We start from the raw sequence: 46,575 nt of genomic DNA on the forward strand, positions 1-46,575 counted from the left end.
CCACAACCACTCACTCATCCGCTAAGCAGCATCCACGAACGTCGAAGGCTGCACCGTGACGGCGCTGCGGAAGTTGCCCTCCACCTCGGCCTTCTCCTTGGCGTTCGGGTTGGGGTTCTTGCACCCCGTGCCGGCACTGGCGCCGGACATCAGGTCGGTGCACAGGCCGGTCCTGCGGTCAGGCAGGCCCAGCAGGTGCCCGAACTCGTGCGACGAGATGCGCACGGTGTCGTGCCCCTCGTTCACGGCCTGGGTGCCCATGACCCAGCGGCCACGGCCGAGGCTGGACACGTAGGCGCGGGGCCAGCCCGTGTCCCACGTGACGGTGATGTTGGCGCGACCGGTGACCTTCTTCAGCTTCACGTTCGTCACGCTGGCGTTCCACACCTGCGCGCCCTTGTCGACGGCGGCCTGGAACTGGCCGGCGCCGCTCGAGTTGTAGGTGAGTTCGGTAGCTGCTTGTGCGGTACCGACGAGGGCTGTTGTCAGGGCAGCCGTCGTCGCCAGCACAGCAATTGTTTTGCGCAGGAACACAGGAATCTCCTCGCAATGCAGGGTAATTGCTCCCCGACTGTATCGCTGCAGCGTTGGCGCACAAGAAGAGTCAAGTGTCAATCAGCGCCGGAACGGTCCAGAGACTTCGTAGGTGATGCCTCCGCTGGTGCTTCCGGACGTACCGCGCTGCGACGAGAAATACAACCTACTACCGTCGGGCGAGAACGCGGGACCCGTGATCTCACTGCTGCTTTGGTTGGGAATCCTCAGGAACGGCGCGACGACCCCGTCCCGCGTGATGATGCAGATCTCCATGTTGCCACCGTCCTCCGCCACGAACAGGTCGCCACCAGACGAGCGAGTTACGTTGTCCACGCCCGTGAGCGGCGGCGTGCCGGTGACTTCCGAGTCGTCGTAAGTGAGGCTGATCGTGCTGTTGGTGGCGTTGTACGCCCACACCCGGCCGTCGCCCTTGGTGGTGAACCAGCACGTGCCGTCCGCGTAGTAACAACCTTCGCCACCGTTGAACCGCTTGGCGTTCGACACCTGGTTGCGCGTCGCCGTCGGGCTGCCGTCGGGATCGGGAACCCTCGCCCAGCCAACGGATCCGCTCGTCCCGGTGCCGCCGGTCATGACCTCCAGGGTGCCCGCGCTGAGGTCGCCCCACGTCGTCGGCTTGAAGCGGTAGAGGCAACCGTCGGGTACGTCCTCGGTCAGGTAAACGACCTTCCTGACCGGGTCCGCCGCGCAGGCTTCGTGCTTGAACCTGCCCATGGCCGGCCTCCGGATGGCCGCTTTGACACCCCACGGGTCGGTCTCGTAGACGTAGCCGCGGTCGACCTCCTCGCAGCTGAGCCACGTCTGCCACGGCGTCGCCCCGCCGGCGCAGTTCACGTTGGTGTTGCTCAAGGTCCGGTACGCGCCGGTGATGGTGCCCTGCGCGTTGAACTTGACCGCGCCGACGCCACCCGTCGACGACACCTCGCTGTTGGAGACGTAGATCCAGCCGGTGCCATCGGCGAAACAAGCGCCGCCGTCCGGTGCGGGGTGCCAGGTGTAGCCGGTGCCGGCCACCTTCTGGCCGGTGCGGGCGATCACGCGGCTGGTGAAGTTCGCGGGCAGCATGAGCCCGCTGGAGTTCACCGGCTGCAGGGGGCCGTACGGGCTCGGGCCGGGCTGGGCACCGGCGGCGAAGGCCACCTGCCAGTTGGCGCCACCGAAGGCCGCGGCGGCCGTTCCGACTACTGCGACACGAAGAAAGTTCCGACGCTCCATGCTTCGGAGGGTCCCGCAGATGCGTGGTGATCGGGGCGGATGACCGTTGACGGAAGGCGTTTTCCGCCTGGTTCGGTGAACGGCTTTGCCCGTGTGGTCAGGCCGAGGACTTGGCGAAGTACGCGGTGACGACCCGGATCTTCTCCGGCGGCGGGAACACGGTGGTGGGGTCGTCGCCCAACGGACCGACCTTCACGGTCCACGCCGGTTTGCTCTGGTCGAGCAACGGATCGTCGCCGTCCAGCACGATGCCGCTCGCGCCCTCGCACGAGTACGCCCCGATGAGCCCGTCCGCACGCCCACCCCACGAGCCACCGGTACGCCGGACGCACTTGGCGCCGTTCGCGAGTTCCAGACCCCACGGCGGCGGCTCGTACCCGCTCGCGTCGATCTCCTTGATCGGGCCGTCCGCCACCCTGCGCGCGAGCTTCTTCTCCCACGCCTTCAACCCGCAGAGCAGAGTCGTCGGTTCGGGGCCGGCCCAGCAGACGTCGACACCGGCCGAACAGCTCGCCAGGCCGTCCTCTTGCCCATCTTTCCTGCGATAGCACGAGGAAGCCTGCCCTGCCTCCTCGACGGTGTAGCCCGCCGCCGGTCGGCCGCCTTCGACTGCCACCACGATTTCCGACTTCGTCGGCTGGTCCGGGTTCGGGTCGACGAAGGCGGTGGGCGACGCCGCGGTCGAGGGAGCGGCGGTGCTCGATGCATCCGTCGTATCGGCCGTGTCCGTCGCGCGGAAGGCGAAGATCACGCCCGCCGCGACGAACACGAGCACCACGCCGATCCAACCCCACCTGATGGCTGCGTTCACGACCGGCCGATCTCAGCGACGAGCGACCGGATCTTCTCCGGCGTGCACTCGAAGAGTTCGTAGTTGCTGCTGCCAAGACTCTCCACAGTCGGGTACAGCCGACACAGGAAGAGGTTCTTCGCGGTGCCCTGCACCACGGCCAGCCGCCCGTACTTCCCGAACGTCCGGTACTCGAAACGGTCGCTGTTCTCGCCGTTGACCGGGAGCGAGACCGTCTCCTTGGTCTTCCCGGTGGTCACGTCCGCGACGAGCCGGCCGGTGTAGACCTTGTCGTCGCTGGCCTTCGGAAACACCATGAGGTTGCCGATCTCGCCGGGTTCGAGGTTGAACGCGAAGGGGCGGTTACCGCTCTCGGTCTTCTCGTACGCCTTGCGATCCCGGTCGAGACCGAGTTCGAGCGGAACCAGTTCCGAGTTGCCCTGGTCCTGGCACTCGAACCTGATCGCCGGCGCTGGGTCGGAAATCTCGACGTCGAGCGCGCGCAGGTTGTCGACGGCGAGCATCGCGCCGTCCTCCGCCGCGTTGCGGATCGAGATCCCGTGGCTCTCCGGAATCATCGTGCCGAACCGGCGCAGCCACTCGGCCAGGTCCCCGTCGCACGGCCCAGGTCCGGGGTAGGGCATCTGCTCCAGCGGCGCGTCGAGAGGCAGGGCATAACTGGCGATGTGCGGCTTGTTGTTGGACTCCGCCACGAGGCTGGTGGCCTTCGTGCGCTGCTTGAACAGCTCCGGCACCGGCCCCGTCAGCGCGGCGATGAGGCTGAGCACCGCCGCGATACCGCCCACCAGCAGGAACCACGGACTTTTGACGACCTTGCCCAGCACCCTGACTCGCTCCCCTCCGAGGTCCGGATGATCTCAGAGGGTAGCGGCCAAGTGGACTAGGCGAACGACGGCTGGCGCAGCGCGTGCTCCACCAGCGCGATCAGGATCTGCTTGGTCGACTGACGGTTCCGTGCGTCGCAAGGAATTATCGGCACCGAGGACGGGATCGTCAGCGCGTCCCGCACCTCCTCGGCCCGGTGGTGCATCAGGCCGTCGAAGCAGTTCACCGCGATCACGTACGGCAGTTCGCGGTCCTCGAAGAAGTCGATGGGCGCGAAGGCCTCGTCGATGCGGCGGGTGTCGACCATGACCACCGCGCCGATCGCGCCGCGCACCAGGTCGTCCCACATGAACCAGAACCGGTGCTGGCCGGGCGTGCCGAACAGGTACAGGATCAGGTCCTTGTCCAGCGACACGCGGCCGAAGTCCATGGCCACCGTGGTGGTGACCTTGTCCGGGACGGCGGACAGGTCGTCGACGCCGACCGAGGCCTGCGTCATGACGGCCTCGGTGGTCAGCGGGGTGATCTCGGAAACCGAGCCGACGAACGTCGTTTTACCGACGCCGAACCCGCCCGCGACGACGATCTTCGCCGACATCGCGGTCAGGTCGACCCCAGGTGACCCCGGACGACCCGGAGCACCGTTGCTCATGGGGAACTTCTCTCTACTCAAAACACTCAGGCTCGCATGGAAACGTGCAGCTGGGCGCGGATCTCCGGCGTCAACTGGAGACCGACCCGCTCCACCAGCCGGGTCATCGCGTAGCCGATGAGCCCGATGTCGCAGTTGGGTGCGGCGAGCACGGCGAGGCAGGACCCGTCGCTGATGGACATCAGGAAAAGATAGCCCCGCTCCATCTCGACGACAGTCTGCTTCACCTCACCCGCCTCGAAGCAACGCGCCGCGCCGAGGTTCAGCGAAACGAGGCCGGAGGAGACCGCGGCCAGCTGTTCGGCTCGGTCGTGCGGCAGGCGGTCCGACGAAGCGAGCAGCAGACCGTCCGCCGAGACGACGATCGCGTGCGCCACACCGGCGACCCTGCTGACGAAGTCCTCGACCAGCCAGCTGAAGTTGTCCAGTTCCTCAGTCGCGGTGGTCACTGGTGTTCCCTTTCTGCGATCACGGGGATGCCGCCGACGGCCGAGTCGAAGAGCGACTCACGGCCCATCTGGACACCCTTCTGGTACGTGGCGAACCGCTGGCGAAGCCGTTCCGCGGAACGGCCTCCCGCCCCTGCGGTCGCCAGCTGGGGAACGGGTGACGACGGTTTGGGAGAGGAGCCCGGGACCAGGCGCGCCTTCGGGACGCGTTTGGGCAGGCCGTTCTCCGTCGTCTGCGCGGGCACGCCGGTCTCCAGCGCCCCCGCGGCACGCCAGCCCTCGTCGGCCGATCCCCAGTCGGACTCGGCGAAGTCGGCGACCGCGCGCGGCACCGCCGTTGGTGCCTCGGTCTTCGCAGGCTCCGCCGAACGCTGCCGCTTGGGCAGTCCGTTCACCGTCGCCGGTTCGTCGTCGGACTCGTCGTGTTCCGGCTCCGCTGCCGGAACGTCCTTTGCAGACTGTGCAGACTGCGCTGCGGGCCGCGGAGCCGCGGCCGGGGTCTGGAACCACCGCGACAGACTGTCGGCGGAGATGTCCACGTCGTCGTTGATCGCCGGGAAGATCTCGGTCGCCGGGTCCGCGGTCTCGGCGAACTCCGCAGGCCGCTCGATCGGCGGCTCGTAGGAGTAACCGTCCTCAGAGGACTCCTCGGTCGCCTCGATCCGAGCGGTGAACAGGCCGTCCGCGGACGTCTGCTCGATGCGGTGCCGGCCGGAAGGCTCGTCGGCCGGGGTCTCCCGCAGCGTCACCGGGTACTCCGGCGTCCACTTCGGCACGCCCGCGAGGCCTTCGGCGGTGGACTCGACGGCACCGGCGGCGGGAGCGGTCGGCAGCGGCAGCACGGGCGGCGCGCCCTTGTGCAGCAACGCGACCGGCAGGATCACCTGGGCGGTGACGCCACCCTCGATGTCGTCGTTGTTCGCGAGCGTCACGCGGATCTCGTGCCGCTTCGAGAGCTGGCCGACCACGTACAGGCCCATCTCGCGGGCGACGGAGACGTCGACCTCCGGCGGCTCGGCGAGCTTGGCGTTCGCCTCCGCGATGTCCTCCTCCTGCATGCCGACGCCGCGGTCGTGGATGCGGATCGCGATCTCGCCCCTGCGGGTCTCGATCGTGCGCACCGTGACCTTGGTGGTGGGCTTGGAGAACGCGGTCGCGTTGTCGAGCAGCTCGGCGATGAGGTGCGCGAGGTCGTTGACGACCCGGCCCTGCACCATCATGTCCGGCGTCGGCGCGATCTGGACGCGCGCGTACTTCTCCACCTCGGACACCGCGGCGCCGAGCACCTCGGCGATCGCGACCGGGCGGGTGACGCGGCGGTTGACCGTCGTGCCGGAGAGCACCAGCAGGTTCTCGCTGTTGCGGCGCATCTGCGTGGCGAGGTGGTCGAGCTCGAACAGCGACGCGAGGTGGTCGGGGTCCTGCTCGTCCTGCTCCAGCCGGTCGATCACGCTGATCTGGCGTTCCACCAACGCCTGCGAGCGCCGCGACAGGTTGATGAACATGTCGTTGACGTTCGCGCGCAGGGCGACCTGCTCGACGGCGAGGCGGACTGCTTCGCGCTGCACCAGGTCGAACGCCCGCGCGACCTGGCCGACCTCCTCGGTCGTGTTGATCGGCACCGGGACGATCGCCTCTTCCGCGGCGCGCTCGGGCTCGCGGTGCGAACGAATGCGGCGAATCGCGTCGGGCAGCTGGTTGCGGGCGACGTCGAGTGCGCTGCGGCGCAACGTGCGCAGCGGCCGCAGCATCGACTGCGCGACCATCGCCATGAGACCGAACGCGATCAGCAGCGAGAAGGCGACCAGTGCGGCGTCACGCCATGCGGCCGCGCGGGCCTCGCCGGCCAGCCGGGTCGTCGTCGAGTCGGCCTGACCCTCCATCGCGGTCGCGACCTCGCGGACGAGCGCCGCGGTGCCCTCACCGTCCTTGAGCACCTCGGCGTCGGTGATGGTGACCGGCTTGTTGTCGGCGTCCTGCGCCAGCGCGAGCTTCACCAGCCGGTTTCGGCCGTCGACGGCCGCGCCGGAGATCGTGTCCTGGAACAGCTGCCGGTTCTGCGGCGTCACCACGTCGTTGAACTCGTTGAACGCGGCGTCCAGGCGGGACTGCGCGGCCCGCAGCTCGTCCGCGGCACCGGGCGCGAAACCCTTGCGCAGCGCGGTCGCCGTCAGGATCGCGTTCTGCTGGCCCATCTGCTCCTGGGCCTGGTACAGCGCCTGCGCGGCAGCGACCAGCGGAACGATCTCCGGCTCGCTGAGGCTGGAGATCGCGACGCGGTGCACCTGACCGAGCGCGGCGATGATCTGGTTGTACGCACCGATCACGGCCATGTCGGGGTACTTCGTGCTCACCAGCGTGATGCGCAGGCTGGCGAGGCTGTCGAGCGACTGCAGCGACTTGCCGAACGCCTCCTGCAGCGACGCGCTCAGGCCCGTGGTCCTCGCGCCGGAGTCCTTGTACGCGAGCAGTTCCGCGTCGGTGGCGCCGGTGCGGGCGGAGTGCTCGGGGCACGCGTTCTGCCTGCCCGCGGCCACGCACTGCACGGCCCAGTCGCGCTCGATCTGAAGCGCGTTCTCCACCTTCGCGGCCTGGTGGCTCACGGCGAGCTCGCGCTGGACGATGCCGAACAGCTCCACGTCGTCGAGCTGAGCGTTCAGGCGCAGGCCCGCGAGCGTCGCGGTACTCAGCGCCGGAACGAGCAACACCACCGCGAGCTTGCTCCGCAGGCGCCAGTTGCGTAGACGAAACCGGTCGATGCCTCGCTGGTCCTCACGACCGCGCACCGTCAACACTCCCCGCCCCGTTTAATAGCTGCAAACCTGGTGGATCTTGGTGTAAAACCCACGGTTCTCATACCGCCGTTCGGACGACAAAAACAGCTGGTTCGAGAATCAACAACTTCTGGCCCCGACCGCTAAACGGCCCCTTACCGATAATTCATCCGGAGGAAACGAAGGGCGCGGGTGACCATGATCACGGCACGATCACAGCCACCCGCGCGGTTCGTCAACTGCCGGATGGCTGGAGCAGCATCGGCTTGACGTCCATCGGCTTGTCGAGCAGCCCGTAGCGCTGCATCAGCTCGGTGACGCGCTGAAGGCGCGTGGGGTCGAGCGTGGTCGGGAAAGCGCCGAAGTGGACGAGAGCAGCGGTTTCCTTGTCGACCCCCGCGTACTCGACGAGCAGCGGCTCGACCGTGGGACGGTCAGCGGCGTCGGCCTGGCCCTTGGCGATCGAACGCTGGAAAGCGGCCACCGTCTTGGGGTTCTCCTTGGCGAACAGACCGCTGGTCGCGAAGCCCGCGATCGGGATGTTGTCGGTCGGACCGGCGGCCGCGTCGAGCACCTTGATCTGGCCGGCCGCACGCTGGGCGCGGGTGATGAACGGCTCGACCATGAACGCCGCGTCGACGGTCTTGTTCTGCACCGCCGCCTGCATGTCCGGGAACGGCATCTCCTTGAACGTGACCGACTTCGGGTCGACGTTCGCGGCCTCCAGCGATGCCTTCGCGGTCAGCTCCGCGATGTTCTTGAAGGTGTTGATCGCGATGGTCTTGCCGGCCAGGTCCTGCGGGCTCTTGATGGCGGAGTCACCACCGGCCAAGATCAGGAACATGTCGGGTTTCGCCTGGTAGCCGTCGGCGATGAGCTTGATGCCGTCGACCGCCTTGGCCGCGTCCTTCGACTGGGCGGCGAAGAACGAGACCCAGTTGCCGAACGTCATGTCCAGCTCTTTGTTGATCAGGCCGGGGATCGCCTGAGCACCACCCTGGATCTTCTTGAGCTCGACCTCGAGACCCTCGGCCGCGAAGTAGCCCTTCTTGATCGCCACGTGGACGGACGCCACGTCGAGGATCGGCAGGACCCCCAGGGTGATCTTGGCCTTCTCGACCTTGCCGTTGGCGTCGGCAGCGGGAGCAGGCTCTTCCTTGCCGCCGAGCAGTCCACAGCTCGCCACGGTGGCGAGCAACGTGGCAAGGGCGATGCCACGGACGGCCATACGGCGGACTCTTCGAGTCATCGGGAGCACTCTCCTGTCGGAGCGGTGTCGTCGTTGCGGGGAGATCGCGACGGTCAACCACTCAGAGTAGTGATACTGCTCCAAAAGACCCCAGTTGACCGACACGAGCAGGTTCCAGTCCACTACCTGCGGTGAGCATCTAAGCACAGCAGGTCTAGGGCTAGGAGAACCCAGTTGAAGCGCGCTGTAGCCGTCATCGGCGCCGGGCCGGCCGGTCTGACCTTGGCAAACTTGATCCAGCAGTCAGGAATCGACTGCGTGGTGCTCGAAAGGGGTAGTCGCACCCACGTGGAAACCCGGCCACGGGCGGGAGTCCTCGAACACCGCTCCGTAACCATGCTGGAGTCGCACGGACTTGCCGATCGTTTGCTGATGGAAGCAGACCGTCACGGAACGTGTGAATTCCGCGTGAACGGCCAGGCGTTCCAGGTCGCGTACAGCGATCTGTACGACGACCGCCTGCACTACGTCTACCCGCAGCAAGAAGTGGTCAAGGACCTCATCGCGGCATTCCTGGACGCCGGTGGTGACATCCGGTTCTCGGTCAGCGACGTGGAGTTGCGAGACCTGACGTCTTCGCACCCGACGGTGGACTGGACCAGCGCAGATGGGGTTCGGGAGGCTGTCACCGCCGACTTCGTGGCGGGGTGTGACGGGTTCCACGGCGTGTCACGTCCATCCATTCCCGAAGGAGTGCTGACGGAATTCACTCATCAGCACGGAATTGAGTGGCTCGCCATTCTCGCGGAGGCCCCGCCGTCGACTAAAGCCATCATTTACGCATTGCACGCCGATGGCTTCGCCGGACACATGTTGCGTTCCCCGACGGTGTCCCGCTTCTACCTTCAGGTTCCCGTTGGAACTAAAGCTTCAGATTGGTCCGACGAGCAAGTGTGGGAGGCGTTGCACAAGCGGTTCGCACTGCACGACTCCAACTGGGCGCTGACCGAGGGCAAGATCATCGAGAAGCGCGTGCTGGACATGCGCAGCCACGTCGTGGAGCCCATGTCGTACGGCCGGCTCTACCTGCTGGGTGACGCAGCCCACATCATCACGCCGGTCGGCGCCAAAGGCATGAACCTCGCGATGAACGACGCCGCAACGCTCTCACGTGCGCTGACCGAGTTCTACGCGACCGGTTCGGAGACCGGTCTCAAGACCTACTCCGACGACTGCCTGCGCCGGGTCTGGCGGGCACAGGAGTTCTCGCAGTGGATGGTGAACATGATCCACACCGACGTGAGCTCGCCGTTCTTCGGACGGTTGGCCCAGGCGAGGCTGGAACACCTGGCCGAGTCGCCTGCCTACCGGGCGACGTTCGCCGAGAACTACGTCGGTCCTTGACTCTTCACACATCCCACCCAGTGAGGCGTGGAGCCCAGCCAACGGGTGATGCAAGTACCCCTAACGAGTGAAACCGGAGACTGCTGCTGCAGCATCCAGGGCCCAGCTGACTGTCACGTGCCCCTAACGGGTGACTCGGAGCCCCTAGGGAGTTGAGCGGTCCTCGACTAGGGCTGAGACCCGATGCCAGGGGGATGTTGATCTCAATACGTTCGTGGGCAACATCCCCCGCACAAATCTTTTAGGAGCTTCACTTCCATGATGCAGCAGGACACCGCCCAGGCCACCCCGCAGCAGCCCGCCCCGCAGGCCCCTGAGGCGACCGCCCCGGCCACCCCGGCTGCTGCGCCGCAGGAGGCCCAGCCGGCGACGCTGCACGAGTTCGCGCTCAACCTGCTGAACGACCCGACCGCTCTCTCGTCGTTCCAGCTCGACCCGCAGGGCGTGCTGGACTCCTGCGGCCTCGGCGACCTCACCCCTGGTGACGTCGAGGAGATCCTGCCGCTGGTGCTCGACGCCGCCTCCGTCGCGAACGTGGGCGACCTGGCGAACGTCGGCGACCTCGCGAACGTGGGCGACCTGGCGAACCTCGGGAACGTGACGGGCGTTGCCAACGGCCTGGTCGGCGACTTCTCCGGCCTCGGCGACGTGTCGGGCACCCTCGACGGCGTCACCGGCCTCGTCGGCGGCGTCACCGACCTCGGCAACGTCACCGGCCTCGTCGGCGGTGTCACGGACCTGGGCAACGTCACGGACGTCGCGGACCTCGGCGGCGTCACGGGCCTCGCCGGCGGCGTGACCGACCTGGGCAACGTCACCGACGTCGCGAACCTCGGCAACGTGGCCGACCTCGGCAACGTGACCGGCCTCGTGGGCGGTGTCACCGACCTCGGCAACGTCACCGACGTCGCTGACCTGGGCAACGTCACCGGCATCGTCGGCAACGTCACCGACCTGGGCAACGTCACCGACCTCGGCAACGCCACCGACCTCGTCGGTGACGTGACCGGCCTGGGCCACGGCGTGGTCCCGAACGTCGCGCCGGTCGGCGACGTCGCCGGCGTCGTGAGCAACGTCGTCGACGGCCCCGTCGGCAACACCGTGGACAACGTGCTCGGCAGCACCGGCGACCTCGGCCTGCTCGACAACGGCCTCGTCGACCTCGACCTGGGCCTCTGAGTCACACAGCTCTGCCTTCCAGAACTGCCCCGGACCATGCGTCCGGGGCAGTTTTTTGTGCACAACAACCACCCTGTGGGGTGACTCCCCGGGCTCCCCTAAGGAGTGAGGCCACCCCCTAGTGATCTCGTTTCGTCACGATCTGGGGCCAACACCCGATGCCGGGGACTGCCGTTCCTCCATACGGTTCATCACGTCATCCCCCGATTCAGCTACAGGAGCTTGAGTCCCATGCAGCAGACCGAGACCACCACGGTGCAGACCGGCCCGACCACGGTGCGGGCCGGCGACACCACCGTGCAGACGGGTGCCACCGAGGTGCAGACCGAGCAGACCACCCTGCACGACTTCACCCTCGGCCTGCTCACGGACATGGACGCCCGCGAGGCGTTCCAGCAGGACCCGCTGGGCTGCCTGGAGGCCGCGGGTCTGGGTGACCTCACCCCCGGCGACGTGCAGGACATCCTGCCGCTGGTGCTCGACGCCGCGTCCGTCGTGAACGTCGTGAACGTCGAGGACGTCCTCGCCGCCGACCTGCCGGCCGTCGACCAGCTGAAGCTGATCGCGGGCAACGTCGAGGGTGTGACGGGCGTGGCCGACATCGCCGCTCCCTCCACGATCACGGCGCTGGTCACGGACTTCGGCAACCTGGGCGACGTGTCGAACACCCTCGACGCCACCGTTCTGAAGGGCACCGACGTCCTCGCGAACGTCTCCGACCTGGCCTACGACAACACGATCGTCACCAAGGTCACCGACGTGGCCGACGTGAAGGACGTGGCCGACGTGCTGGTCAAGGACCTCGACACCGACGTGCTCGTGAAGGACGTCGTCGACGCCGACGTGCTCGTCAAGAACACCGACGTGCTGGTCAAGGACGTCGCGGACGTCAACGACGTCGTCGACGTGACCGACAACGTGGTGCAGGACGTCGCGCAGGTCGGCGACGTCCACAACGACCTCGGCCAGGTCATCGGCGACGTCGAGGTCGCGGGCATCGACGTGCTCGACGGCGGCGTCGGCAACGGCAACGACGTGGACATCCACTTCTGATCCACCTGTCAGTTCACGGGGGAACGGACGGCGGGTGCTCGGCGCTCTGCCCCCGAGCACGGGTGCCCGCCCTCTCCTGCAGCACTACACCCTCCTCTTCGCACGGTTTCCCGTGTGAACGCAGATCAGCCCCGGACCGCGGCGGGTCCGGGGCTGATCTGCGTTCACACGAGCACGGCGCACTGCAGGCGCCCCGGCGCACCAGCGGACAGCCATTGGTCAGCTGGTTGCCCGTTCAAAACACAGCGGCTGATCCGTGTCTGGGGTTCTGTCAGGAAGAGACGGTCTCGCTCAGAGACTCCCGCTCGGCCGCAGCCCACTTCTCCACGTCCAGCGTCGGCTTGCCGACGTTGAGCAGCCGCGCCACCTTCGACCGCAGCGCCACGAACCCCTCATCGGTCCGCGTGGTCACCTGGTCCCGCTCAGCCGGCAACGGCACCTCAAGATCGGCCACCAGTCGCGCAGGAGAGCCCGACAACACAAGGATCCTGTCGCCGAGGTACACCGACTCGTCGATGTCGTGCGTGACAACGAGAACGGTCGTGTCGTGCTCACGACGCACGCGAAGCAACAGGTCCTCCAGCTCGAACCGGGTCTGCGCGTCCACCGAGGCGAACGGCTCGTCCATCAACAACAACGCGGGCCGGTACGCCAGAGCGCGCGCGATCGCCACACGTTGTTGCATGCCACCGGAAAGCTGCCAGGGCCGCTTCCGAGCGGCCCCACCGAGACCGACCCACTCCAGGGCCTCCGCAGCACGGGAACGACGTTCCGCGCGCGGCAGTGAGCGCAGCGGGAACTCCACGTTGCCCTGCACCGAGAGCCACGGGAACAGCGAGCGCGAGTAGTCCTGGAAAACCACGGCGAGGTGCGAACCGTGCAGGGACACGTCCCCGCGCGAGGGCGCGACCAGCCCGGAGATCGTGCGCAGCAACGTCGACTTGCCGCAGCCGGACGGCCCCACCACGCACACCAGCTCACCGGCGCGCACGGTGAACGACAGGCCGCCGATGGCCTCGTGGTCGCCGTAGGTGTGGCCTAGATCGGCCACCTCAAGCATGTTGCTCATCACGACTCCTCGGTTGCCACGCCAAGACCTTGCGTTCCACCGCGAGCAGCGCGGTGTTGAGTCCATAACCGAGCACGCCCAACAGGACGATCCCGGCCCACATGCGCGTGTAGTCGAACTCGCGCTGCGCCTGCATCAGCTGCGAGCCGATGCCGTTGTCCGTGCCCACCAGCTCGGAGATGACCATCAGCACGAGCGACAGGGAGAGCGAGACCCGCAGGCCGGCGAAGATCTTCGGCGAGGCCGCGGGCAGCACGACGCCGAGAACCCATTGCCAGCGCGGGATCTGGAAGACCGCGGAAGTGTCCACTTTGGTCACGTCGACGGAACGGGCACCGTCCACGCTGTTGAGCAGCACCGGCCAGATCACGCCGAAGACGATCGTCGCGAGCTGCATCGACGTGCCCGCCTTGAACAGCAACAGGAACACCGGCACCAGCGCGGGCGGCGGGATCGAACGCAGGAACACGAGCAACGGGCCCGCGTACTCCATCGCCCGGTCCGAGCGGCCCAGCAGCAGGCCCAGGGCCACGCCGACCACCGACGCGATCGCCCAGCCACCGAGCAGGCGGGTCACCGACGGCACCACGTGCTCGGTGAAGTTCGAAGGTTCGAGCACCCACCACTCGTAGGCCGACGTGAGGATCTCCGAGGGCGGCGGGAAGAACGGGTCGTCGGCGAGCCAGCCCAGCAACTGCCAAATGGCGACGAGACCGGCGAACACGGTCCACCGCTGCAGGAACTTGGTCACCAGGCCACCCATCGCCGGCGGACGCGCTCGAGACCGTTGTTGAGCAGGACGCCGATCGCGCCCGCGACCACGGTGCCGACCAGCACCTGGTCCATCCGGCCGGGCCCGCTGCGGGCCTCCATGATGAAGTAGCCGATGCCTATCTGGCTGCCCGCCATGATCTCCACGCTCACCATCACGATCAGCGCGGTCGTCGCCGCGAGCCTGATTCCGGTGAGGACGAACGGCAACGCGCTGGGCAACGCCACCCGGAACAGCACGCCGACCCGCCCGGTGCCGAAAACCCTTGCGGTGTCAACAAGAAGCGGGTCCAGTTCGTCGAGCGCGTAAATGGTGTTGAAGAGGATCGGCCACAGCGCCGCGTACACGGCCAGCGTGATCTTGGTTTCCGGTCCGAACCCGAGCATGACCAGCGCGAGCGGAATCAGTGCCACGGAAGGGATCGGGCGCAGGAACTCGATCACCGCACGGGTCGCGTGCCGTACGGCGGGGATGCTGCCGAGCACGAGTCCACTCGGCACCGCGATGGCCACGGCGATCGCGATGGCGATCAGCAGTGCCAGCACTGTTGCCACGACATGACTGATGAACGTGGGCGAAGCAAGTTGCGTGACGAGCTCACCGGACACGACGGACGGTGGCGGAAGCGCGTCCGCAGGGAGAAGCGGAGAGCGTCCTAAGAGCTCCCACAGCACGAGAAACCCGGCGATGCCGAGGAGTCCCCTTGTGAACGCACGCACTCGGTCACCCTAGAGAGTGGATCTCCCAATCACAATGCGTGCTTGGGCAACTCCAGGTTGTTTCCCACACATCGCCGCGCATCAGCAGACTTCGACGCGCTCCACTTCGCCGAAGCTCTTCACCCATTCGGAGTCGGTGAGGCGAGCGCCGTCTTTTTCACACATCCTCTTGATGAGCCGGCCGGTGTCGAGGTCGTACGGCAGCAGCTCCGGGTCACGGCTGCCGCTGCGCAGCATGAAGTCCTGTTGTTGCTGCCGGTACACCGCGGGCATCGAACGACCGTGCCCGATGACGTACGCGAGCCGGTCGGCCTGCCGGCCGGACGTGTAGAGCCGGTGGACCTCGAAGACGTTGTCGCGAACAACGGCCACCCGGTCGTCGTCGGAGAACGTGATCTTGGCCCGGTCCCGCAGCGCGGTGTCGAGCGTGGCGCGCAGCACCGGCTTGCCGCTCGGCACGCGCTGCCAGATCTCGACGATCGACTCGGGTGAGCGCTCGACGGCGAGCCAGCGGCCGTCCGCGCTGTAGGTGAGGCCGCGGACGTAGTTGTGCTGGGTCAACGCCGGCGCCGTGCTCTCCGCGGTCGCACCGATCGACCAGAACTGGATGGTCGACATGCCGGTCGGCGCGTCCCAGGTCGAGGTCACGAGCTCGCGGCCGTCGTAGCTCAGCGCCGCGGTCTCGGCTTTGGGCACCGGCAACGGCAGCTCGTGCTGCTGACCGGTCGCGTCGAGGTCGAGGAGCACCGTGCGTTCGGACGCGTCCGGCGTCGGGCCTTCCACTCCCCGGCCGATCTTGCCGACGACGCGGGTGCCGTTCGCGCTGAGGTCCAGGGTCCGGAACCGGTCCGGCAGGGGGGCGAGGTAGGTGATGTCCTGGGCGTTGCCGACCGTCCAGAGGTGTTCGCGGCCGGTGGCGTCCTTCGTGACCGCGCGCCGCTCGGCGAGCTTCACGACGGTGTGGCGCGCCTCGAACTTCTTGCCGGGCACCGCGCGGTCCCCGTCGAGGCTCCACATCCGGTCGGTGCCGTCCTCGTCGGTGACGGCGGCCGTCTCGCCGCGCGGGGCCACGACGATGCCGGCGGTCTCCGCGGGCGTGCCGGTGAACCGGATCCCGCGCGTGACCGCGTTGGCCAGCCGCAGCACCTTCTCGGCCTCCGGCGAGGGGTTCACCCGGTAGCCGACCAGCGCGTAGAGGTCCGCGTACGGCATCCGCTGCGCCATCATCGCCTCGGACTCGGCCATCGCCTTGCCGCCGAGCTGCGCGTCGTTCAGCTGGGTGATGGTGCGCTCCTTGGCGAGCGCGTAGACGACGGTGCCGGGGATCAGCGCGAGCAGCACCGCGACCGCCGCGATGAACGCGGTCGAGCGGCGCGCCTCGCGCCTGCTGCTGATGTGGACGAACCGGCGCTCCCCCGCGGTCAGGAAGTCGCCCAGCTCCTTGGCCTTGCGCAGCCGGGCGCCCCGGTAGAGGGCCTGCGGGTCGCGCTCGCTCGCCTCCCACAGCTCGATCGCGGTGACGAGCTGCTGGTGGGTGCGGAGGTTCTCACCTTCCTCGTCGACCCAGCCGGTGAGCACCGGCCAGCGCAGCACCGCGTCGTGGGTGAGCTCGACGCCGTCCTCGGTGAGCGTCACGAGCCTGGCCTTGGCGAGCAGGTCCAACAGCCGCTGCCCGACGTCCGGCCTGCGGCCCTGGCGGTGCAGGACTCCGTTGCGCTGCAGCGAGACCAGTCTCAGGAAGACCTGCCTGACCGTTCTCCGGTCGTCCTCGTCGAGCCCGTCGAAGAACGCGTCGGCGGACTGCGCGGCGAGGTGTTCGAGGCCGCCGGTCTCCTCGTAACCCGGCAGCGACACGGTCATGCCGCGCTTGCGCCGCCACGTCTCCACCAGCGCCAGCTGCACCAGCGGCAACGCGTGCTGGTTCGCCGCGTCCGCGACCAGGCGGGCGACCACGGCCGTCTCGACGGTGGCGCCGATCTTCGCGGCGGGCTCGGTGATCGCGCGGCGCAGCTGGTCCGCGCTCATCGGCTCGACGGTGATCTCGTGGGCGGCCGGGAGCTTCGCGAGGCAGCGCTGCCGGAAGTCCGCGCGGACCGCGACCACCACGTGCGGGCACCGGACGAGCGCCGCGATGAAGTCGTCCGCGTCCAGTGCCCGCTCGAAGTCGTCGACGAGCAGGACGAGATCGGGCCGGTGCTGCCGCAGGCGCAGGCGCAGGTGGTCCGGGTCCTCCCGGAACTCGGCCGCGAGCTGCTCGGGCGTGGTGTTCTCGAAGAGCTCGGCGAGTGCCGCCGCGAGCTCTTCGATCGGGTTCGCCGATGGCGTGATCACCACGGCGTCGCCGAGGGCGGGCTTGAGGCCGGCGTGCAGCAGGGAGGTCCGGCCGGATCCGGAGACGCCGACCACGGTGGTGACCGGGTTGGCCGCGACCGACGCGAGGATCTGGTCCACGAGGAACTCACGGCCGAAGAACCTGCGGGCGTCGAGTTCGGTGAAGGGTGCACTTCCCGGGTACGGTGCGTTAGGGTGCGGTGGCAGCGCGTGTTCGGCAGCGAGCGCACGCCACCGCTTGGTCCACGGCGCGGGATCGCCGTCGCAGGCCCGGACGAAGGCCAGTGTCAGCGCGAGCGAGGGCAGCTTGCGCCCACCGGCCGCGTCGGACAACGCGGTCGGTGAGTAGTTCGCGCGCGCGGCCAGCTCGCGGTAGCTCGGTTTGCCTGCCTGGTCGCGGAGTCTGCGCAGGTCACCGGCGAACTTCAGCAGCGCGGTGTCCTCCGGACCCAGCGGTCGTTCCCCTCTTGGCATGCCGCCTCCCGGGCGGATTGTCCATCAGAGGTTCGCTCTCCGTCTAACGCCCCGCTAACCGGCCACCATCCGGACGACCGCTTGGTGATCGTTCAACCTGACTTTTCAGTCGCGGCACGGCGGGTTGAAGTCCAGGCCGGGGAAGTAGCGGTCCCACTCCTCGCTGGTCATCCGCGGGATGGCCTGCTCGCAGATGCGGACCGCCGGGTCGCGCGGGTCGACGTTCCACAGCCGCACCGCCCGGTCCGCGCCACCCGTGACGACCTCGTCGCCGTTGGGGGTCAGCCCGACCGCGGTGACCGGACCGGCATGACCGCGCAGCAGGGCCTGCTCGACCGGATCGCGTTCGTTGAGCCGCCACACCCGCACGAGGCCGTCGTCCGTGGCCACCGCGAGGCGTTCGGCACTCAACCGGGCCGCGGTCACCTCACCGCCGCCGGACGGGACCTCGGCGCGCAGCCGGGGATCACGCGGGTCGGTGGTGTCCCAGAGGTGCACGGAGGTGGTGCCGGTGGTGAGCAGGAGGTTGTTGCCCGCGAACTGCGCACCGGCGGCGAACTTCCTGGTCAGCGCCAGGGGTTTGACGTTCTGCGGGTCGGTCACGTCGAGCAGGTGCACGGCGCGGCCGGTGGTCACGGCCGCGAGCACCTGGCCGTCCGGGCGGAAGGCCAGACCCGCCAACGGGCCCAGGTCGAGCTGAGTCGACCCGACGAGGCGGGGTTGTTCGCGGCGCAGATCGGTCCAGAAGCTCAACGTGCCGTCGGCATCGGTCGTCACGAGGGTGATGCCCTGCCAGGCGATCGCGGTGGCGCGCACCGGGAGCACGGCCAGCTCACGGGGTCGACCGAGCGAGACGTCGACGACGTGCACCGAGCCGTCGTCACCCGCGGAGGCGATCAGGCCGCCGGTCGCGTCCATCGCCAGTGCCGTGACCGCGCCGGCGTGCCTGGTGGCTTCGAGGGACGTGCGCGGGGCCGCCGGCAGATCGTCCAGGCCGGTGAGCAGGACCTTGCCGTCGCGGTGACCGGTGGCGACCTGCTGCTGGGTCGAGCCGACGACCAGGGCGGTGACCTCGGTGTCGGCCTGGCGCAGCACCTGGGAGGACACCTCTTCCTCACGCAAACCGTTGCGTGCCTGGGGTAACGGCACGAGCTGGTGGGCGGCGAGCGCGATCTGCTGGGCCAGGGAGGGGTTCGTCGAACGCAGTGCCGCCGCCTCGCCCACCGCCTTCAGCACGGCGGCGGCGGTCCGTTGTTCGTCGGCGGTCTGGTTGGCCTGCAAGGCGAAGACGGTCGAGCTGGCGGCGACCACGAGCAGTGCGGCCAGGGCGACCAGCAGTTGCCGTTGCCTTCGGGTGCGCCTCTTCGCGCTCGTCGTCACCTCCTCCTCGGCGGCGAGGCTCGCGGCCAGGAACGCGCGTTCCTTGGCGTTCAAGGACAAGCCGGTGGGAATCTGCTGCAGCCGCCTGCCGCGGAACAGCGCACCCGCGTCGCGGTCGAGGGACTCCCAGGTCTGCGCGGCGTGGGTGAGTTCGCGGTGTGCCTTGATGTTGTCGCGGTTGTGCTCGACCCACTGCTGCAACGTCGGCCAGTTGCGGATCAACGCCTCGTGCGCGAGCTCCACGCCGTCGCGGTCGATCACGACGAGCCGGGCCGCGGCCAGCGCGAACAACACTTCCTCGTCGGCTTCGAGCTCGTCCTTCTGCGCACGGCGTTTGGTGTTCTCGGCCGTGACGAGCCGCAGCAGAATCCGTTTCGCCTGCGCCTGCTGCTTGCGGCTGAAGCCGTCGAACACCTCCTGCGCGGTCCGGGCGACCGCGTGCTCGAGACCGCCGACCTCCTCATATCCGGCCAGCGTCAACGTCATGCCGCGGCGGTGCTGCCAGGTTTCCTTCAGCGCGTGCGACAGCATCGGCAACACTGCGGCCTGCCCCACCGCGTCCGCCATCAGCCGTGCCAGCAACGACGTCTCGACCTTGGCGCCCGCGTGGGCTGCGGGCTCGGTGATGGCGAGGCGCAGCTCGTCCGGAGTCATCGCGCCGACCATGATCTGGCCGCCCTGCAACGCTTCCACGAGCTGCGGGTACTGCGCGCAGTGGCCGTAGTAGTCGGCGCGCACCCCGATGACCACCTTCGAGCAGCATCTGAGCGCCTCGATGAGCCAGTTGCGCAGCTCCTCGCTGCGGCACAACGTGAACAGCTCCTCGAACTGGTCCACGACCACCAGCGTCTTGTGCTTGCGGCGCAGCACCTCGGGATCCTGCAGCTCTTGGGTCAGCTCGACGACGTCTTCGTTCGTGAGCCTGGCGAGCGCGAGCGCGCACTCCTCCACCGGGTTCGCGCCAGGGGTGAACAGCAGGACCGGTTCCTGGGTGCGGGCGACGAGACCGGCCCGCAGCAACGACGACTTGCCCACCCCGGACGGCCCGAAGACGCCGGTGAACCGGTTCTTGGTCGTCAGCAGTTCGGCGGTGAGCTTGTCGCGCCCGAAGAACTTCGGTGCGTCATCAGGCTGGAACATCGCCAGCCCCACGTACGGGCTGTCGTTGGGCGACTCCGGTTGCGCGTCCGCGACCGCGCGCCACCGCCGTTCCCACTCCTCGGGGTCGGCGTCGCAGGCCCTCACGTACGCCTTCGTCACCGCCAGGGACGGCAGCTTCCGCCCACCGGCCGCCTCCGACAGCGCCGCCGCCGAGTAGTGCGCCCGCCGGCTCAGCTCCCGGTAGGTGGGGCTGCCCGCGAGCTCCCGCAGTCGGCGCAGATCCGCCGCGAACCGCAGGAGGTCGCTCCCGCCCTCGTCGAGAGGGCGTTCCCGTCTCGGCATTCCGCCATTGTTCAGAGAACTTTGTTCAGCGGCCAACACATGACCCTGAACAACCCGATCGCCCTAATGTCGAGTAACGGCTAGACCCGGTGCTTTCGCCCCGAACCGGCGCCGGTGAGCCGTGGGTGGCGTGGAGCCTCTCGCCACCCACGGCTGCCATCAGCACACGGGCACGCGCTCCACGTCCGGGAAGTACTTCGCCCACTCCGCGTCGGACAGCGCCGCACCGCCCAGGCAGAGTTCTTTGGCGACCTGCTCTGCGTCCGTGCGCAACGGCCAGACAGCTTCCTCGGTCACCGCGACGAACCCGGACTTCGACGGCCAGTAGTCGAACGCCGTGGTGTTGCGCGGGAAGTTCTCGAACGAGGCGAGCAGCGCCGGCTCGCCCCGCTGCTCCAGATCCCAGATCTGCGCGGCGCGCTCGGTGCCGATCAGCACCCGGCGACTGTCCGGCGCGAACGTGATCGCGAGATCCGCGCGGGGCTGCACGGGGAGCTCCGCCCACAGGGCCGGATTCGCAGGATCGGAGATGTCCCACGCTCGCACGGTTCCCGTTGACTGGTCTGTCAGCAGGACGAACCTGCCGTCCGGGCTGAAGTGGGCGGAGTACGCCATGTCCTGGCTGAAGGTCCTGCCCACGCGGCGAAGCTCACCGCCGTCGAGCCGCCAGAGCTCCACCGATCCCGGGTTCGACCGCGACACCACGAGGGTCTTGCCGTCCGGCGACAGGCCCACTCCCACCACTGGCTCATCACCGGGCACGGCGGTCTCGCGCATCCCACCGGCACCGTCGTACGTCCAGACCACCGGCATCATGCCGGCAGCCGCGGTACGTGAGTGGACGAGTCCGGCGAAGGTGTTGAGTGAGCTGTCCGCGGCGGCGTTGGTCTGGTACGGCAGACCGGCGAGCTTGCGCGGTTTCCCCGGATCGCTGATGTCCAGCAGTTCGATGCCCGTTTCGGTGTAGGCGAGCAGGCGCCGGTCGTCGTCGCTGATGGCGATCGGTGACCCGGCGATGGTCATGTGAGGCGCCGTCTCTTTTGCGCGCAGGTCCCACAGCTTCGTGGTGTACGTCGAAGACGGCCCTACCGCGAAGAACCGGCCGCCGACGGTCTTGTGGAACTGAGTTCCCGCCACCATCGGCTGGAACCGCTCGCGCCGGGCGGCGGCGTCGTTGCCGAGCAGCGCGTCGCGGTTCGCGTCGGTCGGCGCCACCCGGTACGCGGCGAGCGCGAGCCGGATCGCCTCCCCGCTGTCGGTCGGCAGCAGCGCCAGACGGCGTGACTCGCCGGCGGCCACTCCCGCCACCGCGGCGTCGCGCTGCTTCGTCACCTGCTCGGACTGCCTCATCGCGAACACCGCGGTGCCCGCCAGGAGCAGGACCAGCACCGACAGCACGGCCATCACCGCTCGGGCGCGCAAGGCGCGGCGGCGGCCGTCGGCCTGGCTGGCGGTGAGGAAGGCGCGTTCGGGTTCGGTGAGCGAGTCCGGGCTGAGCTCCGCGGCCTGGGCGAGGCGGGCGCCCTTGTAAAGGAGGTCGCGGTCGCCGCCCCAGGTGGCCGCGGCCTCGGTGAGCTGGTGGTGCACGCGCAGCGCCTCGCGGTCCTCCGCGATCCAGTCGCGCAGTCGTGGCCACGAGCGGATCAACGCCTCGTGGGTCAGCTCGGCGTGCTCCTCGGTGAGCGTGACGAGGCGGGCGTTCGCGAGGTGTTCGAGGACCTCGGCGTCCAGGTCGGCGCGGGTGGCGCGGCGTTTGGTGTCCTCCGTGCCCTCGCCCAGCGCGATGAGGCGCAGGAAGATCCTTCGCGCGGTCTGCCGCTGGTCCTCGGTGAGCTGCTCGTACACGGCCTCCGCGGTGCGTGCGACGGCGTGCTCGACGCCGCCCGCCTCCTCATAGCCTGTGAGCGACAGGGTCATGCCGCGGCGGCGGTGCCAGGTCTCGACCAACGCGTGCTGCACGAGCGGCAGCGCGGCTGCCTGGCCTGCCACGTCCGCGACCAGGCGCGTGACCAGGGCGGATTCGACCGTGGCGCCGACGTGCTGGGCGGGTTCGGTGATGGCGCGGCGCAGTTCGTCGGTCGTCATGGGACCGACGAGGAGCTGGGCGCCTTCGAGCGCCTCCACGAGTTCCGGGTGGCGGCCGACGTGGCCGTAGAAGTCCGCGCGGACGCCGATGACCACGCGCGGGGCCTGGGTCAGCGCCTTGATGAACCAGTCGCGCTGCTCCGGGCCGCAGAGGGTGAAGATCTCTTCGAACTGGTCGACCACCAGGACGAGGTCTTGCTGCTTGCACAGCAGGCCGAGTGCTCGCGGGTCGGCGAGTTCGTTGTGGAGCACCGCCGCGGAGTGCCCGGTCAGCTGGGCGAGGCGGACCGCGCACTCGTCGTGCGGGCTCACGCCGGGTGTGAAGATCAGCGCGTTGTTGAGGCGTGGCAGCAGCCCTGCGCGCAGCAGGCTCGACTTGCCGGAGCCGCTCGCGCCGAAGACACCGACGAACCCGCGTTCGGTCTGGAGTTGGACGAGCTTCGCGGTGAGCTTCTCGCGGCCGTGGAACCGGTCGGCGTCTTCCTTCTGGAACGCCTTGAGTCCGACGTACGGGGCATCACCGGTCGGTGCGGGCGGCGCCGCGATGTCGCGCCAGCGCTGTTCCCACTCTTCTGCTTTGCCACCGCACGCCGTGACGTACGCGAGCGTGACCGCGAGAGTCGGCAGTTTCTTGCCACCGGCGGCGTCGGAAAGCGTGACGGCGGAGTAATGCGCTTGTGAAGCGAGCGCCCGGTAGGACGGTTTGCCTGCTTTGTCCCGCAGCGCGCGGAGATCGGCAGCGAACCGGCCGAGTTCGCTGTCTGCGCTGTCCAGCGGGCGTTCGGTGCGTGGCATGTCGATCTCCCCCTGAGACCGGATGTCTACACCGTGTTGTTCAATGCTCACCTTGCGACCCCTTACAACGAATGCGCCATAGCGTTGTCGTCGCAGGTGAGAGGGGTTTTACCCTCCGGCCCGTGCAGGGGCCGGAGGCTTCAGATTCTGATCAGAGACCGACGATTTTGTAAAGGCCGCCGACTTCCTGACGGTTCAGCACCCGCATGGAGCCGGGGCGCTGGTTGCCGAGGGACACGTCACCGATCGCGACGCGGACCAACGACTGGACGGGGTAGCCGACGTGCTCGAGCAGCCGCCGCACGATGTGCTTGCGGCCTTCGTGGAGGATCACCTCGACCAGCGCCTTGCCGGGGACCGCGCTGATGAGCTTGAAGGAGTCGACCTTGATCGGGCCGTCCTCCAGCTCGATGCCGGCCTTGAGCTTCTTGCCGAGGCCCTTCTCGACCGGGCCGGGAACCTCGGCGAGGTAGGTCTTCATGACGTTGTAGCTCGGGTGCATCAGCCGGTGCGCGAGCTCACCGTCGTTCGTGAGCAGCAACAGCCCCTCGGTCTCGGCGTCGAGCCGGCCGACGTGGAAGAGCCGCTCCTTGCGGTTGCGCACCAGGTCGCCGACGCACGGCCGGCCCAGGTCGTCCTCCATGGTGGAGAGCATCCCGAACGGCTTGTTCAGCGCGATCGTGACGACGTCCTCCCGGATCTGCACGCGCACGCCGTCGACGTGCACGACCGCGGTCTCCGGGTCGATCCGGCGGCCCTGCTCGCGCACGACCTGCCCGTCGACCTGGACCCGGCCCTGCTCGATCAGCTCCTCGGAAGCACGGCGCGAGGCGATCCCCGCCTGCGCGAGCACCTTCTGCAGGCGCACGCCCTCGTTCTCAGACATCGTCGATCGCATCCACTTCGGGCAGCAGCGGCGCGATTGGCGGCAGGTCGGCGAGCGACGACAGCCCCAACCGCTCCAGGAACAGTTCGGTCGTGCGGTACAGGATCCCACCCGTGTCGCTGTCGGTGCCCGTCTCCTCGATGAGCCCCCGCGCGACCAGGGTCCGAATCACACCATCCACGTTGACGCCACGAACCGCCGCAATCCGCGCCCGCGTAACAGGCTGCCGGTAGGCGATCACCGCGAGCGTCTCCAGGGCCGCGCGGGTGAGTTTCGCGCGCTGACCGTCGAGCAACAGCTTCTCCACGAACGGGGCGTACCGGTCCCGCGTGTAGAACCGCCAGCCGTCCCCCGCCCTGCGCAGGTCGATGCCGCTGCCGGACTCGGTGTACCGGGTCGACAGTCTACGGAGTGCCTCCTTGATTCTCTTAACCGGCTGCTCAAGGGCACTGCTGAGCTGGTCTTCGGCGATCGGGCTGTCGACGACGAGGAGGACGGACTCGAGGGCCGCGTCGAACTCCTGGTCGTTGGCGAGGTCCGGGAGGCCGCTGTCCTCGATGGCTTCTTCGGGAGCGGCGGCGAGGAGCTGGGCTTCGAGGGTGGCGGCGTCGGCGTCGGACTCGGGGTCGACCGGTTCGGGCTCGGGCTCGTCGTCGACGACGGGCTCGGGTGCGGGTGCGGGTGCGGGTGCGGGTGCGAGTGCGGGTGCGGGCTCTAGTTCGAGCTCGGCGGCACCTTCCAGCTCGGTTTCGGCAACGGGCTTGGCTTCCAGCTCCGGCTCGGCTTCCAACTCGGGCTCGGATGCGCGCTCGGACTCAGGCACCGACTCCGGCTCGGCGTCGTCAGCGGGTACGGGTGCAGCGTCGGGCTCAGGTTCGAGCTCCGCTGCGACCTCGGGCTCGGCTGCCACCTCCGGCTCGGCGGTGTCAGCCGTCTCCACGGGCGCAGCGGCGGTGTCGTTCTCACCGTCCCCGTCGAACGCAGGCCCTGGGTTCCGCACCTCTGCCGCGTCCGGCCCCACCACTGGCTCACTCATCCGCCATAATCCTCGTCCTCGTCGCCGGCGTGCACCTGCGCCTGCGCTTCCTCCAACGTCCCGCCGACCCACGTCACCTGCAGCGGCCCGAGCGGGTCCTCCTGCTCGAAGGCCAGCGACTTCTCCCGGTACAGCTCCAGCAGCGCCAGGAACCGCGCGACGACCTCCATGGTCTCGGTGCAGTCCGCGACGATCTCCGAGAACGACGCCGTCCCGCGTTCGATCAGCAACGCGCGCAGCACGTCGGCCGTCTCGCGGATCGACACCCGGTGCTGGTGGATGTGCGCGGTCGACAAAGTCCGCTTCTGCTTCGGGCGGAAGGCTGCGGCCGCGATCAGAGCGAACTTGTCCGGCGTGACGCCGAGCATCACCTCGGGCAACAGCCCCTCGAAGCGCGGCTCCAGCGACACCGACCGCGGATACCGGCGGAAAGCACCCTGCTCCAGCTCTGCGAACAGAGCCGCCACCTGCTTGTAGGCCCGGTACTGCAGCAACCGGGCGAACAGCAGGTCACGGGCCTCCAGCAGAGCGAGGTCGTCCTCGTCCTCGACATCACCGGAAGGCAGCAGCCGAGCGGCCTTCAGGTCCAGCAAGGTCGCGGCGATCACCAGGAACTCGGTGGTCTCGTCGAGGTCCCACGCCTCCCCCATGCCGCGGATGTGCGCGATGAAGTCGTCGGTGACCGTGTGCAGCGCCACCTCGGTCACGTCGAGCGTGTGCTGGGAGATCAGCTGCAGCAGGAGGTCGAACGGGCCCTCGAAGTTCGTGAGCCTGACCTTGAACTTGCCGTCGTCCGGAGCAACAGGAGCAGAAGCATCTGGAGCAGCGGGAACTTCCTCTGTCACTGCTCGCGCAACCTGCGTACCAGCAACGAGGCGTCACCGTGCGTTTCGAGGTCGTCCAGCACGATCGCGATCGCCTCGCGCACCACTCGCCCGCGGTCGACGCCCAGCGAATGCGACCCGCGCAGCAGGAGCCGCGCCTGCTCCAGCGCCAGCAGCTCCTCGTCGGACACGTACACCGTGATCTTCGTGGTGTGCTTGGTGCGGCCGGAACCACGGCGTTGCTGAGGCGGCTCGACCGAATCCGAGACCGAACCGGAGACCGAATCCGAGACCTCGGACACCGGTGAAGGTGCAGCGGTCAGCCGGAAGAGCTCCGCCGCCCCCGGCAGTGAAGGGCGACGGTTCACCGGGCGATCACCTCGCGAGCCAACGCGCGGTACGCGTTCGCGCCGGAAGAGCGCGGGGCCCACCGCGTGATCGGCTCGCCGGCCACGGTGGTCTCCGGGAAGCGCACCGTGCGGTTGATGACCGAGTCGAACACGATGTCGCCGAACGCCTCCACGACGCGGGCCATGACCTCGCGCGAGTGCAGCGTGCGCGGGTCGTACATCGTGGCGAGGATGCCGGTGATGTTGAGCTTGGGGTTCAACCGTTCCTTGACCTTCTCGATGGTGTCGATGAGCAGCGCCACCCCGCGCAGCGAGAAGAACTCGCACTCCAGCGGGATCAGCACTCCGTCCGCGGCCGCGAGGGCGTTCACCGTGAGCAGGCCGAGCGAGGGCTGGCAGTCGACCAGCACGTAGTCGTAGTGGTCGATGACGGGGCGCAACGTACGGACCAAAGTGTGTTCGCGGCCCACCTCGGACACCAGCTGGATCTCGGCCGCCGAGAGGTCGATGTTGCTCGGCAGCAGGTCCATGTCCTCGACCATGGTCTTGCGGATGACGTCGGGGACGGCGGTGTCGCCCTCCATGATGACGTTGTAGATCGTGGTTTCCAGCTGGTGCGGGTGCACCCCCAACCCGACCGACAGGGCGCCCTGCGGGTCGAAGTCGACGAGCAGCACGCGTCTGCCGTACTCGGCCAGTGCCGCGCCCAGGTTGATGGTCGACGTCGTCTTGCCGACGCCGCCCTTCTGGTTGCACACCGCGAGGATCTTCGCCGGGCCGTGGTGCAGCAGCGCCGGCGGATCCGGGATGTGACGGCGCGGACGGCCGGTCGGACCAATTCCGTCGACCTGCTCGTGAGCGACATCGTCCACCGGCGCGGCGTGCGGAGCCAGGTTCAGATCGGCACGGGGCGCGAAAGCGTGCTCCGGTGTCGACATGGCTGGCGTTCCCTCACTGGTCGTAGTCGTCTCTCGGGGCGCAGCCTAAGCCGCACCCGTGCGAGCGGCAACGCGCCTCGCCGGAGTTTGTCAAGACTTTGTTAGGCAGGAACATCCGCTCGTGTGCGCCGGTCAGCTGCGGAAAGCACCACGTCGAGCAGCCCTGGGAAGAGAAGATCCAGGTCATCGCGGCGCAGTGACACCCAGCGCTGGTTGCCGCGGCAGCGTGTTCGCGTTATGCCCGCTTCGCGCAGCACGCGCAGGTGCTGGGAGAGGGTCGACTTCGCCACGTCAACCTCGAAGGCCCCGCACAGCCGCTCTCCGCTCAACTGGATCTGGCGAACGACCGCGAGCCTTGTCGGGTCGCTCAGCGCGTGCAGCACAGCGGCAAGATCTATGGCCTGTGGGGACGGCTCGTCCAAGTTCGGCACCTGTCCACCGTACCCGTGGAAGCCTCATGTTCCAGTGGCCCGAGGGTGTGCAGTTGCGTAGACCTCCCTCAAAGTCGTAACGGTTACCAGTGTGTACACCTGAGTGGTCGTAACCGACGCGTGCCCGAGAAGTTCTTGCACCACCCGAACGTCCGCACCCCCTTCCAACAGATGGGTGGCGAACGAATGTCGCAACGTGTGCGGCGACACCACGGCCGTGATTCCGGCGTCCTCCGCGGCGGTCTTCAAGACCGTCCACGCACTCTGCCGGGAGAGCCGCCCACCGCGCGCGTTCAAGAACAACGCGGGCGTGCCACGCCCCTTCGCCGCCAACGCGGGCCGAGCACGAACCAGGTACGCGTCCACAGCAGCCAACGCCGGCCGCCCAACCGGAACCAGCCGCTGTTTTCCACCCTTTCCGTCGAGCAACACCGTGCGCTCGGAAGCGTCTATGTCGTCCACGTCGAGCCCGACGACCTCGGAAATCCGGGCTCCTGTCGAGTACAGCAGCTCGAGGAGAGCTTTGTCCCTGAGGTTTCCCACATTTTCGAGCAGGGTCAGCACATCGTTGACGGGTAATGCCTTCGGCAGCCTCTTAGGCGGCGACGGTGGATGCACGGCCCGTGCGGCGTCGTGCGGCACAACGCCTTCACGGTGCGCAAACCGGTGTAGCCCGCGCACGGCGACCAACGTCCGAGCCGCCGACGACGCGGCAAGCCCGCTCTCCCGCAACGCCGCCAGAAAAGCACTCACCTGCGACTCGGTGACCGCGCCCAGATCCGTCACCCCGATGGACTCCAGGTGCTCGGTGTAGCGGCGCAGGTCGCGTGTGTAGGAATCAAGCGTGTTCCGGGCCGTGCCGCGTTCCACGGCGAGGTGGTCGAGATACGTCGCCACCAGATCAGCGATCACGCCAGCCCTTCCAACACGATCTCCCCGTCCCGCGCGTTGACACCCTTGGCCAGCGCCGGATCCTCCGCCACCGCACGTTCAAAACCCTTGTCCGCCAACGCGAGCACGTACGGCAGCGTGACGTTCGTCAGCGCGTACGTCGAGGTGTTCGGCACCGCGCCCGGCATGTTCGCGACGCAGTAGAACACGGAGTCGTGCACGCGGTAGGTAGGCGAGTCGTGCGTCGTCGGCCGCGTGTCCTCGAAACAACCGCCCTGGTCGACCGCGATGTCCACGAGCACGCTGCCCTGACGCATCTGCGCCACCAGGTCGTTGCTGACGAGCTTCGGCGCCTTCGCCCCCGGCACGAGCACCGCGCCGACCACCAGATCCGCCCAGCGGCAGGCCTTCTCGACCTCGTACGCGTTCGACGCGATGGTCTGCAGGTGCCCGCGGTAGGTGAAGTCGATCTGCCGCAACCGGTTGACGTTGTTGTCCAGCACGATCACCTCGGCCTGCATGCCGACGGCCATCGTCGCCGCGTTCATCCCCGCCACACCCGCGCCGATCACCGCGACCTTGCCCGCCGCCACGCCCGGCGCACCACCGAGCAGCACCCCGCGGCCGCCCTGGGCGCGTTCCAGGCAGTGCGCGCCGACCTGGGCCGCCATCCGCCCGGCGATCTCGCTCATCGGCGCCAGCAACGGCAGCGAACCGTCCGGCAGCTGCACCGTCTCGTAAGCGATCGCCGTGATCCCGGAGTCAGCGATCGCGCGAGTGCACGACGGCGACGCCGCCAGATGCAGGTACGTGAACAGCACCTGGTCGCGCCGCATCCGGTGGTACTCGGGCTCGATCGGCTCCTTGACCTTCAGCACCAGGTCCGCCGACGCCCACACCTCGTCCACAGCAGCGATCCGCGCACCCGCGCTGACGTACTCGTGGTCAGGAAAGGACGAGCCTGCTCCGGCGTCGTGCTCGATCACGACGGAGTGCCCGCGGCGGACCAGCTCGACCACGCCGGCGGGCGTGATCGCGACGCGGTACTCGTGGTTCTTGATCTCCTTTGGGACACCGACCAGCATCGTCGCAGCGTATTCCCGATATCGATCTCCTGCATCGGATACCGTGCGCAGTCGTGTCAGAAGCATTCGGGCCCGGGCAACAGCGCATCGGCAACCAGCAGCGCGAAGAGGCGATCACCGCGCTCAACGACCACTTCGCGCTCGCGCGGCTCGACATCGGCGAGTACCAGGAGCGGGTGAACCGCGCGTCCGCCGCGCAGAGCTACGCGGAGCTCGCGGAACTGTTCCGCGACCTGCCGCAGCCGCACCCGCCGTTCCTCGCGCCGCCGTCGGTGCCGTTCGCCGCCGTGCCCCCGCCGCCACCGGGTTTCGCCCCGCAGCCCACGCAGCCCTACTACCCGCCGCCCACCGGCCCGCAACCGCAGTTCGCGGTGCCGCCGCCTCCCGGCATGGGCTACCCGAACCCGGCTGCCCCGTACGGCGTCGACCCGATGACGGGACTGCCGCTGTCGGACAAGTCGAAGATCGCCGCGGGCGTGCTGCAACTGTTCCTGGGCAACCTGGGCATCGGCCGCTTCTACACCGGCCACGTCGGCATCGGCGTCGCGCAGCTGCTGACCTGCGGTGGCTGCGGCATCTGGTCGTTGATCGACGGGATCATCATCCTGGTCAACGGCGGCACGGACGCCCAGGGCCGCAAGCTCAGGGACTGACCTCGGCGGCCGCCTTGATCGAGGCGGCCTCCGTCTCGACATACCGCTCGGTCATCGACTTCGTCATCAGCCAGCCGAGCCCGGCCAGCAGTCCGGACACGGTCAGCGCGAGGGTGAGCCGGCTCCCTTCGGGGTGCGGCTCCACCTCGTGCGTGGCGACGACGGTGACGCCTGACGACTTGGTCTCCCAGGTGTAGGACGACCCCTCGGTCAGCTCGGTGACCGTGTAGACCGCAGGCGACAACTTGGGCTGCTGCAAGCGGGTTCGCGAGCCGACGGCCAGCGGCCCGTCGTCGAGACGCTCCACGGAGTCGACCGTCGGGATCCGCTCGGGCCAGCGTTCGACGTCGACGAGCACCGCCCAGACGCGCTCCGGAGGAGCCGCGATGTCAACGCTGCGCTGCAGACCAGGCATGCGCAGAGGCTAGATGCCGACGAGGTTCCTCGCCACGCCCCACACACCGGCAACCACAAGAACGGCGACACCGACCGACTTCGGCACGGATCGCCGTTCACCGGTCCACTTGTCACGCGTCCACCGCGCGAACAGCCACACGGCCAGCGGCACACCCAACGCGAGCAACACCGCGTTGAAGTGGAACGCGCTGACGACATCACCGTGCAGCAACGCGTGAACCATGCGCGTGGCACCGCAGGCCGGGCAGTTGAGCCCGGTCAGCCAGTTGAACGGGCACTTCGGCAGCAGGTTGCCCGGCTTGTTCGGATCGACGAACAGCAGCAACACCGCGCCGGCGCCACCAACGGCAAGGACGCTGAGCGGCGCGCGCAACCGCGTGAACGCACCACTCAGCGTCTTCATGACCTCAATCTACTTCTTGCGTGCGACGAACCGGGTCGGCTTGTCGCGGAACGGCGCATCGGCAGGACGGGGCTCGACGCGACCGTCCAGCACCTCGCGGGCAGCGAGCAGCCCGGCGACGGAAGACGCGTTCACGATGTCGCCCGCCAGCACCATCCGCACGGCCTCGTCGAGCGGGAAGCGGTGGATCTCCAGATCCGCCTCCTCCTCGCCCTGCACCTCACGGTCCACTTCGGACAGCTCGCGCGCCAGGAACACGCGCACCACCTCGTCGGTGAACCCGGGCGACGCCGCGACGTCGACCAGCACGTCCCACCGAGCAGCGTCGAGACCGACCTCCTCGGCCAGCTCTCGACGCGCACCGACCACCGGCGGCTCACCGTCGTGGTCGAGCAGACCCGCGGGCAGCTCCCACAGGTGCCGCCCCAGCGCGTGCCGGTACTGGTGGATCAACGTCACCTCGCCGGCAGCGTTGACCGCCACGACCGCGACCGCACCGGTGTGCTCGACGATCTCGCGCTTGGCCGTGCCGCCGCCCGGCATCTCCACGTCGTCGACGCGCAACGCAAGGATCTTCCCGACGTGCACATCAGTGCTGGAAACCGTGCGGAAGTCGTGCCTGGAAGTCCCGAAAGGAAATGTCACCGTGACGCCCCCGCGGCTGTCTTCAGCGGCAGCCGGTCGGCGACCCGGTAGTCGATCGCGGCCTTCACGAACGCCGCGAACAGCGGGTGCGGCTTCGTGGGACGCGACTTGAGCTCCGGGTGCGCCTGCGTGGCCGCGTAGAACGGGTGCACGTCCGCCGGCAGCTCGACGAACTCGACCAGGCGCCCGTCCGGCGACACACCGGAGAACACCAGGCCGGCCTCGGTGAGCTTGCCCCGGTAGGCGTTGTTGACCTCGTAGCGGTGACGGTGCCGCTCGGAGACCTCGGTGGCCCCGTACGCGGACGCGACGACCGAACCCGGCGTGAGCTTGGCGATGTACGCGCCGAGCCGCATCGTGCCGCCCATGTCGCGCTGACCGGAGACGACGTCCTCCTGGTCGGCCATCGTGGAGATGACCGGCGAACCGCCCTCTTCGAACTCGCTGGAGTTCGCGTCCTCGATGCCCGCGAGGTTCCGCGCGGCCTCGATGACCATGCACTGCAGGCCGAGGCACAGGCCCAGCGTCGGCACACCGCGCGTGCGGGTGTACTTCAGCGCGCCGATCTTGCCCTCGATGCCGCGCACACCGAACCCACCGGGGATCAGCACGGCGTCCATGCCGGACAACGCACGTGCCGCGCCCTCGGGCGTCTGGCACTCGTCCGACGGCACCCACTTGATCTCGACCTTGGCGTGGTGCGCGAAACCGCCCGCACGCAGCGCCTCGGTGACCGACAGGTAGGCGTCCGGCAGGTCGACGTACTTGCCGACGAGCGCGATCTTCACCGTCTCGGACGGGTTGTGCACGCGCTCCAGCAGGTCGCCCCACACCGTCCAGTCGACGTCGCGGAACGGCAGGCCGAGGCGGCGCACCACGTACGCGTCGAGGCCCTCGGCGTGCAGGACCTTCGGGATGTCGTAGATCGACGGCGCGTCCACGGCCGCGACGACGGCGTCCGTGTCGACGTCGCACATCAGGCCGATCTTGCGCTTCAACGCGTCCGGGATCTCGCGGTCCGCGCGGCACACGATCGCGTCGGGCTGGATACCGATGTTGCGCAGCGCCGCGACGGAGTGCTGGGTCGGCTTGGTCTTGAGCTCGCCGCTCGGCGCCAGGTACGGCACCAGCGAGACGTGCAGGAAGAAGACGTTGTCGCGGCCGACGTCGTGGCGGACCTGGCGGCACGCCTCCAGGAACGGCAGCGACTCGATGTCACCGACCGTGCCGCCGACCTCGGTGATGACCACGTCCGGGGTGACGCCGTCGGCGTCCGGCTCGGCCATCGCGCGGATGCGGCGCTTGATCTCGTCCGTGATGTGGGGAATGACCTGGACCGTGTCACCCAGGTACTCGCCGCGGCGCTCCTTGGCGATCACCTCGGAGTACACCTGGCCGGTGGTGACGTTCGCGTCACCGCTCAGATCCCGCGCGAGGAACCGCTCGTAGTGGCCGATGTCGAGGTCCGTCTCGGCACCGTCGTCGGTCACGAAGACCTCGCCGTGCTGGAACGGGTTCATCGTGCCGGGGTCCACGTTCAGGTACGGGTCGAGCTTCTGCATCGTTACCCGCAGGCCGCGCGAGGTGAGCAACTGGCCGAGGCTGGAGGCGGTGAGCCCCTTGCCCAGGGAAGACGCGACGCCTCCCGTGACGAAGACGTGCTTGGTCGTACGTGCCTGCTGCACCAACGGGGCTCCCGTGAAAATCGTGGGGGTAAATCCCCCTATCCACGGGCCATAACGCTAACACGCCACCGGTCACTCAGCGCACCACGACCCGGCAGATCACATCACCCGATCGGCGCAGCGAGGGGTTTCCCCGAACCTCCCCCGGCACGGGCCGGGATCAGGAATCGTTGTCACGTGACCTTCGACGTGGCAGGTGCAGCCGCGAGAGCCGTGCGCGAACGCTCGGCGGCGTGGCGCTTCATCGAGGGTTTCGCGGCCGCGTGGGCGGAGCCGCTGGAACCGCAGGACGGCTGGAACCGGTCCGACCTCGCCGCCGCCGAGGAGCAGCTGCGCGTCCGGCTGCCCGAGGCGGTGAAGGAGGCGCTGTCGCTGTTCGGCAAGCGGCCCGACCTCACGAGCAACCAGGACCGCCTGCTCACGCCGTCCGAACTGCGGCTGGACGGCGAGACGCTGGTCTTCCGCGACGAGAACCAGTGGGTCGCGGCCTGGGGCGCCGCGCTCGACGGCGACGACCCCGAGGTCCTGATCAAGCTCGACCTCGTGGACAGGACGGAGGAGCGCTGGGACCCGTGGCTGCCGCGGTTCTCGCTGGCGTGCGTGGAGATGGTCCTGTCGGAGGCGCTGTTCCGCGACGGGGCCGAGACAGCCGACAGGGAGATGTCCGAGGCGGACATCTCCCTGCTGGAACAGCACTTCGCCGAGCTGCCGCTGCACAGTCCCGGTACCCGGTGGTTCGTCAGCGACGACGTGGTCGTGCGCGAGGACGACAGCCAGTGGCTCTGGGCCCGCGCCCGCACGTCCGACGCGCTGGAGTCGCTGGTGAAGACACTCCCGGGCGAGTGGACGACCGAGTACTAGCCGGCCGTGCCGGGCGAGGACGCCTCCGCGTTGCCCGCCACGCCGTACCGGCCGGAGCGGCCTTCGAGCTGTTCGCGCAGCGCCATCACGACGACGACCTGACCGGCAGGGGTGTCGGAGTTGTCCACAGTGGACAGGATGGACGTCGCGTTGGTGTCCGCGCGGACCACGCCGATCGCACCGGTGCCGTTCGCCGATCCGTTCGCACCGGCCAGCACGACACCGGCACTCGACCGGTCGAGCTGGGTGGCGAACCGCGCGATGGTCGAGGCCCGGTCGGCGGCCGAGTCACCGATCGCCGCACCGCCGGACAGCACGATCGCGAGCTGCGCGGGCTTCACACCCGAGGTCGCCTTCACGAAGCCAGCGTTGGAGAGCCCGGCGAGCGCCGAGGCCACCTCGTCGGGGGTGGCCTGCGGCTGGTTGTTCGAGGGGTTGAGCAGCAGCAACGCACCGAACAGACCGCCGGCGCGGGTGCCGGGGTCACCCGCCGTCGGCAGCTGCGAACCGGCGGGCTGCAGCCGGGCCACGAGGTCGCGCAGCTGGTCGCCGCGGGACGGGTCGGCGAACGCGTCGGTCAGCTGGATCTCGCCGGTGACGCCGGCGCCCGCGGACTTCAGCAGGCCGGTGAGAGCGTCCCGATCGGACGGACGCGCGTCGGAGGTCGTGACGAGCACGACGGTCCGGTCGGTGAGCCGGTCCTTGACGGCGAGCGGGCCGACGGACGCGGCGAACTTGTCCGCCTCCGACAGCTTGGCGTTCAACGCGTTGCGGTCGTTTTGGAGGTCGTTCACCTGCTGTGCCAACGAGTTCTTCTCGTCGCTCAGCCCGGACAGCAGCCGCCCGCTGATCGCGGTCGACCCCAGCACGACACCGACCGCGAGCGCGAGGAAGACGGCGGTGATCGAAACTATGTGGTAGCGCAGCGTGATCACGAGAACAACCCCTTGAACCAGTTGACGACGGATTGCCAGCCGTCGACCACGATGTCGACGTAGACGTGACCGACACCGGACACCGCCAGTGCCGCCGCCATGGCGACGATCGCGGCGGTCACCAGCAGGACGATCACGCCCAGCGAGACCCGGCTGCGGTGCAAGGTCGCGACGGCCTCCCCGTCGACGAGCTTGCTGCCGAGCTTCAGCCGGGTGAGGAACGTGGAGGGGTTGGAACCGGAGTGCCCGCGGTCGAGGAACTCGCGCAACGTCGCGCGCAGCCCCACCGTGACGACCAGGGACGCCCCATGAGCTTCGGCGAGCAGCAACGCGAGATCCTCCGCGTTGCCCGACGCGGGGAACGTCACCGCGCCGATGCCGAGGTCCTGGATCCGCTGCAGGCCGGGCGCGTGGCCGTCGGTCTGCGCGGGCACGACCACCTCGGAGGCCGCGCGCAGTGACGCGGTGCCGATGCCGTCGGGATCGCCGACGATGATGTCCGGCTTGTACCCGGCGTCGTGCAGCGTGTCCGCGCCGGTGTCGACGCCGATCAGCACCGGCCGGTACTCGCGGATGTACTTGCGGAGCTTGCGCAGCTGCTCGGCGTGCGACGGTCCGCCCGCGACGACGAGCACCTGGCGGTCGCGCATCGGCACGTACACCTCGGGCACTCCGACGCCGTCGAGCACCAGCGCGCGTTCGCGGCGCAGGAACTCGATCGTGTTGGCGGAGAAGGCCTCCAGTTGCGCCGACATGCCGGCCTTCGCCTCGATCATGGCGTCGGCGATGCTCTCGGCGTTCTGCTCGATCCCCTTGGCGAGCTCGCGTTCCCCGGCGTAGACGACACCGTCGTGCAGCCGGAGCTTGGTGCCCTCCTTGATCTCGCGCAGGGCGGTGGCGCCGACGTTGTCGATCAGCGGGATGCCCGCCTCGATCAGCAGTTCCGGGCCGAGGTTGGGAAAGCGGCCGGAAATGGACGGTGAGGCGTTGACGACGCCGACGACCTCGGCGGCGACGAGCGCCTCCGCGGTGCGCCGGTCGAGGTCGACGAGATCGAACACGGCGACATCACCGGGACTGACGCGCCGCACCAGGTCGCTCGCGCGCCGATCAACCCGCGCGACGCCCGTGACACCGGGAAGTTCGTGGTTGGAGCGGCTCAGCAGCCCGGAAAGCTTCATGCGTCCGATAGTGACTCACGGTGCGCACGCGACAGGTGAGGCACGCCGGGCGATTCTCGCTGGTCAGTCGTCGGGGTGAACTACTACGGCCCCAAACGCGAGGACGGTTGCGGCTATCAGGACCCAGATCCCGTTGCCGAACCCGGCTTCCAGCGCCGGGTCGATCGCGATGTTGCCGGCCTTGTGAAAGCTGATCGCGTTCAGCAGGTACACGAACAACATTCCAGTGACGCCCGCGAGTGCTGCGGCTCCGGCGAACGCGACCTTCCGCCACCGGATGCCTGCCGCGATGACCACCGCGGCCGCGACGATCGGGATGGCGAACAACGGGCCGTGCTCGTCTTTCGTGCCGCCGAAGTGCGTGCTCCAGCCCGTGGTGACGTAGGCGGTCTGCGGCTGCTCCGGGGCGAGCCGGATCAGCAGTTCAGACAGTGGCAGGAATGTCGCGGCGATCGCAGCTGCGGCGGCGAGTCCCAGTAGGACAGTGCTCAGGAGTTTCACGCCGGCTCCCGCTGGGCCGCGACGGCGCCGGTGAGGGCGGTCAGCGTGCCGATGGCGAGGAACACCAACCCGAAGCCGATCGCGAAGTCGCCCTGCTGCTGGATCGCGTGGCCGCGTTCCGACACGACCAGCGCCGTGGTGATGCCGACCGCGCCGAGTTGAGCGGCGGCTCCGGCCAGTGCGGCGCGGTTGATCCAGATCCCGGCGACGAGCAACGCCGCGCTGATCGCGATCGGGATGCCGTACCAGGGCGAGAGATCACCGGCGGGCCAGTCGCCCGGCTTGTTCACGACCTCCGTGCCCCAGGCCCTGACGACGACCTCGACGTTGCCGGCGTACGCGGTCGAGTACCACGGCAACACCATCGCAGTCGCGGTCAGCACCACGCCGGCCGCTATCAACGCCACCGCCGTCGGTCTGCCGATCACCGCGCCTCCTGCTGCTCGTCGTTCGGGATCGCGATCCCGAACGGTGGAGTGTCGTCGTCAGCGTCGAGCTGGTGCACGACCACCTCGTCCTCGTCTTCCTCTTCCTCCGGCTGCTCCTGCTGTTGCTGTTGCAGGAGCACCGCCCCGGCCAACCCGGCCACTGCCGCCGCGATCAACAGGTAGACGCCGACCTGGAAGACCATCTCGTACTGCTGATCGACAGGCCAGTCGCTGATGAGTGCTTCCTCGTGCAGCAACTGGGTGATGTAGAACAGCACGACCCCGGCCAGGCCGCCCGCCGCCACGAGCGTCAGCGGCCTCCCGACGAGCGCCGCGGGCTTCCTCAGCGTGAGGACGACGCCGATCACCATCACCAGGGCGGTGATCACCACCGGCCATCCGGCGGCGTAGTAGGTGTCGTTGCCGGCGTCGGTGCTCCCGAGCGGAGGTTCCGACGTCACGATCCACAACGAGCTGGTGAACGTCCGCTTCATCCCGGGGTATTCACTGGTCGTGCTGTAGGCGTCCAGAAAGCTGGCGAGGATCGCCACCCCGGCCCCCACCAGCACGAGAGGCACGGCGATCTTCCGACGATCAATCACTCTTCGGCTCCACGATCACAGGAAATCCGTACGGCGGCGTCTCGGAGTCGTCCGGCTCGATCTGGTGGATCACGGCATCACCGTGCGGCTCCGGCACCTGCCGCCGCGGCAGCTCCTGGTGCAACACCGCCGACACCGCGGCCACCCCGGCCGCCACGATGAGCAGGGTCATCCCGTCGCCCTGCTCCACGCTCAGGGGCACCGGCACGTCGACGTCAGAAAGCCGCTCGACCAACCCCTGCAACGCACTCACCGCCGACCAGGCCGCCCCCATCAGCACCCCGGCTCCCAGCAAAGACCCCACCCGCGCCGCCGGCTGCCAGAACGCCAGCGCAGCGGACACGATCATGACCAACGCCCCGCCGATCGCGGCTTCCCCGTACTCGATCGGCGCCAGCAACAACACGTTGCCGAAGTCATTCCGCCCGATGTCCCACGTAGTGCTCTCGAACCGCAACGTGCGCCCACCGAACTCGACCGACACCGAGTAGGCGCTGAGGAACGTCGCCGCGATCCCGAGCCCGGCCGCGACGAACACCAGCACCGCCCCGAACAACCGGCGCGTGGTCACAGCTCCGGTCCACCTTCCACCGCACGACCGCGTGCGTCCGCTGACCGGGCATCGGTCACCCGACCATCATGCCCAATCCGGGACGGGTCAGCGGTGTGAAGGTGCGGCGGGTTCCGCTGCTCAGGCCTTCTTCCTGCGGCGCCGCACCACCGGCGCCGACGACACGTCCGCCTTCGCCGCAGCCAGCAACTCCTCCGCGTGCCCGCGCCCAGGCCCGGTCAGCGGTGCGAGGGCACGACAGGCTCCGCTGCTCAAGCCTTCAGCAGCAACCCCTCGGCGTGCGCACACCAGGTATCCGTCGAATCCATACCCGCCAGCACGCGAGCCAGCTCGACAACCCGTTGCGTCTCGCCCCCACGCCCGATCCAGGCCCGGTCAGCGGTTCGAGAGCACGACAGGTTCCGCTGCTCAGGCCTTCTTCTTGCGCCGCCGCACCACCGGCGCCGACGACTTGTCCGCCTTCGCCGCAGCCAGCAACTCCTCCGCGTGCGCACGCCCGGTGTCCGTCGAGTCCATACCCGCCAACATGCGAGCCAGCTCAACGACCCGTTGCGTCTCGTCCAGCTTGCGGACCGCAGACCGGGTGAACGTCCCGTCCGCGGACTTGTCGACCACCAGGTGCCGATCCGCGAACGCCGCCACCTGCGGCAGGTGCGTGACGACGATGACCTGGTGCGACCGCGCCAGCCGAGCGAGCCGGCGGCCGACCTCGACGGCCGCGCGGCCACCGACACCGGCGTCGACCTCGTCGAACACCAGCGTGGGCACCGGGTCGGAGTGCGACAGCACGACCTCCAGGGCCAGCATCACGCGCGAGAGCTCACCGCCGGACGCACCCTTGTGCACCGGCAGAGCGGGCGCGCCGGGGTGCGAGATCAGCCGGAGCTCCACCTCGTCCACGCCCGAAGTGCCCGCGTGCAGGATGGATCGGCCGACGGTCAACGCCTGCGCGTCGCCCGCCTCCGCGTGCCGGGGCTTGACCGCCAGCTCGACCGACGCGTGCGGCATCGCGAGCCCGTCCAGCTCCTCGGTGACCGCCTTGCCCAGGTCGGCGGCCGCTTCGACGCGCGCCGACGTGACCTGCTCGGCCCACACCGCCAGCTCGCCGGCCAGCTCGTCGCGGCGGGTGGCCAGGGCCGTGAGGGCTTCCTCGGAGGTGTCCAGCCCGTCGAGGCGAGCGCGCGCGTCGGCAGCCCACGCGATCACGCCGTCGACGTCCGCCGCGTACTTGCGGGTCAGCGCCTTCAGCTCGGCCTGGCGCTGCAGGACCTGCTCCAGGCGGCCCGGATCTGCTTCGAGGTGGTCGAGGTAGCCGGAGATCTCACCGCCGACGTCCGACAGCAGGGTCGCGGCCTCGACCAGGCGCGGTTCCATCTCGCGCAGCTTCGGGTCCTCCGACGCCGCCAAGCGCCGGGCTGCCTCGGAGATCAGGCCCAGCGCACCGGGGTTCTCCGGGTCGCCCTCCAGCGATCCGGACACGGCGAACTGCGCGCCCTGGGCGGCCTCGCGGAGCTGATCGGCGTCCGCGAGACGGCGGGCCTCGTCGTGCAGCTCGGCGTCCTCACCCGGCTTCGGGTCGACCGCGTCGATCTCGGAGAGGCCGTGCCGCAGCAGGTCAGCCTCGCGGGCGAGCTCGCGGGAACGTTCGGTGCGTTCCTTCAGCTCGGTGGTGACCTTGAGCCACTCCTCGCGGATGCGCTGGTACTCGCGCAACGGCTCGGCCACGTCGTCGCCGGCGAACCGGTCCAGCACACCGCGCTGCTCGGTCGGCCGCATGAGGCGCAGCTGGTCGTTCTGACCGTGCACGGCGATCAGCTGCTCGGCCAGTTCGGACAGCACGCCGACCGGCACGGAGCGACCTCCGACGTGGGCCCGCGAACGGCCGTCGGAGCCGACGGTGCGGATCGCGATCAGCGAACCGTCGTCGTCCGCCTCGCCGCCGACCTCCTCCGCCACCTTCGCGGCAGGGCTGCCCGCCGGAGCCTGGAAGCGGCCTTCGACCACCGCTTTGTCGGCTCCGGTCCGCACCCGCGACGCCTCCGCACGGCCACCGCCGAGCAGGTGCAACCCGGTCACGACCATGGTCTTGCCCGCGCCCGTCTCACCAGTGACTACGGTGAATCCGGGGTCGAGTTCGAGGGTGGCCTCGTCAATAACACCAAGGCCATTGATGCGCATCTCGGCCAGCACAGGGCGAACCTTACTTGTCGAGTCCGACAATTCCTCGCGGGCACCATAACGAGCGAGTGCCGATGCACCGAGCGGCGCGATCAGCCTGCCGATGGTCCCCGCCATCCCTTCACCGGCAGGGCGAACTTCTCCACCAGCCGGTCCGTGAACGGAGCCTGGCGCAGCCGCACGACCTTGAGCGGCACCTCGCCCTCCACGATCTCGATCCGCGCGCCCGCGGGCAGCTCGAACGTGCGCCGCCCGTCGGCCGAGAGCGCCGCCGGGTGCCCGGTCTGCTCGATCTCGAACGCCACGTGCGACTTCGGCGACACGACCAGAGGGCGGGCGAACAGCGCGTGCGCGTTGCTCGGCACCACCAGGATCGCCTGCACGTCCGGCCACACGACCGGTCCGCCCGCGGAGAACGCGTACGCCGTCGAACCCGTCGGCGTCGCACACAGCACGCCGTCGCAGCCGAACGCCGACACAGGCCGTCCGTCGACCTCGACGACGACCTCCAGGATGCGTTCGCGGATCAGCTTCTCGACGCTGATCTCGTTGAGCGCCCACGTCTTCACGACGACATCGCCGTTGACCTTCGCGACGAGGTCGAGCGTCATGCGCTCTTCCACGAAGTAGTCGCGCTCCAGCACGTGGCCGACCGCCTCGTGCAACGCGTCCGAGTCGGCTTCGGCGAGGAACCCGACGCGCCCGAGGTTCACGCCGAGCACCGGCACCCGCGCCGGCCGGGCCAGTTCGGCGCCGCGCAACAGCGTGCCGTCACCGCCCAGCACCAGCACGAGCTCGGTGCCCTCGGCCGCGTGGTCGTCGGCGGGCACGACCTTGGTGCAGCACGACGGACCGAGGTCACGCGCCTCGTCGTCGAGCACCCTGGTCGTGACGCCACCGACCGCTAGCCGGCCGGCGACCTGACGGGCGAGATCGATGTTGCTCTGGTGGCCGGTGTGGACGACCAGCAGGATTTCCCGCTGACTCAATTCTGCGGCCCTTCTGCCACGGCGGAGCGCACCATCGCTGCTGCGTCAACGGCTTCCCCGTTGCGCAGCCAGAGGAAGTACTCGACGTTGCCGGACGGGCCGGGCAGGGGGCTTGCGACCACCCCGTGCACGGCCAAACCCAGTTCTGCTGCCGCCTGCGCCACGTCGAGAACGGCTTCGACGCGCAGCTCCGGGTCGCGCACGACGCCACCGGAGCCCAGACGTTCTTTGCCGACCTCGAACTGCGGCTTGACCATCGGCAGCAGATCGCCCTCCTCGTCGAGGCACGCGGCCAGTGCGGGAAGCACAAGCCTCAACGAGATAAACGAAAGATCCGCTACGACGAGTTCAACTTTCCCGCCGATGTCCTCCGGTGTGAGGGTGCGGACGTTGGTCTTGTCCTTCACCACGACCCGGTCGTCGGTCTGCAGCTTCCAGTCGAGCAGCCCGCGGCCGACATCTGCCGCGACCACCTGCTTCGCGCCGTTTCGCAGCAGCACGTCCGTGAAACCGCCAGTGGATGCGCCCGCGTCGAGGCAGCGTTTGCCCGTCGGGTCGATCTTGAAGCCTTCGAGGGCCCCGATCAGCTTGTGCGCGCCCCTGGAGGCCCAGTTCGGGTCGTTGTCGAGGTCTTTGACGACCACGGCGTCGGAGGTCTCGACGGCGGTCGCGGGCTTCGTCGCGACGGTGCCGCGCACCGTGACGCGACCGTCCGCGACGAGTTGGCTGGCGTGCTCACGGGACCTGGCGAGCCCCCTGCGCACGAGTTCGGCATCGAGCCGCACCCTGCGAGGCACTGTGCATCACACCTGTTCGATGCTCGACAGTGCGTCGGTGAGCGTCGCGTGCACGGCGTCGAACCGCGCCACGTGCTCGGCGAGGGGGACGTTCTCAAGCCCGTCGAGCCTCTCCAGCGCGCCGTCGATGGCGTCGGCCGGGTTGGGCGGCGGTCCGGGCAAGGGGTAGCTCACAGCTCTTACGGTAGCCGATGGAGTACCGACAGGTCCGCGCCGACATACGTGGGCCTTTGGTCTTCCGGAAGCGCTTGCGCCTCCTGCTCCGTCGATACACCCGTGAGCACGAGCAGCGAGTCCATTCCGGCGTTCACCGCGCCCAGAATGTCCGTGTCGAGCCGGTCACCGATCACCAGCGGCCGGTTCGCTCCGAGCTCCTTCGCCGCCTGTTCGAGCAACGGCGTCGCGGGCTTGCCGGCGACGAGCGGTTCGCTGTCGGTGGCGGTCTTGAGGGCCGCGACGAGGCTGCCGTTGCCGGGCAGCAGTCCGCGTTCGGTGGGCAGGGTGGCGTCGACGTTGCACGCCACCCACAGCGCGCCGTTGCGGATGGCCACCGCCGCCTCGGCCAGCTCACGCCAGCCGAGGTCCATGCTGAGGCCCTGCAGCACCGCTTTCGCACCCTCGGCCTCGTTGACCGGGATGAGCCCTCGCTTCAGAACCTCGGCTTCCAGCGCCTTGGTGCCGAGCACGAGGACTTCCGTCCTGGCGGGCAGTCGTTCGGCGAGCATGGCCGCGCCGGCCTGCGCGGAGGTGCTCACCTCGTCGATGCTCGTGTCGAACCCGAGCTCGACGAGGTGATCCGCGACCGCCTGCGGTGAGCGAGAAGCGTTGTTGGTGACGAACCGGATCCCAAGACCCTTTGCTCTGGCTTTCGCGATCTCTTCCGCGGCACCGGGCACGGCTTCTTTGCCGCGGTAAACGGTGCCGTCGAGATCGATCAGCAAAGCGTCGTACCGGTCGACCAACGTCTCACTCACTGCTGCGCGGTCTCCTCCTGGGTCAGCTCGAACGCGCGCTCGGCGGCGTCCGTCTCCCCTTCGTCGTCAGCCTCGGCGGCGTTGAGGAACCACTTGACCGCTTCCTCGATCCGGCCCGCCGCGGCCAGGTTGTCGGCGTAAGCGTAGAAGAGCCGCGCCGAGTAGGGCGTCCGCTGCCCGGGATCAAGATCAGGCCCCTGCAACGCGACAACTGCGGCGTCGAGCTGCCCCATGTCGCGCCTCGCAGCGGCCGCGACGATCCGCAGCTCGATCTCGTCCTCCTGGGACAGGTCCTTGGCAGCCGGATCCTTGGCGAGGTCGATCGCTCGCTCCGGCCTCCCAAGCGCCCGCTCGCAGTCCGCCATGATCGCGAGGTGGCCCGGCCCGGTCATCATCCGGCGCGCGGCCCGCAGCTCGCTGAGAGCCTCGGCCCACTCGTCCGCGAAGTACGCGGTCAGCCCAGCGGCCTCCCGAACCACACCCACACGCGCCGCCTTGCTGCGCGCATACCGGGCGTGCTCCAACGCCAGCTCGGGCTCCTCGTCGATCAGCAACCCGGCCGCGGCCAGGTGCCGTCCGACGATCTCCGCGAGGCCCTTGGGCAGGCTGCGCAGCTCGGCCTTGATCTCCGGGTCGAGGAGCGACAGGTCGGCCTCTTCGGGCAGCTCAGGCCGTCCGCCACGGGGCGCAGGCGCCTCGTCGCGGTCGTCACCGTCGACAGCGGCGGCACGAGCACCACGGTCGGCGTCCGCACTGTCGCTGCTGTCGGCGTCGCGATCACCGGCTGCACGCACGTCGCGGTCGTCAGCGGCGCGCTCGTCGCCAACGCCACGGTCGCCGTCCGAGTCCTCGTCGGCGTCGCTGTCACCGGCCTTCGCGGCCGCACCGGACGCCACCGAGTCGGCATCCTCGTCGCCAGAGTCAGCCCGCACACCTTCGCTGCTGGACAGCTCGGCGTCGTCGTCGACGTCGGAGTCCGTCCCGGACTGCTCGCGGCCTGCCGCGGCACGCGAGGCAGCAGCGCCGTCGCCCAACCGGTAGCCGGCGCGCTCGCCGGTCGTGGACTTCTCGGCGTCCGAGGTCACATCCGAGCCGTGCTCAGCGCCCGAGACCTGCGCGCCTTCGACGTCGGCGCCGTCCTCACGCGGGGAGTCCTGCTCAGCGATCCGCTCCTGGAACCGCGCCGCACGCTCACGGCTGCGCTCGTCCCGACGGTCGTCACGCTGGTAACCGCCGCGGTCACCAGAGCCTTCGCCGCCGCGGTCGTCCTTGCGGTAGCCACCACGGTCGCTGGAGCGGTCGTCCTTGCGGTACCCACCGCGATCGCTGGAACGATCATCCTTGCGGTAACCGCCACGGTCGCCGGATCCCTCGCCACCGCGGTACCCACCTCGATCGCTGGAGCGATCATCCTTGTGGTAGCCGCCACGGTCGCTGGAACGGTCGTCCTTGCGGTAACCGCCACGATCGCCAGAACGGTCGTCCTTGCGGTAGCCGCCGCGGTCGCTGGAGCCTTCGCCACCGCGGTACCCACCACGGTCGCTCGAACCTTCACGGCGCTGGTAGCCACCGCGGTCGCCGGAGCCGCCGCGGTCGTCACGGGGCTTGAAGTCACGACGGTCGCCAGAGCTCTCGCTGCGATTGCCGCCGCGGTAACCACCACGGTCACCGGAGCGGTCGTCCTTGCGGAAACCACCACGGTCGCTCGAACCCTCGCGACGCTGGTATCCGCCGCGGTCACCCGAGCCGCCGCGGTCCTCGCGCGGCTTGAAGTCGCGACGGTCGCCGGAGCGCTCACCGCCGCGGTAGCCACCGCGATCGCTGGAACGGTCGTCCTTGCGGAAACCACCGCGGTCGCTGGAACCCTCGCCACCGCGATACCCACCGCGATCGCTGGAACCCTCACGACGCTGGTAACCACCACGGTCACCGGAGCCGCCGCGGTCGTCACGGGGCTTGAAGTCGCGACGGTCGCCCGAACGCTCGCCACCGCGGTAACCGCCACGGTCGCTGGAACGGTCGTCCTTGCGGAAACCACCGCGGTCGCTGGAACCCTCGCCACCGCGATACCCACCGCGATCGCTGGAACCCTCACGACGCTGGTAACCACCACGGTCACCGGAGCCGCCGCGGTCGTCACGGGGCTTGAAGTCGCGACGGTCGCCCGAACGCTCGCCACCGCGGTAACCGCCACGGTCGCTGGAACGGTCGTCCTTGCGGTAACCACCACGGTCGCTGCTGCTCTGGCCGCGGTAACCACCGCGATCGCCAGAGCCCTCGCGGCGCTCGTAGCTGCCGCGGTCGGAGCCTTCACGGCGCTGGTAGCCACCCCGGTCGCTGGAGCCCTCGCTGCGGTAGCCCCCGCGGTCGCTGGAACCCTGGCCGCGGTAACCACCGCGATCGCTGGAACCCTCACGACGCTGGTAACCACCACGGTCACCGGAGCCGCCGCGGTCGTCACGGGGCTTGAAGTCGCGACGGTCGCCTGACCGCTCGCCACCGCGGTAACCGCCGCGGTCGCTGCTGCCGCGGTAACCACCGCGATCGCTGGAACCCTCACGACGCTGGTAACCACCACGGTCACCCGAGCCGCCGCGGTCCTCGCGGGGCTTGAAGTCGCGACGGTCGCCTGAACGCTCGCCACCGCGGTAACCGCCGCGGTCGCTCGAACCTTCGCGACGCTGGTAACCGCCGCGGTCGCTGCTGCCGCGGTAACCACCACGGTCGCTGGAACCCTCGCGGCGCTCGTAGCCGCCGCGGTCACTCGAGTTGCTGCGGTCGTCTCGACGGTCTCCGCTGCGGTTGCGGTCGCCGGAGCCCTCACCACGCTGGTAGCCGGCGCGGTCTTCGCGCGGCTTGTAGTCGCCGCGGCCGGCGGTGGAGCTGCCGCGGTCGTCACGCTTGCTGTTGCTGAACTTCCGATCGCCTGCTGGACGGCCACCCTCGGAACGGCGCGGTCGGTCTCCCTGGCCACGCTGACGGTCGCCGGGACGATCCCCGAACCTGGACACCTAATCCTCCTATGGACACGCTGAAAGGGGCTTGTGAGCGAGCACTGTTGTTGTGCCCCGCAATCACAAGCCCCTTCAGGGAAGAAGTTCGGCGGCGACCTACTCTCCCACACCGTAACCAGTGCAGTA

The 46,575-nt window shown here is 68.9% G+C and carries 45 protein-coding genes; 6 read left to right on the forward strand and 39 right to left on the reverse strand.

Translation table 11 applies throughout. The features are described from left to right. Positions 1 to 21 precede the first annotated feature (21 nt). From LFM09_RS02795 to LFM09_RS02830, 8 genes are all read right to left on the reverse strand, one after another. Positions 22 to 534 (reverse strand): snapalysin family zinc-dependent metalloprotease, encoded by a 513-nt coding sequence (locus tag LFM09_RS02795; protein WP_414094615.1) that lies wholly within the window; start codon positions 532 to 534, stop codon positions 22 to 24. Positions 535 to 615: 81 nt separating this feature from the next. Then, positions 616 to 1,770, reverse strand: a complete 1,155-nt coding sequence (locus LFM09_RS02800) for an alkaline phosphatase PhoX (RefSeq protein WP_414094616.1) — start codon at positions 1,768 to 1,770, stop codon at positions 616 to 618. A 97-nt stretch (positions 1,771 to 1,867) separates the two neighbouring features. Continuing rightward, entirely contained in the window at positions 1,868 to 2,581 is a 714-nt protein-coding gene (locus LFM09_RS02805; protein ID WP_414094617.1) for a hypothetical protein, read from the reverse strand. Next, on the reverse strand, positions 2,578 to 3,405 hold the full coding sequence (locus tag LFM09_RS02810) for a hypothetical protein (RefSeq protein ID WP_414094618.1): 828 nt from the start codon (positions 3,403 to 3,405) through the stop codon (positions 2,578 to 2,580). The genes LFM09_RS02805 and LFM09_RS02810 overlap by 4 nt, the downstream gene beginning before the upstream one ends. A gap of 56 nt (positions 3,406 to 3,461) precedes the next feature. Next, on the reverse strand, positions 3,462 to 4,058 hold the full coding sequence (locus LFM09_RS02815) for a GTP-binding protein (RefSeq protein WP_396421811.1): 597 nt from the start codon (positions 4,056 to 4,058) through the stop codon (positions 3,462 to 3,464). Positions 4,059 to 4,084: 26 nt separating this feature from the next. Beyond that, positions 4,085 to 4,507 carry a roadblock/LC7 domain-containing protein gene (locus tag LFM09_RS02820; RefSeq protein WP_030468876.1) on the reverse strand — a complete coding sequence of 141 codons (423 nt, stop codon included), beginning with the start codon at positions 4,505 to 4,507 and terminating at the stop codon, positions 4,085 to 4,087. Further along, on the reverse strand, positions 4,504 to 7,293 hold the full coding sequence (locus tag LFM09_RS02825) for a nitrate- and nitrite sensing domain-containing protein (RefSeq protein ID WP_414094619.1): 2,790 nt from the start codon (positions 7,291 to 7,293) through the stop codon (positions 4,504 to 4,506). Before LFM09_RS02825 ends, LFM09_RS02820 begins: the two co-directional genes overlap by 4 nt. A 223-nt stretch (positions 7,294 to 7,516) precedes the next feature. After that, positions 7,517 to 8,530, reverse strand: a complete 1,014-nt coding sequence (locus LFM09_RS02830; protein WP_414094620.1) for an ABC transporter substrate-binding protein — start codon at positions 8,528 to 8,530, stop codon at positions 7,517 to 7,519. Positions 8,531 to 8,704: 174 nt separating this feature from the next. Here LFM09_RS02830 and LFM09_RS02835 point away from each other — a divergent pair, with 174 nt between their 5' ends. The 3 genes from LFM09_RS02835 (at position 8,705) to LFM09_RS02845 (ending at position 12,106) form a co-directional block, all read left to right on the forward strand. Beyond that, entirely contained in the window at positions 8,705 to 9,874 is a 1,170-nt protein-coding gene (locus tag LFM09_RS02835; protein ID WP_414094621.1) for a 4-hydroxybenzoate 3-monooxygenase, read from the forward strand. Positions 9,875 to 10,132: 258 nt separating this feature from the next. Continuing rightward, a complete protein-coding gene (locus LFM09_RS02840; RefSeq protein ID WP_414094622.1) occupies positions 10,133 to 11,053 on the forward strand; it encodes an IniB N-terminal domain-containing protein in 921 nt (306 codons plus the stop codon). Between the two features lie 231 nt (positions 11,054 to 11,284). Beyond that, a complete protein-coding gene (locus LFM09_RS02845) occupies positions 11,285 to 12,106 on the forward strand; it encodes an IniB N-terminal domain-containing protein (RefSeq protein WP_414094623.1) in 822 nt (273 codons plus the stop codon). 271 nt (positions 12,107 to 12,377) lie between these two features. Here the strand turns inward: LFM09_RS02845 and LFM09_RS02850 are convergent, their stop codons facing one another. The 14 genes from LFM09_RS02850 to ald all read right to left on the reverse strand — a co-directional run bounded on the left by LFM09_RS02850 (position 12,378) and on the right by ald (position 29,615). Beyond that, positions 12,378 to 13,175: an ABC transporter ATP-binding protein gene (locus tag LFM09_RS02850; protein ID WP_414094624.1), complete on the reverse strand. Its 798-nt coding sequence runs from the start codon at positions 13,173 to 13,175 to the stop codon at positions 12,378 to 12,380. After that, positions 13,159 to 13,938: an ABC transporter permease gene (locus LFM09_RS02855; protein WP_414094625.1), complete on the reverse strand. Its 780-nt coding sequence runs from the start codon at positions 13,936 to 13,938 to the stop codon at positions 13,159 to 13,161. The genes LFM09_RS02850 and LFM09_RS02855 overlap by 17 nt, the downstream gene beginning before the upstream one ends. After that, complete coding sequence (locus LFM09_RS02860; RefSeq protein WP_414094626.1) at positions 13,923 to 14,666, reverse strand: ABC transporter permease; 744 nt, start codon at positions 14,664 to 14,666, stop codon at positions 13,923 to 13,925. Before LFM09_RS02860 ends, LFM09_RS02855 begins: the two co-directional genes overlap by 16 nt. A gap of 81 nt (positions 14,667 to 14,747) precedes the next feature. Continuing rightward, positions 14,748 to 17,471: a helix-turn-helix domain-containing protein gene (locus LFM09_RS02865; protein WP_414094627.1), complete on the reverse strand. Its 2,724-nt coding sequence runs from the start codon at positions 17,469 to 17,471 to the stop codon at positions 14,748 to 14,750. A gap of 105 nt (positions 17,472 to 17,576) precedes the next feature. Continuing rightward, positions 17,577 to 20,294, reverse strand: a complete 2,718-nt coding sequence (locus LFM09_RS02870; RefSeq protein WP_414094628.1) for a helix-turn-helix domain-containing protein — start codon at positions 20,292 to 20,294, stop codon at positions 17,577 to 17,579. Between the two features lie 159 nt (positions 20,295 to 20,453). Further along, positions 20,454 to 23,174 carry an XRE family transcriptional regulator gene (locus tag LFM09_RS02875; RefSeq protein ID WP_414094629.1) on the reverse strand — a complete coding sequence of 907 codons (2,721 nt, stop codon included), beginning with the start codon at positions 23,172 to 23,174 and terminating at the stop codon, positions 20,454 to 20,456. A gap of 151 nt (positions 23,175 to 23,325) precedes the next feature. Further along, positions 23,326 to 24,060 carry a pseudouridine synthase gene (locus LFM09_RS02880; RefSeq protein WP_414094630.1) on the reverse strand — a complete coding sequence of 245 codons (735 nt, stop codon included), beginning with the start codon at positions 24,058 to 24,060 and terminating at the stop codon, positions 23,326 to 23,328. Further along, a complete protein-coding gene (scpB, locus tag LFM09_RS02885; protein ID WP_414094678.1) occupies positions 24,053 to 24,970 on the reverse strand; it encodes an SMC-Scp complex subunit ScpB in 918 nt (305 codons plus the stop codon). The genes LFM09_RS02880 and scpB overlap by 8 nt, the downstream gene beginning before the upstream one ends. Positions 24,971 to 25,092: 122 nt before the next feature. After that, positions 25,093 to 25,941 (reverse strand): segregation and condensation protein A, encoded by an 849-nt coding sequence (locus tag LFM09_RS02890; protein ID WP_414094631.1) that lies wholly within the window; start codon positions 25,939 to 25,941, stop codon positions 25,093 to 25,095. Then, on the reverse strand, positions 25,938 to 26,288 hold the full coding sequence (locus tag LFM09_RS02895) for a hypothetical protein (protein ID WP_414094632.1): 351 nt from the start codon (positions 26,286 to 26,288) through the stop codon (positions 25,938 to 25,940). Before LFM09_RS02895 ends, LFM09_RS02890 begins: the two co-directional genes overlap by 4 nt. Further along, the gene (locus tag LFM09_RS02900) at positions 26,285 to 27,208 is read right to left on the reverse strand and encodes a ParA family protein (RefSeq protein WP_414094633.1); all 924 of its coding nucleotides are present in this window, start codon (positions 27,206 to 27,208) and stop codon (positions 26,285 to 26,287) included. The genes LFM09_RS02895 and LFM09_RS02900 overlap by 4 nt, the downstream gene beginning before the upstream one ends. A gap of 101 nt (positions 27,209 to 27,309) precedes the next feature. Next, a complete protein-coding gene (locus tag LFM09_RS02905; RefSeq protein WP_086668375.1) occupies positions 27,310 to 27,639 on the reverse strand; it encodes an ArsR/SmtB family transcription factor in 330 nt (109 codons plus the stop codon). A gap of 24 nt (positions 27,640 to 27,663) precedes the next feature. Beyond that, entirely contained in the window at positions 27,664 to 28,551 is an 888-nt protein-coding gene (gene xerD / locus LFM09_RS02910; protein ID WP_414094634.1) for a site-specific tyrosine recombinase XerD, read from the reverse strand. Beyond that, complete coding sequence (gene ald / locus LFM09_RS02915) at positions 28,548 to 29,615, reverse strand: alanine dehydrogenase (protein WP_414094635.1); 1,068 nt, start codon at positions 29,613 to 29,615, stop codon at positions 28,548 to 28,550. The genes xerD and ald overlap by 4 nt, the downstream gene beginning before the upstream one ends. Before the next feature lie 53 nt (positions 29,616 to 29,668). Between ald and LFM09_RS02920 the strand changes: the two genes are divergently transcribed. Beyond that, a complete protein-coding gene (locus tag LFM09_RS02920) occupies positions 29,669 to 30,268 on the forward strand; it encodes an NINE protein (protein ID WP_414094636.1) in 600 nt (199 codons plus the stop codon). On the opposite strand, the gene LFM09_RS02925 is transcribed toward LFM09_RS02920, so the two are convergent. From LFM09_RS02925 to LFM09_RS02940, 4 genes are read right to left on the reverse strand one after another with little or no spacing between them, the layout of a single operon-like run. Further along, entirely contained in the window at positions 30,258 to 30,683 is a 426-nt protein-coding gene (locus tag LFM09_RS02925) for an SRPBCC family protein (RefSeq protein WP_414094637.1), read from the reverse strand. The genes LFM09_RS02920 and LFM09_RS02925 overlap by 11 nt on opposite strands. A 9-nt stretch (positions 30,684 to 30,692) precedes the next feature. Beyond that, positions 30,693 to 31,088, reverse strand: coding sequence for a DUF2752 domain-containing protein (locus tag LFM09_RS02930; RefSeq protein ID WP_414094638.1), 396 nt, complete (start codon positions 31,086 to 31,088; stop codon positions 30,693 to 30,695). A gap of 9 nt (positions 31,089 to 31,097) precedes the next feature. After that, entirely contained in the window at positions 31,098 to 31,733 is a 636-nt protein-coding gene (locus tag LFM09_RS02935) for an NUDIX domain-containing protein (protein ID WP_414094639.1), read from the reverse strand. Then, the gene (locus LFM09_RS02940; protein ID WP_414094640.1) at positions 31,730 to 33,418 is read right to left on the reverse strand and encodes a CTP synthase; all 1,689 of its coding nucleotides are present in this window, start codon (positions 33,416 to 33,418) and stop codon (positions 31,730 to 31,732) included. The genes LFM09_RS02935 and LFM09_RS02940 overlap by 4 nt, the downstream gene beginning before the upstream one ends. Positions 33,419 to 33,595: 177 nt before the next feature. On the opposite strand from LFM09_RS02940, the gene LFM09_RS02945 reads away from it, so the two are divergent. After that, positions 33,596 to 34,279: a hypothetical protein gene (locus tag LFM09_RS02945; protein ID WP_414094641.1), complete on the forward strand. Its 684-nt coding sequence runs from the start codon at positions 33,596 to 33,598 to the stop codon at positions 34,277 to 34,279. On the opposite strand, the gene LFM09_RS02950 is transcribed toward LFM09_RS02945, so the two are convergent. From LFM09_RS02950 to LFM09_RS03010, 13 genes are all read right to left on the reverse strand, one after another. Further along, on the reverse strand, positions 34,276 to 35,214 hold the full coding sequence (locus tag LFM09_RS02950) for a copper transporter (protein ID WP_414094642.1): 939 nt from the start codon (positions 35,212 to 35,214) through the stop codon (positions 34,276 to 34,278). The genes LFM09_RS02945 and LFM09_RS02950 overlap by 4 nt on opposite strands. Beyond that, positions 35,211 to 36,395 carry a putative cytokinetic ring protein SteA gene (steA, locus tag LFM09_RS02955; RefSeq protein ID WP_414094643.1) on the reverse strand — a complete coding sequence of 395 codons (1,185 nt, stop codon included), beginning with the start codon at positions 36,393 to 36,395 and terminating at the stop codon, positions 35,211 to 35,213. Before steA ends, LFM09_RS02950 begins: the two co-directional genes overlap by 4 nt. A 63-nt stretch (positions 36,396 to 36,458) precedes the next feature. Further along, positions 36,459 to 36,896, reverse strand: a complete 438-nt coding sequence (locus LFM09_RS02960; protein ID WP_414094644.1) for a hypothetical protein — start codon at positions 36,894 to 36,896, stop codon at positions 36,459 to 36,461. Next, a complete protein-coding gene (locus tag LFM09_RS02965) occupies positions 36,893 to 37,324 on the reverse strand; it encodes a hypothetical protein (protein ID WP_414094645.1) in 432 nt (143 codons plus the stop codon). Before LFM09_RS02965 ends, LFM09_RS02960 begins: the two co-directional genes overlap by 4 nt. Continuing rightward, positions 37,321 to 37,926 carry a hypothetical protein gene (locus LFM09_RS02970; RefSeq protein WP_414094646.1) on the reverse strand — a complete coding sequence of 202 codons (606 nt, stop codon included), beginning with the start codon at positions 37,924 to 37,926 and terminating at the stop codon, positions 37,321 to 37,323. Before LFM09_RS02970 ends, LFM09_RS02965 begins: the two co-directional genes overlap by 4 nt. Further along, entirely contained in the window at positions 37,919 to 38,497 is a 579-nt protein-coding gene (locus LFM09_RS02975) for a hypothetical protein (RefSeq protein WP_414094647.1), read from the reverse strand. The genes LFM09_RS02970 and LFM09_RS02975 overlap by 8 nt, the downstream gene beginning before the upstream one ends. Before the next feature lie 120 nt (positions 38,498 to 38,617). Next, positions 38,618 to 38,752 (reverse strand): hypothetical protein, encoded by a 135-nt coding sequence (locus tag LFM09_RS02980; RefSeq protein WP_414094648.1) that lies wholly within the window; start codon positions 38,750 to 38,752, stop codon positions 38,618 to 38,620. A 153-nt stretch (positions 38,753 to 38,905) separates the two neighbouring features. After that, entirely contained in the window at positions 38,906 to 40,675 is a 1,770-nt protein-coding gene (gene recN, locus LFM09_RS02985) for a DNA repair protein RecN (RefSeq protein ID WP_414094649.1), read from the reverse strand. A 92-nt stretch (positions 40,676 to 40,767) separates the two neighbouring features. After that, positions 40,768 to 41,664: an NAD kinase gene (locus LFM09_RS02990; RefSeq protein ID WP_414094650.1), complete on the reverse strand. Its 897-nt coding sequence runs from the start codon at positions 41,662 to 41,664 to the stop codon at positions 40,768 to 40,770. Further along, positions 41,661 to 42,461 carry a TlyA family RNA methyltransferase gene (locus LFM09_RS02995; RefSeq protein WP_414094651.1) on the reverse strand — a complete coding sequence of 267 codons (801 nt, stop codon included), beginning with the start codon at positions 42,459 to 42,461 and terminating at the stop codon, positions 41,661 to 41,663. Before LFM09_RS02995 ends, LFM09_RS02990 begins: the two co-directional genes overlap by 4 nt. A gap of 6 nt (positions 42,462 to 42,467) precedes the next feature. Next, entirely contained in the window at positions 42,468 to 42,635 is a 168-nt protein-coding gene (locus tag LFM09_RS03000; protein WP_196778164.1) for a hypothetical protein, read from the reverse strand. A 5-nt stretch (positions 42,636 to 42,640) separates the two neighbouring features. Next, a complete protein-coding gene (locus LFM09_RS03005; RefSeq protein ID WP_414094652.1) occupies positions 42,641 to 43,435 on the reverse strand; it encodes an HAD-IIA family hydrolase in 795 nt (264 codons plus the stop codon). Continuing rightward, complete coding sequence (locus LFM09_RS03010; RefSeq protein WP_414094653.1) at positions 43,432 to 44,520, reverse strand: hypothetical protein; 1,089 nt, start codon at positions 44,518 to 44,520, stop codon at positions 43,432 to 43,434. Before LFM09_RS03010 ends, LFM09_RS03005 begins: the two co-directional genes overlap by 4 nt. 9 nt (positions 44,521 to 44,529) lie before the next feature. Between LFM09_RS03010 and LFM09_RS03015 the strand changes: the two genes are divergently transcribed. Beyond that, positions 44,530 to 45,924, forward strand: a complete 1,395-nt coding sequence (locus LFM09_RS03015) for a hypothetical protein (RefSeq protein WP_414094654.1) — start codon at positions 44,530 to 44,532, stop codon at positions 45,922 to 45,924. Positions 45,925 to 46,575: the final 651 nt, after the last annotated feature.

Source organism: Lentzea alba, assembly GCF_047445655.1.
Taxonomy (GTDB): Bacteria; Actinomycetota; Actinomycetes; order Mycobacteriales; family Pseudonocardiaceae; genus Lentzea; species Lentzea alba_A.

Coding starts and splice junctions, on each gene's coding strand:
- LFM09_RS02870 (WP_414094628.1), bottom strand. CDS start 20,294: ATGCCGAGACGGGAACGCCCTCTCGACGAGGGCGGGAGCGACCTCCTG.
- LFM09_RS02815 (WP_396421811.1), bottom strand. CDS start 4,058: ATGAGCAACGGTGCTCCGGGTCGTCCGGGGTCACCTGGGGTCGACCTG.
- LFM09_RS02930 (WP_414094638.1), bottom strand. CDS start 31,088: ATGAAGACGCTGAGTGGTGCGTTCACGCGGTTGCGCGCGCCGCTCAGC.
- recN (WP_414094649.1), bottom strand. CDS start 40,675: ATGCGCATCAATGGCCTTGGTGTTATTGACGAGGCCACCCTCGAACTC.
- LFM09_RS02880 (WP_414094630.1), bottom strand. CDS start 24,060: ATGTCTGAGAACGAGGGCGTGCGCCTGCAGAAGGTGCTCGCGCAGGCG.
- LFM09_RS02800 (WP_414094616.1), bottom strand. CDS start 1,770: ATGGAGCGTCGGAACTTTCTTCGTGTCGCAGTAGTCGGAACGGCCGCC.
- LFM09_RS02925 (WP_414094637.1), bottom strand. CDS start 30,683: ATGCCTGGTCTGCAGCGCAGCGTTGACATCGCGGCTCCTCCGGAGCGC.
- LFM09_RS02855 (WP_414094625.1), bottom strand. CDS start 13,938: ATGGGTGGCCTGGTGACCAAGTTCCTGCAGCGGTGGACCGTGTTCGCC.
- LFM09_RS02875 (WP_414094629.1), bottom strand. CDS start 23,174: ATGCCACGCACCGAACGCCCGCTGGACAGCGCAGACAGCGAACTCGGC.
- LFM09_RS02845 (WP_414094623.1), top strand. CDS start 11,285: ATGCAGCAGACCGAGACCACCACGGTGCAGACCGGCCCGACCACGGTG.
- LFM09_RS02900 (WP_414094633.1), bottom strand. CDS start 27,208: ATGTCGACACCGGAGCACGCTTTCGCGCCCCGTGCCGATCTGAACCTG.
- LFM09_RS02840 (WP_414094622.1), top strand. CDS start 10,133: ATGATGCAGCAGGACACCGCCCAGGCCACCCCGCAGCAGCCCGCCCCG.
- LFM09_RS02830 (WP_414094620.1), bottom strand. CDS start 8,530: ATGACTCGAAGAGTCCGCCGTATGGCCGTCCGTGGCATCGCCCTTGCC.
- LFM09_RS02865 (WP_414094627.1), bottom strand. CDS start 17,471: ATGCCAAGAGGGGAACGACCGCTGGGTCCGGAGGACACCGCGCTGCTG.
- ald (WP_414094635.1), bottom strand. CDS start 29,615: ATGCTGGTCGGTGTCCCAAAGGAGATCAAGAACCACGAGTACCGCGTC.
- LFM09_RS02850 (WP_414094624.1), bottom strand. CDS start 13,175: ATGAGCAACATGCTTGAGGTGGCCGATCTAGGCCACACCTACGGCGAC.
- steA (WP_414094643.1), bottom strand. CDS start 36,395: ATGAAGCTTTCCGGGCTGCTGAGCCGCTCCAACCACGAACTTCCCGGT.